We start from the raw sequence: 46,736 nt of genomic DNA, 5'->3' as shown, positions 1-46,736 counted from the left end.
CGTGTTTAGCGTTTTCTCTCAGCGTTAGCGCTTGGCTTAGTCGTTGAGAGCGGATGCGCATTCTACGCATCTCAGTTTTGATGTCAACCTTTTTTCTTAAAAAATTTTAAATTAAATTTTTAAGTGGCTGGCTTGTTAATCTTGGCCGTAGCGTTAACTAACTTTTCAAAACCGCCTCTTGGGTTGTCCCCGAGAAGTGGAGCGCATTTTAGAGATTTTTGCGCCACCGTCAACAACTAATTTCAACTTTTTGTTCGTTCGGTCAAATAACAGGCAAAAACAATAAAAACACAGCATTTTAGTATAAAAAAGTGGCAATTCAGCACTCATTCTTAATATCAAACTAATGCTTTGTACTTCTTCCTTATACAAATACCTAATATTCGAAGCGGCTACTCATTCAAACAATAACGACTAATTACATATAATATGCTCAAATCAACACAAAGTTTAAGCTTAAGGTTGCACTCTATCCAAAGCTGGGTAACATAGAATTGCAGTTTTGTGATTTATAAAATAATAAAATTAATAATTAGGTATCCAAATATGAATTCTTCCCAACTATTAACAATTATCGTAGGTGTAGTATGTGCGATTGTTGCTTTTTTTGTTGCAAGTCAAGTTCAACTCACTCCTGTCATGGTTGCAGCTATTGCATTTCTAAGTGCCGTGATTTCGCCTTTATTTGCAAACCGTAGCCCCAATGAAGGAAACAATGATAATGGCGATATTAAGACATTATACGTTGGCAACCTTCCTTATAGAGCAAATGAAGGGGCGGTACGTGAATTATTCTCAGCATACGGAAACGTACATTCAGTACGCCTGATGAAGGATAAGAACACAGGTAAACGCAGAGGGTTCGGCTTCGTTGAGATGGCAGCGTCTGACGTTGACAACGCAATTGATAAATTAAACGATTCAGAGTTTCAACAAAGAACACTTAAAGTAAGAGAAGCAAAAGAGCGACCTGAAAAGAACGATGATCAGGAATAGTATATTCGCAATTAACAAATACTAAGTATTTAGAAAAGCCGCTATTAATTAGCGGCTTTTACTTTTATACGGCATAAAACCTATTGGATAGGTAACCTTTAACCATTCTATCTAAACGTCTAATTCGTTCACCGTCTCATTAATCTTCTTTGCTTTATCGGGTTCTTGTGCAAATTTAACAATGGATAGCTGGTGAAATACCGATAAGAACTGTTGATTGTTGATGTTTACAAACAATGAAGCTTTCTCTTTTAGCGCCCTAAATTCTGCTACAAAGTCCAATACTGGCCTAAGCGATTTGTCGCGGTCAACTTTCTCGTGCCCTATTGCAGCCACCTCTTGATAGGTTTGTTTTGCTTTAAAGGTTTGCTTCTGTGTTAAATCCAACGACATACTAGAAAGCTCGTTAGAATCAAACCCTATGCTTTGTGCATATTCATAAGCTTGTGATACATTACCGTTGTAAAAGCTCTCCTGCACTTTATCTATATCTTGCAGTAAAGTTGCAATAGCTTCTCGTTCATCTTCATCAAGTTCGCCCTTGATAGCAATTGAATAGCCCGTTTCTTTTCCATAACCTGCACTTATGGCAAACTTTTCATTTCCAGAACTTGAGTTGCTGTGATAGCCAAACCTGACGGCAGTCAATTCATTACTGTAGAAATTAATATGTATTTCGTCTCCATCATTGGTCATTATCGATAAAGCACTTTCACGATTATCGTTATAGCGATAATTGGCACTATACTTTTCAACCACATTATCTTCTACCTTGTTTGCGTTAGACTCCCGAAGATCATTCGATTTGTTCAAGGAAGGCTTAACTTCTTCATTTGATATGCTATTCGGAAAGAATGAAGCATATAATTCATCAAGCCGATGGTTGATTTCTTCCTGACTTTTGGCCACACCAAGTTGAATCTCTTCCGTCAACTTGTTTAATTCTGATAATTCCTGCAGCGCTTGTCCAAAGCCTTGCGTAATCCCTTCGCGTGCTTGGTCAAACATTTCTTGGATTTCGATGTCGCTTTTGCCATTTTCTTTGGCTCGCATCAGGCTTTCTTTAATAAAGCCAAATACTGTTTCCGTAACTGTGTCACTATCAAAGCTACTCGGACTTTCAGGGATCACTTCAAACTTAGCTTCTTCAAATCCATTATGCTGAGCAAACCTTTGGTTAACAGAGTGCAGCACTATTCTCATGCTAACCATTTTGTCAGAAGACAATGCGACTAATTCAGCATTAGCAACATCTAAGTTATGAGGGGATTGCAAATTACCATTGAAAGTTGAAAGCGAACGTTTAGGCAGTAGTTGGGCATATGAACCCGCGCCAGGTAAATGTGTTAATTTGTCCACGACCATAATTCCTCGCAGTGAAAAATTTGGTAACTTTGTATCGGCTAAAAGCAAATAAACTTTAGCTCTTTACTAGACAAAATGTGAACTATCATTACAATCTGCGCACTCACTTATCGTCGTACTTTAGGAATATTGAATGTTCAGCCACATCAACCCAGATAACTATCAAACACAACTTTCTGAAAAGAAAGCTGAAATTGCTGAGCAATTCAAACAATTCAGTATTCCCGCTATTGATGTATTTACATCAGAGCCTATTAATTATCGTATGCGAGCTGAATTTCGTGTATGGCATGACGGTGATGATCTGAACTACATCATGTTCAATCAAGAAACCAAAGAAAAATATCATGTCCACAACTTTCCAGTGGCAAGCGTACTGATTAATAAAACGATGAGTGCTCTGTTAGATGATGTGCGCGATAAAACCATATTGCGTCAAAAGCTCTTTCAGGTAGATTTTTTGTCTACTTTAAGCGGTGAAATGCTTGTGAGTCTGTTGTATCACAAACCGCTGACAGATGAATGGCAAAGCGAAGCAACAGCACTTGCAGCAAGGTTATCGGTTATTGCGCCTACCAGTATTATTGGTCGCGCACGTAAGCAAAAAGTGATTATTGGTAAAGATTACGTGACCGAACGCTTAACGGTTGGTAATGATACTTATCAATATCAACAAGTAGAAAATAGTTTCACTCAACCTAATGCAATCGTTAACGAAAAAATGCTGCTTTGGGCACAGCAAGCTACAGCTGGTAAGGGCGGTGATTTAATTGAACTCTACTGCGGCAATGGAAATTTCAGCATCGCACTAGCCAAAAACTTTGATCGAGTATTAGGTACAGAAATTTCCAAGTCTTCGGTAAACTCAGCACAAATCAATATAAGTGATAACAATATAGACAACATTCATATTGTTAGAATGTCGAGTGAAGAATTTAGTCAAGCCATGACAGGAGAACGTCAGTTCAGACGGCTAGAAGGTTTTGACCTGACAAGCTATAGCTACGACACCGTACTTGTAGATCCTCCAAGAGCGGGATTAGATAAAGACAGTGTTGCTTTGGTTAGCCAGTTTAATCAAATCATTTATATATCATGTAACCCAGATACGCTGAAAGATAACTTAGAAGAGTTAGCAAAAACACACAACATAGAGAAGTTTGCAATATTCGATCAATTCCCTTACACCCACCATGTGGAATCAGGTGTGATTTTGACCAAGAAATAACAACGACAAAATAACTAGTTATTGCCGCTGGCTAAACTCAGCGGCTCCACGCGCAATAAACCGTAGCTGTTGAATCGTTCTAATTGCCAACTCGTGACGCTCTTCTTTAGTCGCATCTAACGCTTCAGCGCCCGCATTAAATACAATGGTAACCGCCGCATTCGCCTGTAAGTACGCTATGTGAGTGCTCAAATTATTCGCTTTTTGTAGATAATCGCATAATTCTACTGTGAAAAAGCTTATCTCTCGATTTACCGCCGCTCTAAATTCTGCCGACGTCCCTGAGCGTTCTCGTAACAATAGTCGAAAAATATTACCGTTATTTTCAATAAATTCCATAAAGGTAAATACTGAAATTTTGATAACAGAGCCACCTTTTTCAATACGTTGGCGTGCTTGGCGCATAAGCTGTCTTAGCGTTAAGCCAGCTTCGTCAACTAAGGTTAACCCTAATTGATTCATGTCATCAAAATGTCGGTAAAATGAGGTCGGCGCTAAACCAGCTTCCTTTGCGACTTCACGCAAGCTCAAACTCGAAAAACTCCGTTCACTCGATAATTGACCTAGTGCTGCATCAATCAACAATCGACGTGTTTTTTCTTTTTGTTGCGCTCTTATACCCGACATCAATAATAAACCTTGAAACTTTCCCCGCTACATAATACGCAAATCTATTGATTTTTCTAGTATTGCCTAAGTGAGATATCCTAAAAATGCAATAAACTTTACGCTTGGCTCGCTCAATTTCTTCAAACTTTCATCAAACGTTGCTTGACTCGTCGTTAGAGATAACTAAAATAGCGTACAAGTGTACACTGAAATTTTAAATGTTATTTCCTCGGACAACCAATGAAGAAACCCAAAATTATCTGGCTCAATGTAAGTGTTTTTTTGATCACTTTCCTTTTTGCAGCAATCGCTGTGCCCTATCGCGCACTAACCCACGGCTTCGACACAGCAGAAATTCTGATGGCGATCGGTTGTTTTATCTTCTGTGGCATGTCCATTACCGCTGGATATCATCGCTTGTGGTCACATAAAACCTATCAAGCCCATTGGTCATTACGCATAATTTATGCACTTGGTGGCGCATTCGCATTACAAAACAGTATTCTTCACTGGTCTTCTGATCACCGTATTCACCATAAGCACGTGGACAATAATGACGTTGACCCATATTCCGCTAAAAAAGGGTTTTGGTACTCTCATATCGGTTGGATGCTGCGCGAGTATCAAGCACATCGCTACACAAATTACGACAATGTGCGTGATTTACAAAAAGACCCTATCGTTATGTGGCAGCATAAACATTACTTACTACTAACAGTTGGGCTTAATTTTGGTATTCCCTTAGCGTTTGGCCTGTGGCATGGCGACGTTATTAGTAGTTTACTGCTTGTTGGATTTTTACGATTAGTGCTAAGTCATCACACAACGTTTTTTATTAACTCGCTCGCCCATATCTGGGGCAAACAAACATACACAGAAAAGAATACCGCGCGAGATAATGGTTTCTTGGCATTTTTCACGTTTGGCGAAGGCTACCACAATTATCACCATATCTTTGAGAATGACTACCGTAACGGAATTCGTTGGTGGCACTTTGATCCCACCAAATGGTTAATCAAAGGATGCTATTTCCTTGGATTAACGAAGAACCTACGCAAGAGTCCAGAAGATAAAGTTGAAAAGGCTCGATTGGCCATGGTGTTTAAACGCAGTCAACAGAAGCTTAAATCTCATCCTGAAGCCGAGCAACTGCTTGCGAAGCTGCAATCAGAATATGATGTGCTGATTCTAAAACTCAACGAATTTTACGCTGCTAAGAAAAGAGTATTAGCTGCTAAGCGTGACGCCTTAATAGCAGACGTAGAAAACTCAGATTTACTTGCACAATACAAAGAAGTTAAACAAAAGTTTGTCGAACAACAAAGAAGTTGGCAATTCTTCGTTGAAAAACTCGCTTAAAAAACAATTTACTAGTTACCTGTCCCCTAATTCCTGCTAAAATTTTTGCCAGAGCAAGTAGGAATTGGGGATATCTCTTTGGCCAAACAAATCAAACAACCACCAAGTAAAAAAGCACCCACATCATTTGACTATGATGCCATTATTATTGGCACAGGTCCTGGCGGTGAAGGTGCCGCCATGAATCTTGCAAAAAAACAAAAAAAAGTGGCTATTATCGAACGCTATGTCAACGTTGGCGGTGGCTGCACTCATTGGGGAACTATCCCGTCTAAGGCTTTACGTCAATCAGTAAGCAGATTAATCGAGTTTAACTCTAATCCTTTGTTTAACGACGGCGAGCATGCCAAACAACTTACTTTTCAAGATATTCTTCGACATGCTTCTGCGGTAATTCGTAAGCAAGTAAGTTTGCGTAGTGGCTTTTATAATAGAAACCGCGTAGAGCATTTTCATGGTGAAGCGTCATTTATTGACCGTCACACCATTAGAGTGCTTCGTAATGATGGTTCGATTGAAACAATTACCGGCAAACAAATTGTGATCGCAACAGGATCTAGACCCTATCGACCTGCCGAAATCGATTTTAATCATCCGCGGGTTTACGACTCTGACAGTATCTTACAGTTAGCGCATGCGCCAAGACAAATCATCATTTATGGTGCTGGTGTTATCGGGAGTGAATATGCGTCAATATTTAGAGGCTTAGGTGTAAAAGTAGATTTAATTAACACGCGTGATCGCTTACTTTCTTTCCTAGACGATGAAATGTCTGACTCACTAAGTTATCACCTATGGAATAATGGCGTGGTTATTCGTCATGGCGAACAGATTGAAAAAGTTGAAGCCACTGATGATGCTGTAGTCGTGCATCTTGAGTCTGGTAAGAAAATGAAAGCCGACTGTTTACTATGGGCTAACGGCCGAACAGGTAATACAGACGACCTCAATCTCGAAAATGCTGGGCTTGTTGCTGACGGTCGTGGCCAACTTAAAGTTAACAACGCCTATCAAACCGACGTTGATAATATTTTCGCTGTAGGTGATGTGATCGGTTACCCAAGTTTAGCCAGTGCCGCATTCGATCAAGGCCGCATTTGTGCCAGCGCCATGCTCGATGACAAATGCCAAGCTAAGCTCATCACTGACATTCCTACAGGAATCTACACAATCCCTGAAATCAGTTCCGTTGGTAAAACCGAACAAGAATTAACAGAAGCAAAAGTGCCATACGAAGTAGGTCGCGCCCAGTTTAAGCACCTAGCACGTGCACAAATTTCAAATAATCTCGTTGGCTCATTGAAGATCTTGTTCCATCGCGAAACTAAAGAAATTTTAGGCATCCATTGTTTTGGCGAAAATGCCGCTGAGATCATTCACATTGGTCAAGCCATTATGCAACAAACCAATGGCGGTAATACGATTGAATATTTTGTGGAAACAACCTTTAACTACCCGACAATGGCGGAAGCATTCAGGGTTGCAGCGTTAAACGGCTTAAACCGACTTTTTTAATTTATAGGGATATATATGAAAACAAAACTTTTATTACTAACGCTGGCAAGCTTGTTATTGCCAGCTCAGGCTGCAGACAACTTTACGGTTTATTTAGTGCGTCATGCCGAAAAACAAATCGAGCAAACTAATCCGTCTCTAACACACTGTGGAATGATTCGTGCGAATCAACTTGCCCGCATACTAGACAAAGCCAACATAGAGAAAGTCTACAGTACGCCTTACGCTCGTACATTGGAAACTGCAGCGCCATTATCGAAAGAGAAAAACATCTCAATTAAGCAATATTCGCCTAATGGTTTAGATCAACTCGCGCGAGAACTTAAGCAAAATGGTAAAAACGTACTCGTTGTAGGTCATAGCAACACAACACCAGTGCTCGCAGGTCTTCTAGCAGCCCACAAACTTGAACCACTTTCCGAAAAAGAATATCAAATGATTTATCAGGTACAGTTTATTGAAGGTAAATCAAACTTAACTGTACTCACGCACCCATTAATTTGCCAATAACAAGCCGTTTTGCACGCCTAAAGCTCTGACTTGGGCGTGCTACGCCCCTCTTTTAGCAACTTAATCGATGTTATCTTAAATGGCTTTCCCCATTGTTGAAACGTGATCACACCTTGTTCGAAATAACCCGACAATTCAACAATAGCCCCATCTTGTCGCAATTCTTTTGATAAATTAGCAGGAAGAAGCTTTTGGCCATTGTTAGTAATAATGCCGTAAAAGCCGCCCTCTAATCCAATGTACTCCACTTTAGCTTGTGACCAGTGTTGAACATTATTCATTGGCTTCTTTTCATCCGTTACTGGCTTGTCATCTAATACTTGTTCTTTGGTAATACTCTCGCTTTCACTTACTTGGTTTTCTTGCGCAGGTTGAGACGAGTTGGGTTTGGCTTGGCAGGCAAGCAACTGGCTACTCACCATCAAACAAACTGCTAAGTTATATTTATTCATTCCTTCGTTCCTATAACGACAACAAATGTTGTTTCATTTATCGTTACCGTATATCAAGATCAAAAAAGGAGCAACAAATGCTCCTTTAATATTGCACAGGTGTAGTCGTTATTATTTGTGATACGGCTTACTTAAGCGACGCACAGATTCAATAAAGTGACCCGCGTGTTCAGGATTTACATCCGGGTGAATACCGTGGCCCAAGTTAAATACGTGCCCAGTTCCGCCATGACCAAAGCCAGCGAGTATTTTAGCGACTTCTTGTTCAATACGCTCAGGTGCTGCATAAAGCATCGAAGGGTCCATATTTCCTTGTAACGCTACTTTATCGCCAATTCGTGCTTTTGCATCTTCGATATCAATTGTCCAGTCTAAGCCAACACCGTCACAGCCTGTTGCAGCGATTGACTCTAACCACATTCCGCCATTCTTGGTAAATAGTGTGACGGGTACTTTACGACCGTCGTTTTCACGAATTAAACCATCTACAATTTTTGCCATGTATTGCAATGAAAACTCTTTGTAATCACGTGGTGATAACACCCCACCCCAAGTATCGAATACCATGACCGATTGCGCACCATTTTTAATTTGCGCATTCAAATAACTAATTACGGAATCTGCCAGTTTGTCTAATAGCAAATGCAACGTTTGAGGCTCGGCAAACATCATCTTCTTGATCTTAGTGAACGCCTTAGAGCTCCCACCTTCGATCATATAAGTTGCCAATGTCCAAGGACTTCCAGAGAATCCAATCAGAGGTACTTCACCTTTAAGCGCAGTACGAATAGTGCGAACGGCATTCATTACATAGCCAAGCTCATCTTCTGGATCTGGCACAGCAATTTTTTCAACATCTGCTTTACAGGTAATTGGACGTTCAAACTTCGGCCCTTCACCTGTTTCAAAATAAAGGCCTAATCCCATTGCATCAGGAATAGTTAAAATATCGCTAAATAAAATCGCAGCATCTAACGGAAAACGTCGTAAAGGCTGTAATGTAACTTCACAAGCAAAATCAGCGTCGCGACATAACGACATGAAATCGCCAGCGTTAGCACGCACTTCGCGATACTCAGGCAAGTAACGTCCAGCTTGACGCATCATCCAAACGGGAGTGTAGTCTACAGGTTGACGCAACAATGCGCGTAAATAAGTATCGTTCTTTAATTCTGTCATGGATTGTTATCCGTTATTTCAAGTGAGCGCATTCTACCAAAGGCAATTTTTTTGATCTATGTTCTTGATCAAATGTTCACGAATATAATAAATGCAATTTGTATGATAGATTTAATTTTTGTTAACAATCATGTGATTAGTTAAAACAATTTTGTAACTAAAATTTTTATGCAAAAATAGTACATTAATACGAAAAAAATCGTGGTATAAATGCTCTAATAAAGTTGTTGCATCGCCAAAAATCGTTTGCTATAAAATACCCCGCGCTAGTTAAGAAGATAATTAACAAGAAGCTAGGTTGAACTAGACCATACAGCGAGCATTTCAGGCCTTACCTTTGGTAAGGCTTTTTTATTGCCTGAAATTTACTGCCCCATTAATACAAATATCCTATTAAATAACAAATCAGTATATCTCTCTGCTTGTGATACTTTATCGCGTGAGTTACAAGTAGTGTGGCGTAAATTACAAAAAACGAGCAAAATTTACGTAACAAATCAACTTTAGGCAGACACATTACAAGGAGGTTTACCATGAACAATTATCTAACCGGTGGTTGCTGCTGTGGTAAAGTCAGCTTTTCATTACAAGACCATTTTAGCCATTTCTACTTTTGTCATTGTGAGCAATGCAAAAAGCTAACAGGTTCGGCACACGCATCTAATCTTTTCACCTCCCCAGAAAATATCACTTGGCTGCAAGGTCAACAATTCACTAAACGCTATGATCACCCTGAACGTTCTTTTTCTCAGGTGTTTTGCGTTGAATGTGGTTCAGGATTGCCATTTTTGTCTCAGAGTGAAAAGTTTCTGATTGTGCCTGCTGGCAGTTTGAACGAAGAACCGTCAAAATCCGTCGACGCGCAAATATTTTGTGCTGAGCAAGCCAAATGGCATAGTGATGGTATTAATCAACATAAGGTGGCTGGGTTTCCAGAATAATTAATTGTATATGGTTTACAGCTAACTTCAGTAAGGCAATTTAAATATCGTGTTCTAAACTAAATTGCCTTAACACTTCTTATTGAACCACGCCTTCGTCCCCTTCATAAAAGACAACATTTCAACAACATTTGATAACAATTCACTACGCTTTCTCAGGCTATCTTTACTCAAAATCTAAAAATTGAGAGAGTCACCATGAAAAACGTTCGTTTTCTATTTGTATTAGCTATAACAATGCTGTTTGGGTGTAACTTAGATTCAGGTTCAAACGAAAAAACGTATTTTGATATTAAAAATCCATACGTCATCGATTTTGATCAGAATACACATAATTTCACCGCGATATTTTCTGACTATCCCAAAAGCACCAGTCAACAAAATAACGAAGTGTTTTATGAGCTTTCTGCCACTTATGATGATATTCCCGCACCATTAAACATGCATAAAGGGATTCGCTTGGTTGGCAATAACCATTCTGACGATTTACTCATGGCAATCAAAGGCAGGATACGTGGGCTTGAGGAGAATACCCTCTATCGTGCAGAAATGGAGGTGACCTTGGCAACCGCTGCGCCTTCCAATTGTTTTGGTATTGGCGGCGCACCTGGTGAGTCTGTGTATGTGAAGTTAGGCGTGAGCGAACATGAACCAAGAAATATTGATGACAATGGTATGTACAGACTTAATATAGATTTAGGGCAACAATCTACCTCAGGTTCTGAAGGTGAAACTGTTGGAGATCTTGCAAACGGCAGAGAATGCGGCACTGTCGAACAATTTGTCATGAAAACACTGTCAACTACGCGAGTATTTGATATTCAAACCAATGAACACGGCATGTTTTGGATTATAGCCGCTACAGATTCTGGCTTTGAAGGATTGTCAGAAATTTACTTTAACAAACTTACACTAACCCTTTCAAAATGAATGCGCTAAACCTCTATTTATATGAACTTACTGATAGCTGCTGACCGTATCAGGCATTATACTAAACGCTAATTCTTATTAACTGTTATGATGTTATGCGTATATTGGCAGCTATTTTCACATTTTTATTGTGCTTTTCTCCCAATAGTTTTGCCCTTGGAAAATTAGGACACAGACTGGTATGTCAGCTGGCATATGAGCAATTAACACCTCAAGTTCAGCAAGACATAGATACTCTTTTGGCAACTTTGCCCAAGCAAGAAAAGTCAATCATCAAGCAATATAATTATAGAGCCAATGCAAAAAACGTCACTTTTGGCGAAAGCTGTACTTGGGCTGATGCGATTAAGAAGAAAGACAAGTATGAAAAGTTTAAGACATGGCACTTTATTAATGTCGACCGGAGTGCAAGTCGAATTCCACACAACACATGCAATAATAACTGCGTTACCCATGCGATAACGTTTCACTCTAAACAAGTCAAACAAGCGTCAGCCAAACGACAACAATTGGAAGCATTGATGTTTTTAGGTCATTGGGTGGGCGACATACATCAGCCGCTTCACGTTAGCTTTAAGAGTGACTTCGGTGGCAATAAAACACGCATTCAATCAAATTTTGCCAAGTGTAATAATCTGCACTGGTATTGGGATCAATGTTTATTACTGTCCCTAGATGTAAGTAAATTAAAATCTAGCAAGCAACATAGAGCGTATGAATCGAACTTATTAACTGAATTGCGCAATTTGCTGGTAGCAGAATCTGTGAACCAATGGAAAGATTCGACAGTAATTGATTGGGCGAACGAGTCACTTGAGCTAGTTCGACAAGCTACTTTTAACTACTGTGAAGTTTCACAAGCAGTATGTAACGAGATAACTAATCAACCAATTGTTATTAATGAAAAATATCATGCACATTACCAGCAGATTTTAAAGCAACGCATCATGCAAGCGTCTGTTAGATTAGCCCACATATTACAAACCTCGCTAAGCCGACCAGTGCAATAATCTAGTTTGATTATTGATTTTTATGAAAAAGCTGAACAATATTAGATAGGGGATAACCAAATAGAATCGAGGGAACTATCATGTTAGAGCAACTTGAAAAAACAAAAGCACAATGGGGTGGTGTCAACAAAGTTCTCGATAGCTGGTTGAAAGAACGCCAGCAAGTTTTAGTGGCATATTGCGAATTAGCAGGATTACAACCTTTCGATAGTGAATCTAAGAAATTACCAGCGAAGAAACAAATTCGCTCATTTTGTCAGATACTAGTCGATTATATTTCAGCAGGTCATTTTGAAGTATTTGATTCAATCGTGGCAGAGTGCGCAACCCATGGCGAAAAAAGCGCAAAACTGGCACAAGCACTTTATCCCAAAATTAGTCAATCAACGGATGTCGCGTTAGCTTTTAATGATAAGTATGCCGATTCTAAATCACGTAACATGTTCGAATCATTTGACCATGATCTGACAGAGCTTGGCCAACAGCTTGAAGAGCGGTTTACCTTTGAAGATGAATTGTTAGGTGTTTTGCACACTTACCATAGCTAATTTTCACAAATACAACCTCCCTTCGATACGTAGTGTCTCCTACTCAGGGCGCGTCATACCGTATGTCCATATACATAAAAGCCATGCAGTTTCACTTGCATGGCTTTCTTATTTCAATCGTTATACCAAGTGAAAAAAGTATTAATTCAATTGGTATTAAATCCGATTATTCGCTTTTCGCGTCACCTACTTGAACTGGCTCTTTAGGCTTAACAATTTCAAGTAATTCAACTTCAAACTCAAGTACTGAATTTCCAGGGATGCGTGGTGGGTTACCAACTGGGCCGTAAGCTAGTTCTGATGGGATTGTAAATTTGTACTTAGAGCCAACAGACATTAACTGTACACCTTCAGTCCAACCAGAAATTACACCGTTAAGTGGGAATGTAGCTGGCTTGCCACGATCTACTGAGCTATCAAATATTTCACCGTTCAAGAAAGTACCGTGGTAGTGTACACGTACTGTATCTTCAGCTTTTGGCTTTTCGCCTTCGCCTTCAGCAATAACCTGATACTGTAAACCAGTTTCAGTTACAGTCACACCTTCTTTGTTCGCGTTTTCAGCTAAGAATTTAGTACCTTCTTCAAGCGCTTTTTCAGCAGAAAGTTTGATTTTCTCTTCTTGCTTCGCTTTTACTGCTTGATCAAGATTCATTAATAAAGCTTGAACTTCTTCTTTCTCGATTAGAGATTTACCAGCTAAACTATCAGTGAAACCTTGAATGATGTAGTCTTGTTCTAAGTTAACATCAAACTCAGCTTGTTTTTCAAGGTTGCTTTGAACATACATACCAATTGATGCACCCAAGCTATATGATTGCTTTTGTACTTCAGTTTCTAAAACAACTTCTTTTTTAGGTGCTTCTTTAGTTTCTTGTTGACAGCCCGTCGCAGCAATTAATGACAACGCTACTAGGGTAGGTTTAAACAATTTCATAGTTTCTCCAGTTTTTCCGCCCAAAGGTAGAATCTAAGTAGCGGTATACATTGTTTTCAATTAAACAATGCGGTAAAAAGGCCTTATACTAACGAGAAATGATGATAGAAAAAAGAAAATTATTTTGCCAGATTGTAAACAACCGTACTTTTTATGTTTTTCATTGATAATTCTACTGATATTAGCAGGTTGTTCGCCTGCAGCTAAAAAGCCTGAACAACAATGGCAACATGCCGTTGAAGGGGCATATGAAGCCGATATATCAAATGATGGCAAAGTGAGTGTAGTGTCTTCTATCCATCACGGCATCAGCGTTTGGGATATTGACTCCAATGCGCTGAAATTCACTATATCCCAACAACAAAATACCGCTGACAATCTAGTGCTAGCCCTTGATATCTCTGACGATAATCACAGCGTAGTTGTTGCAAGCAGAGAAAATTTCTCACTCTGGAACCTTGACAGCGGAGAGTCAACGGGCTTTTGGAAAGTCAGAGAGTCGAATATTCGCGATGTTGCAGTATCTAATTTAGGCAGACATATTCTCATCGGTAAAGGCAATGGGGTGGTAGTGCATGTAACGCCACAAACAGGACGCCGATTGGAGTTTCTGGGGCATCAAGAAAAAATCAATTCAGTGGATATGTTACCTAATGGCCGCGTCGCAATTTCTGGTTCAAACGATTTCGTTGCTTACGTTTGGGATACACAAACTGGGCAAGTTATTTATCGCTTTAACCACCCTAGTCGTGTATCAAAAGTAGCGCTTGATCCTAAAGGGCGCTACGCCTTTACCGCAGGCAGTATGAAAATTGCCAACATTTGGGATTTAAAAACAGGTGAGCTGATAAGCCAGTTACAATTTACTAACCGACAGGAAGTATTCAGTGCCATTCAATTTTCAGATGATGGCTTATTAATGGCCACCGGCGCGCCCTCACGCAAAGTAAGCATTTGGCAAATTGCTACTGGAAAACGACTAGACAGTTGGCGAGTGACACCAAGAAAAGACATTCGACCGGCTGGTGCAGTTGTATATGGCGTTGCATTTCGCGATAATAACAAGCTCTTAACTGAATCTTCTGCAGGATATGCTGAATTATGGCAAATGAAGAACTGATGCTAGTAATCAACGAACTTAAAGAAAGTGTTGAAGCACTAGAATCTCGAAATGCCTTTCAAGACGATATTATTGAACAACTTAATCGTGAACTAGCCGTGCACCAGTCAGAACTTGCTGAACTGAAAGCTCAAATTAAACTACTGGCAACTCGTATTAAGTCAACTGATAGTTCGCAATTGGGAAAACTGGAAGATGAGCCACCGCCGCCACATTATTAATATGTGCGGCACCGTTAAGGCTTAAATACTCCGATAACTTGCTCGTTTGGGCGAGTGTCTTTTTCAATATGGGCTTCTGGTTGCATCATTTGTTCACCACACGCCACACAGGTCACTTTTTCTAAACCATCTTCTTTAGTTAACGCCATCGTATCCATAGCTTGACACTTGGGGCACACTGCGCCGGCAATAAATCTCTTTTTCATTATTAACTCGCGATGCTGTCGGACGTAATTTGTTATACCAAGTGAAATAAATTGGTATTAAACCCGACAGAAATATTCTCATGGTCGGTTATTTTACCTTGAACTTAACACTAAGGAAAAGAGACAATAGCCACAGTATTGCCAATTAAGGAACTTTTAATGATTACAGCGGTTGATTTAAGTTTAGATAGAGGTGTTAAAAACTTAATCAAATCATCTTCATTCACCATACACCCAAAGCATAAAGTCGGCTTAGTCGGCGCAAATGGGTGTGGCAAGTCGTCATTATTTGCGTCAATGCTTGGTAATTTACAACCTGAATCTGGCGAACTTTCGATGCCAGCTAACTGGAAAATTGCTACCGTAAAACAAGAAACCCCTGCCCTGGAAAAAAGTGCTTTAGATTACGTTATTGACGGTGACACCGAATTCCGCCAAGTCGAAAAACAACTCGACGAAGCAAGAGCGACCAACAATGGTAACAAAGAAGCCGAATTGCTGAATCAGTTAGATGCAATTGGCGGCTACAGTTTGCCTGCTCGCGCCAGTGAACTACTGCATGGCTTGGGGTTTCTTCAGAACCAACTTGACCAACCCGTAAAGAGTTTTTCTGGTGGCTGGCGTATGCGCTTAAATCTAGCGCAAGCACTGATCAGTCGAGCTGACCTTTTATTGCTCGATGAACCAACCAACCACTTAGATTTAGATGCGGTGATCTGGTTACAAAAATGGCTTAAGCGATTTGAAGGTACATTAGTGTTGATTTCTCACGATAGGGATTTTCTTGACGATGTAATCACACAAATAATTCACATTGAACATCAACGCGCCAAAATGTACTCAGGCAACTATAGTGCATTTGAGCGACAACGCGCAGAGCACCTGGCACAACAAGACGCACAATATCAAAAACAACAAAAAGAAATCGCTCATTTAACGTCATTTGTTGATCGTTTTAGAGCAAAAGCAAGTAAAGCCAAACAAGCGCAGAGTCGACTTAAGCGCTTACAGAAATTACCTGATCTAGCGCCTGCCCATGTAGATAGTCAGTTTACTTTTACATTTAATAATCCTGAACATATGCCCTATCCTTTGCTGTCAATTGAAGAGGCAAAGTGCGGCTACTCAGAGCAGGCTGTTATACTACGTGATGCTAAGCTGACATTGGTTCCTGGCAGTCGCATCGGTTTGCTTGGACGTAATGGCGCAGGTAAATCAACATTAATCAAGTCATTAGCAGGCGACATTACGCTACTTGCTGGTGAACGTTTCTGTGCGCAAGAACTGCGTATTGGTTATTTCTCCCAGCACCAGTTAGAACAACTTCATTTAAGCTCTAGTGGCGTTGAGCATATTATTCGCAGTAAACCCAACATGACAGAGCAAGAAGCTCGTAACTTTTTAGGGCGGTTTGGCTTTAGCGGTGACCAGGCACTTGACGCTGTATCCAATATGTCTGGCGGTGAAAAAGCACGATTAGTATTAGCCTTGATTGTCCTCGACAATCCGCAGTTACTCCTGCTCGACGAACCTACTAACCATTTAGACTTAGAAATGCGTCAAGCACTAGTAATGGCGTTGCAGGAGTTTAATGGCGCCATTATTCTAATTGCCCATGACAGGTATTTATTGGAATCATGTGTCGATCAATTTTTCTTAGTAGCAGATGGACGAGTGGAAGAGTTTTCAGGTGATATTGACGATTATCAGGCTTGGTTGCACGACGATAAAAAAACAGCCGTTAAAGCGACAAAAGCGATAACTGAAAATACCGTTGATAGAAAACAACTGCGACAACAACAAGCGCAACTTCGCCAAAAAGCAGCGCCACTTAAAAAACAAGCGCAGAAATTAGAGCAACAAATACAATTGTGGCGAGACCAATTATCTTCAATAGAAATGACCTTATCAGACCCTGACATCTATCAGTCATCTCGGTCAGCTGAACTGACTGACCTCCACAAAGAACAAGCAAAACTCAATTCTCTAATCGATGAAAATGAGTTGCACTGGTTTGAATTGGAAGAAAAAATTGAAGAAATCATGTCAGCGAATTAGCTGTTATAGTTTAGGCTTGCTACACTTAGCCTAAAGCTTAATTGGTAATTTGAAAGGATGTAAAATGAAAAAAGCACTTGCTTCCCTATTGCTTTCTACGATGCTTATCAGTAGTACAGCGATAGCATTTGAAGGCGACTACGATCTTGGCGTTTTCCAACTTAACCGTGGTGAATTTAAAGCAGCTATCGCAGAGTTTGAACCACTTTTGGAGCAACAGTACGCCCCTGCACAATATCAAATGGGGCTAATCTATCTAAATGGTTGGGGAGTGCTTAAAGATGAAGATGAAGCGCTAGAGTATATTAGAATGGCCGCTGACCAAAACTATCCCGATGCGCTATTCAATCTGTCAACTATCTACACCGAAGGCAAATTAGTTGAACAGGATTTGAAAAAAGCGTTCAACCTTATGAAAAAAGCAGCGGATAGAGATCTACCAAGTGCTCAATTTAACTTAGGGGTTATGTTTGCCAATGGCCAAGGAACGCCTAAAGATGCTAGGCGCGCTGCCCATTGGTATGAACTAGCAGCAAAACAGAACTTTCCTTTGGCGCAGTTTAATTTAGCCTTGATGTACTATGAAGGCATAGGCGTGAAGCAAAGCCATGAAAAATCATATATGTGGAATATCATTGCAGCTAAGAGTGGCTATAAACAAGCCATTAAAAGTCGTGATATGGATGAAAGAAACTTAAGCATAAAGCAAATAGAGGATGTTCGTGAGCAAGCCGAAAAGCTTTATAATCGAATCTTAGAACAAGTCGACTTGCGTACCAAAGAATTATCTCAAAAAACGTTTTTATAGCGCAAATTTGATCTAAGTCATAACGGACTCATCGGAAGCTAACTACACTCAACGTGATTGTTTAAGCGTTAGCTGCCGGGAGGCTGTTATGAATATTATTGATATGCTACTTAATGACCCAATCGTTTTATATTCTTTTGTTGGATTGGGAATCGTGTTAGGTATATGCGGCTATTACATTTATTACTTCATCAAACATATTGAAGAAAGTAAATCCTAATAGTTACAACAACATCTGATTTAAATCACATTCTTGTATTTCTTGCACAACGTGAACAAACCACCACTGTACATTTTTTAGTCAAAAATAGTATGGCTTTGAAGTTGATTTTGCTATACTCAAAGATTGAGAGATAGTGAATAGGAAATTTGTGTGAGGTCACTATGAATGTGTCAATCAATCAACAATCACCCTCGCTGAGTGTAATTGAACGCTTAGAGAAAGAGCGTGAAGAACAGCAAGAGAAGTTAGCATCAGGCCGTCGAATTAACAGTGCGGCTGACGATCCTGCTGGATTACAAATTTCTGAGCGGCTCACTTCTCAAATCAATGAAAACGCTCAGCTTAGTGTTAATACACAAGATCAAGTTAATACAAATAACGTGCAGTCTGGTCAGCTGTCTTCCATCAGCGAAAGTCTTCAGCGTGCAAGTGTCCTTTCAATCCAATCAGGTAGCCCACTGAGTGATAGTAGCGCAATTCAAGGTGAACTAGATCAACTCACCGAACAAATCAATACAATTGCTGGCGAAGTACTCGGTGATTCAAACTTTGTCTCTGGTTTAGATGCAAATGACCCAGCAGCCACTCAAGCGGCATTAGAAACTGCATTTGAAACGATTAATCAAACCGCTACCGACTTAGGCGCGGAATCAAATGCCTTAGATTCACAAGTCTCTACCTATGAAACAACACGCGTCAATTTAAGTGAATCTCGTTCCAGAATTAGAGATACCGATGTTGCAGCTACGTCTGCCGAAGCACAGCAAACTAACGTATTATTGCAGTCAGCAATTATTGCGAAAAAAGATGAAGACAGCCGCAAAGGCCTTTTAGTCAATCAAATTGTTTAACGATAACGTTAACACTATTAGTTGTTAGCAGTTAAAATACACATCACCTAAAATGATGTGTATTTTTTATGTACCTTGAAAGTACGTTTAAACCCGCTTGGTGGTTAACTAATTGCCATTTACAAACTCTTGCTGCCAAATGGTTCAGAAGAAAGCTAAGAGTTTCAACCATCGAAGAAGTGTTAACAACCCCTGATGACGATATTATTGAATTAGCATGGACCGAATTGCCATGTAGCAAAACCATCAAGCCAATCGTCGTGATTCTTCACGGCTTGGAAGGCTCTTTCGACAGTCACTACGCCAAAGGCATGCTAAGTGCGGTCAAAGCGCAAGGCTGGATTGGAGTAGTTATTCATTTTAGAGGATGCGGCAAACTGCCAAATCGCAAAGCTTTTTCTTATCACTCTGGTTTTACTGCGGATATTGAATTCGTAGCACAGCGGTTGCACATTTTTTATCCGCATCATCCAAAATACGCCATCGGCTTTTCACTCGGTGGCAATGTGTTAGCGCAGCATCTAGCAACACAAAAAGAAAATGCTGTTTTTAACGCTGCGACCATCATTTGTGCACCACTACACTTAGCAACGTGTAGCGACAGGATAAATCGCGGCTTTTCCAAAATTTATCAGAAGTACCTAGTAGATATGCTTAAAACAAGCGCGTTGGAGAAAATTGAACGAGGCTTGGTAAGTCACGTCAGCCAGCGAGACATTCACGATATCCGCACCATGCGAGAGTTTGACGAACGATTTACAGCCCCTATTAATCAATACGTCGATGCCGATGATTATTATCAACGAGCCAGCGGACTATTTAATATCAACAAGGTAACCATTCCAACGTTGATAATTCACGCTAAGGACGATCCCTTTTTAGCCCATGAACATATTGTCAGCCAAAAACAGTTAAATAAGAATATCCAATTTGAAGTGAGCACTAAGGGTGGACATGTAGGTTTCATCACTGGTAAATTACCGCTTAAGCCCGAGTTTTGGCTTGAGCATCGCACTGTGAGTTATTTATCAGAATACCTATGATTATCCCGATTGAATCATTGCCCAAAGCAACGTTAGAAAACATTATTGAATCCTTTGTACTTAGGGAAGGAACCGATTACGGTCTGGATGATCGCAATTTTGAAGAAAAAATTGAAGATGTGAAGAAACAACTAATGCGCGGTACTGCTGTTTTAGTTTTCTCTGAACTACATGAAACGGTTAACATCATGCCTGCAGAGCAGTTTCAACAGGACTATACTACGTAGCCTTTGCTACTCAATTCAGTGTTACATTTAAAAACGAAACATAATATGAATTAGTTCAGACAAGATCTATAAGATTCGACTAATATGCTCCAATCAGCTTTGACCGTCGCATATGTGCCAGCAACAAACACTCACTATTTAAATTCAACTTTATCTTGAAAGTCCGTTAGGGATCTAACCCCATCTTAGATACTTTTCATCAAACTTTGTGAAGCAACCATTGCCAACGTGTTAAAACTGATTGATAAGGGTTAGTACCGCCAATCAAAGCCTCTATAGGCTCGCCCCACGAATCTTTCTACTATTGAAGTGTTATATCTGCTATTTTTATCCATTTTGGTTAAGCCGTAATCAAATAACTCAAGACCCAAAGCAACAAACACCCTCAATGGAGCAAAAAGAATCGGTCGTAAAAATAAAAACATAAGGGTGCCAATGATAACCGAATGAAAACAAAAGACTACCCATGGAATCACTAGTGCTATCCCTATCCCCAAAAATGCTAAACCTACGATTAATGAAGTAATTCCTAAAAACTTTTCCATTGTTGACCTTAAATTTTAGTTAGATAACAAATATTACTTTTACAGGTTAAGAACACTTATGTCTTTAAGTGAACTGGCCTGCTCTATTAAAGCGAGCTTAATGTTACCTTTTTCAAAAAATCTATAAAATAATGTTTACCTGTCTTATTTCCATATTTTTTTGACACGCGATTCCACCATGGCATTCCTGCATGAGGAACACGAGCGTATTCAATCCCTTGCGCTTTTAACGCATTAATTAACCCTAACTTTTCGGCATGATGCCAAGCTAATGCGCTAGAGAAAACAACAATATTTGGTTTAACAATACCAATTACGTCATTAACTACTTTACAACTCATCTGTGAATCGAGGTCTTTTACCTTGATTGATTTACCGGCAGTTTCAGCTGGGCGTTGAAAATAATTTAAATAACAAATGTTATGAAAAGGCTGCTCGACATTAAACTCATCGAGATTAGATTCAATTAATGCTTTGGAAAGGTTTTTATAAATAAGTTTGGACTTTTCATACCAATTATTTTTAAGTCCATGTCGAATGATATTTTCAGTATTCATCCAATGTAAGTCTTTAAAAGCAATTACATCAATGCCTCTATACCAAGTCTCTGCATCATGATGATATGTACTATCTTTATTCAGATAATGACTTTCACCAAGAATGAGGAGTCTGTGTGTTGCGCTACTATAATTATCCCCCACCCACGGGATTAAGTTTGGGTATTTTTGATAATGCTCTATAGAAGATAATTCTGCTGTAAATATTGTCATTTCAATTCCTATACACAACTGAAACGTGTTCAAGTAAGGTAATTATGTTGGTTTTATACGTTGTATTGTTCTAACGTTTTATTTAAAACATTGCTAATTTTAAGGCGAAGCTCAGTTGGTTCCTCACAAATAATGTCTGCACCATATCTTAATATCCACGCGATTAAGTCATATGTTGGAATACATGTAAAACTTACTTCTACCCATTCAGATGACGTTTCTATTAATTGCTGATCTTCAGTTAGTCGATTGTTTCTTAACGCGTCTAAAGCAAACCCCTTAACTTTTAGTTTAACCGTTTCATATTTTTCATCTGAATTTAATATCCAACCTGAAGGGTTTTTCGAAAAATAGTCTTTTAAGGTGAATGACTGTGGATAGTCTATCTCCGTATAGTTGTTTTCAGCCGTATCAATTCGATGAAACAAAAATAGCAAAGGCGACTCTGGATTATTTTTTTTTGTAGCGACAAGGTAGTGACTTTGCCCTCGAATGATTATCCCTAATGGGTTTAAGCAGTAACTTATTGGTGTACTTTTATCCTTTGCTTGATAAGTAATATTGATTTGGGTTTCTTTTAACACCGCATCATAGATAATTTCCCGTGCTTTCTCTGAGATGAAATTATCATTATGAATTAACGGATATCCGTCTGAAATAACCTGTAATTTTTCTTTCCATTTACTTAAAGCATTACCGGAATTAAGCATAGATTTTGCGTCGGTAAGGCGCTCTTCCGTACGATTACTATATTCAACAGGCATTGCTTTGCCTATTATATTTTCTGACAGTACGAGCATTAATGCTTCTGTCGGTTGAATTTCTTTAAATTTATTATCATTTTTATGGATACATCCCCAGCGATAACCTTCTGCTGAACTCTCTGGATATAACCCTCCGATATCAGCCAGCTTTATCAAATCTCTCTCTACAGTACGCTTACTAACCTGAAAACCTTCATCTAAAAGGTGTTGATGTAAAGCGGTGGTTGTTATTGGTTGTGCTGGGTATAGCGGTACTTTCCTCAACATTTCTAAATGACGAACTGTCGTACTTTTTGACATTGTTTTCTACCTAGATTTTTCAGTAATCGCTGCTATTCCATCACCAGCCAACGTAGTAGATTAATTCTTTGAAAGTTTTTTACGTTACAATAGCCGTAATTTTATGGTTTAGTTAACCATTCTTGTTATCGTAATATACAATACCAACAAGTGCGACAATTAGTGTCGCACCATAATAAAAAGTATCCTACGACACTCATTGTCTTGCTTAGCGTTAATATATTTATTTCTTTTATTCGTTTTGAGAAAACATGAATACCTTAAGCGATACGACTTTTGAACGAACTCAACTACAACATTTATTCACTCAGTACAATATTCACGTAACAGATGATATTACGATTGTTTTTGGAAGCTTAGGGGGTGAAGCAAGGATGGATTATAGCACTTGGTTTATTGCTGATAATGAGTATATAAAACACAAGAACTCTGGGTTCTTCAATCTTATGCAACATCAATTAGATATTTTTATTCAATATAGAAGCCGATATATATTGTCAGCCTCTTATCACGGTATTATACGCATTAGTCCTGACTGCATAAGCGTTGAATGGATAAATAAACAAATTGCCAACAAACATATTTCCTCATTAAAATGGAAAAGTGATGTTAATAAGTAGAACAGCAATTAAACTCTAAGCATTGAACGCTATTTATAGCGAATACTCATAATAGCATTCAATTAAAAAAGACAATTTTACGCTTTTGAATAAGGTGCAACTACATGAGCCCCTAATTATTGAGCTCCCGTTGTTCGCTCATACCCGTCTGTAAGATGAAATCGAAACTGAGTCTTCCAAATTGTCAGATATGAGCTACTACAAATGATTGCGCATTGCCTAATAGATTAATTGCCTGACTGAATGGGATGGCAGATTGATAGTTACTTTTGCACTAACGTTAAAACAAAGCTTACGGGTACAGTTTCACCGATACTAGGCAGGCCAGCTAATTCTTTTAGTTTGTTTACGCCCGCAACTAAGTTAAAGTCACCTGCTCTTACCAACATTGGCGCTAAACTATTAACCAATAACTTATCATTCTTAAGTTTTGATACCATGACCATCGCGGTTATAGGCTGCGTTTGCCCATGTAGCGACAAGTTACCATTGATTGTTAATTTTGTACTGTCACCAGTCGCCAGAGACTTAACAGCTTCAGTGTTTACTTTGGCACTAAAAGTTGCTTTGGCAAAACTATGGGTATTAAACAAATGCTCTTTCATGCGCTCATCACGAATTGGAATAGCGGTATTTACGCTGTCTAAATCAATCGAAAAGCTAAATGTGCCATCTTGATTCAAAGTCGCATCAATACTACCGAAAGTATGGTTTTCAGCGATATGTTCTTTTTTAATCGTTGTAAAACTCACTTGCGATTGCGCAGGGCTCAACTGCCATGTTGTCGCTTGTAAAGGTAATGTAAGCAAGCTTGCTGCTAATAACAAAGATATGCGCACTATGTTCTCCATTTATTTAAATCTGTCTTTAGCCCTGTGTGGCTTTATCACTTCACGCCATGGTATATCTGACGTCCCTAAAGAAATAAAATCAGGGTTAACTAATGTTTGGCGTTTATTATAGGACAAAGGCGAAAACTCAGCATCCAGAATTTGTCCACCCGCTTGCTCAATGATGCAGTGACTTGCACCTGTATCCCACTCTCCTGTTGGACCAATACGCAAATAACAATCCGCCCCGCCTTCTGCAATCAGGCAATTTTTTAATGAACAACTGCCCAATGCAATATATTCGAAATCGAAATCCTTGTTTAGATATTGTCCCATCAAACTAAGCTCTTGGCGGCGACTTATAGCCACACGTATTTTACGTTCGCCGTCATATTTTGCGACTTGAATGGGATGACTGCCAGCATCGTCTTCTTTGAATGCCCCTAAATTGCGCTGGGCATAATAAGTCAGCCGATGATAAGGCGCGTGAATCACGCCAATAGTAGGCCAGCCATTTTCCACTAAAGCAATGTTAACGGCAAAATCACCACTCCCAATAATAAATTCCCCTGTGCCATCTATGGGATCGAGCAGCCAGTAGCGCGGCCAATGCTTACGTTCAGCAATGCTATCAGCACCAACTTCCTCAGAAATAATTGGTATATCAGGCGTGAGCGCTCTTAGCATGTCCATAAGCACTTCATTAGATGCAATATCAGCACTGGTTACGGGGCTATTATCGTCCTTAGTTTCTTCGATAAAATCCCCTCGTTTGTAGTGACGGGAAACCTCCTTGCCCGCTTTTTTCGCACTTTCTAACGCAACTGCCAACAGCTGTTCCGGATTCATTCTTGCTCCCTAATACTATCTACAATTAACATTAGAGCGGCAATGCTGCGCGCTTCGTTAAACTCAGGCGATGCCAGTAATTGCTTATAATCGGCAATTGGCCACTTAATCACTTCCAAAGGTTCTGGCTCGTCCCCTGGTAACGTTTCTTCATACAGAAATTGTGCCTTAAAGATCGACATGTGTCCTGAAAAGAATGCGGGTGCTAAAGCGACTTCTATAATAGGGCTTAATGATTCAGCACCAAATCCTATTTCTTCTTTAAGTTCACGATTAGCCGCTTGTTCAGGTGTTTCTCCCGGATCGATTAATCCTTTAGGAAAACCCAATTCGTAACAATGGCTACCAGCGCAATACTCTCGAACGAGGACTACTGTCGCTTCATCAATGAACGGCACAACCATCACTGACCCACGGGCAGTGCCCTGCATTCGCTCATACACTCTTTTTTCACCGTTGCTAAACGTCAGATCGACTTCTTCGATCGAAAACAGGCGACTTTTGGCCACTTGCCTGCGCGCGTGAATTTCAGGTAATTTTTTAAGGCTACTCATATATTTTACGAATTATCCCCAAAGTTAACGTCATTAAGACGTAGGACAGCGAATCAAGGTTAGGTATACTTAAGTATAATAAGTCGTTTTAGTAGGAAAAATCTATGCTTGATTGGTCAAAAATATCGACAGTTTTGCTCGACATGGATGGAACCATTTTAGATTTGCATTTTGACAATTATTTTTGGCAACAGCATTTACCCCTGAGATACAGTGAAAATAAATCTATTTCATTAGCGCAAGCCAAGCAGGAGCTCAATGAACACTATGACAAAGTCTCAGGAACTATTTCTTGGTACTGTTTGGATTACTGGGCAGAACAAACGAAACTGCCAATTGACCAATTAAAGCGCGAAGTTCAGCACTTAATCCTACTAAGAGAAGATGCGCGGCAATTCTTGATGAAACTTCAAGCGAGTGGCCGAGATGTCGTTCTTGTTACTAACGCTCACCCTGGTAGTTTGTCGCTCAAGATTGAACGCACGCAATTAGACGAGTATTTCGATACGTTATATTCCACCCATGAGTTTGGTGTTAGTAAAGAATCCCAATCATTGTGGACACAACTACAGCGAAAGCATGGATTTAAGAAAGAAAGTACACTCTTTATTGACGACAGCATCGATATTCTTGATTCAGCAAAACAGTTCGGCATTGAATATTTGGTCGCTGTTGCAAATCCAGACAGCAAAAAAGGGACAAGAGAAATCGCTAACTATCATTCTATAACTGATTTTAATCAGTTAACTAAAGGGCTTACGCCGAAGTAATACCACTTCGTTTACCGCTTGAGGTAGTTAGATTAGTGGCAAGTTCATTTGCAATAAAAGCCAATGCTAATAGCGCATTGGCTTTTTCAAATTTACCAGCACCTAAAACCTTAAACGATAACGCCCTTGATTATCAGGTTTACCCAAGAATGGGAGTGATTGCTTAATAGCTTCAGGTGTGTCTGCTGTAGGTTGAATGTGGCCATCACCGTGCACGCGAAAATTTTCAGACACAACAGCTTCAAAAGTTAAACCCAATTGATTGTTAGGAGAAATGGTAGCAACAATCTCGCCTTTTTCACACACTAGTTTTGCTGCAAGGTCACCCAATTCAATCATCTGTTCCATTGCTTCAACAGCCGCTGCTCGCCACTCAACTCGACCGTCTAAAACTTTACATATAGGTGTTCCGATTTCAAATCGAGTTACCTGTAATGTCACATCAGATTTCGCATCTACTGGCACAAGCAAAGGCAATTGCTGGGCAATATCGTTCGCCGGCAACATAACATTTGCATGCTCAACGACCAGCGCAGACGCAACCCCAGAAATCGTCGCAGTCCCTTCTGGCCCAAACGCCATCGGACTGCCAAATTTTACATCAAATGTAGGGTCTAACGTCAGCAAGGATGCTTCCCTCAAGTTTACATTTACCTGATTTACTCTGATATCATCAACTTGCACATGAGACAGTTCGAATTGCCAAACATTCCCGGTGGCACTTCCTAAACTGACATTTTTAGGTAATGGCAGAGAAGACAAAACATACGAAATTGGCAACTGTTGAATAACAAATAAAAGATAGGCGCCAATAAACAACGCAGCAAATGCTATCCATTTTTTCATTACGACCTACCCAACTGCATGCGGCGCACTCTAACCTGTCCTGCTTGTTCTGCTTTTGACAGGTCAATACTTTTAACCTGTATGCCTTCATTGGACGACAGCAACTCAACCCATGTAACTAACGCGTTAAATGAAACATCATCAAGCCATACTTGTATTTCTTCTCCCTGGGGCTGCATTCGGTCAATCTTAATACCACTTCTATTGGCAGTACGATTAACAATACTCGAAATACTGCCGCCACTCGGCTTAACACCTGTGCCTTTTAGCTGGCGGTATTTATGCGTTTCATCTGATACGAATTGCAGTAGCTCTTGGTGACGCTTAACCTTTTGTTCACCTCTTTCAATGCTTTCATTTAGCGGCTGCCACACAAGGCTATAAAAAAGAAAGATTAGCAACACACCACCGAGACTGGCGATCAGTCTTTGTTCACGTGAATTAAGTTGGTTCCACCACGCTTTCATTATCGGCTCCTCGTTGATGATGTCGTAATACTAAATGATCCAGAAATCGATTCACCATGGTTGTTTTGAGCGCCTTGAGAAACGTTTAGCTGTTCTTTTTCCAACAGCGCTTTGAATTGCTCAAACTCCTGATAACTTTTGCCAGTTGCCTGTAATCTGATTTCATTTCGTTTAGCATCAAATTTCAATGAATCAGGTTTTAAGTTGCTCACTTGACTAAACGCTGGTTGCAGTTTGTTGATCATAACAAGGAAGTTTTGCTCATCACTACCACCGCCTACTTCGGCCATTTTGCGTTTTAGTTGTGAGCGAATGGTTGAAATTCTCACACGCTTAGTTTCTGGAAACGCTTGTTTATAAGTATCAATAATTTGCTGTTCCAACTGCGCCTGCTGAGCATTTATCTGCCACATCTTAACTGATTTTAAGCCTAAGTTTGTCAACAGAGTAAAAGCCGCAACACTCGCTGCAACCAGCCACACTTTATTGGTAGAAGACCGTTTCCGCTTGACCTGAAACTCCCCTTGAAGCAAGTTAAACTTAATCGAGGCAATATTCTTTGCCAGCAATGCTAGTGGAAGTTCTTCAGGTTCTGAGACCAATTCAATCGTCGATAGGTGTTCAGGGATGTTGATGGGAGAATAACCATGTAACTTTATCGACTCACCTTTATCACTCTTTGAGCTCCAGCGCCCTAACAAGGTGTCGAATAATTCATGTTCAATAGCTGTGGCAAACCACGCATCTTGCTTTGCTAACACTTGTCCGAATAGTTCAACACAACTCCAGCTGCCTTCATGCTCCGGTAACAGCAACGCATCAGGAATCAACTTTTGAACCTGTATATTGGCATCACTCAACCATGATAGCCAAAGCGCCATTTGCTGACGATCAACAGCGGTCAAAAAACAGTTATTGTCATCGTCATCAAGATTCGGTGAGCCATAGGCAAAAAAGAGCTGCTCAACATCTTGAGCCAAATCATCTTCTAGCATATACGGAGCAGCCAGCTTCATCGCTCTAGGCGACTTAGCTGGTACTTTCAATCGTTTGAATGCCACATCGCACGCAGGAACAAGCGCCACAACTGGACGAAGGGATGCCTTTTCTGTGAGCTCCGTTAAATGCATTGCATTTGGCAACTCACCACTGGCAATTATTTCTGCATCACCGGCCGACCAAATCAGCCACTGGACGCCATCAGTTGCATTACTACCTAGTCGAATGATTAACGACTCAGCCATTATTCTTTTCCTATTTTGCGACTAACCACATGTACTTTTTTATTGTCTTCAATTTTCAACACTGAACTCATTGCAAAAAAGCTATCATTAAAACTTGCAGATGATTTCAGCTTAAAATATTCACTATCTACGACTAGCTGCTTTTTTAAATCATCATTAACTGACAGTTTGCCAAATTCAGGTGTAGCAAAAAAGTCTTCAATCTTATCATACCCATCTTCCTCTCGCGCCGATATCAATTGTTCTGCATCAGCTTGCGGGATATCAAGCAAAGCGGCTAATAACAAGCTTTGTTCACTCGTTAGTGTATTCACATTAATTTCATGACGTTCGGTATTGGGTAACACGCAAACGTAAGGCTTCAAGGCCTCAATTACAGGTAATGTAAAGTGCTCTACCAATCTTAACTCACTCAACCCAGCGATAAAATTGTTCGCTGGTAAATAAGCAAATTCTTTTGACGCATAGTCATCATCTTCTGCCCCTTGTGGGCTAACAATACTAGAATCAGCATCTAGCCAGTCAACAAGTGCATCCGCCATTTCAGCAGCTTCATATTCGCCAATCCCTTCGACACCTAAATCGGTGATCAATAACTTCAAAGCGTCACGCGCAGGATTTTTCACCGTACCGGGGTCGTTACTTTCTTTTTCAACACGCAGCGCATTTAAATTCAAACATGCCTGTAGGTCGATTATCTCGCCAGTAATTTGGCCATAATCTACAGGAAAGCTTGTCTCTCCTTGTGCCCAAACCTGCGACAATTTAGTTACTTCTGGTTCATCTTCAAATGCGTTTAACAACACGCGTTGTGCAAATGCTTCTGCACCCAATGCGTACCAATAAGCCTGCTGGTTGTAATTGATATTGGTCGTTCTTTGTAACTGTAATTGCAACCTTGCCAGCATTTGTGTCGCTAAAATCGCTGCCAACGCAACAACCAACATAACGGTAATTAGCGCCACGCCTTTATTTTTCATCGAGCGCTCCTACCATGAGGAATTTACGATGAATCTCGCCGAGATCTTCAGTCGTAATTGTTACCTCAATTGCCTTAGGAATTACGCCGCTTTCAACTTTTTCCTGCCACTTGTCACGGTAGAAATACTGATAAGAAACTGATTCAACATTTTCTATCAGTTTACGGATTTTCGGCTCTTCTCCAACTACGGGATCGACAAAGTTATAATGCAGCCGCTCTAAATTACCTTCTTCAAGTCGGTAAGCCACCGATTGTAGTTCGCTGCGAGGAATCAGTAAGCCAGGATTTGTCCAGCCATTGCGCACGAAAGCAATCGCGCTCTCGCCAATTATCTCCATGTCATCGCCACCATGAAAATAAGCGGTGCTAGGCGCCTCACCGTCAACACGAATCGACCGCTGTGTCGCCTGTATTAGATCACGTTCAATAACCATCCAGGCTCTTTGGATCTCATTCAGTCGTTTCATTTTCTCTTTCGACGCACCATCGCTGGCAATAACCCCATCAAAAAGGCTAAAACTTGCGAGACTTATCATCGCAAAAATGGCAATAGCGAGTAGAACTTCAATTAAGGTAAAACCTTTAGCGCTGACAGAAGAGGTTTCCATTACTTGTCACCACTTCTTGAGACATACGTCATCATGCTGCTTAGCTCATTGTCGTCTTTTTCATTCAAACGAACTTCAATTACTACTTGACGCATATCGTTATCGGTGGTCTTAATAACTTGTTGACGCCAATGCCACTCATGACCCGCTAACGTTGTTTTTCCCTTTTGATTATTTTTGGGCGGCCATTGCTTGTCTAATTTGGCTTCCACAAGTTGATCTGAAGCAACCCAATCGGCGTACATACGCTGTTCTATATTTGAAAGATGAGTAAAATGGGTATCAGCAGTGCTCAGTAAAGCCAATCCAGCGAGCGCAAATACTGACAAAGCCAATAGCACTTCGATGAGCGTAAAGCCAGCCAATTGGCGTGTTTTGGTGTTGCGATAATGCGACTTAGCCACCTGCCAGCTCCCCGTTGATATACGGCCCGGTAACGATAACCGGCGTAGTATAACTACCGTCAATTCGATAGCTTATATCTTCGTCTAAGTCGAACTGGTCACTGTAATAAATCGTCAGGCTAAATGGCGTGATATCTCCACCAGATAGAATATAAACGTGTGGGATAATAGGTTTTTCATCGTCTGAATCTAAGAAAGATTCTTCTTCTGGGGCAAAAGTGTCTCGGTTATAAAGGCTTTGTTCCTCTATGGGTAAATCTTCCAGTTCAACTTTTAACGCCATGCCATCAGGTAATTCATATGGTTCAAAAGCTGGGTTGTCAGGTACGGCAACCCATTGAGTACCATCGTAGCCCAAAAATTCGTAGCTGTTTTCTTTAACGACTAACCCCAATTGCACATTGTTCAGTAGTCCGTACTCAGCAGCCGTTTCAAAAATACCAGCAAAACGCAAACTCTCAGTTTGTAATTCAGATTCAGCTTTATTTCCGACAAAGCTAAACTGCACTGCTGCAACCATTAGGCCTACAACCACTATGACCAGCAATACTTCGATTAAAGTAAAGCCGGCCAATTGAGTAATGCGGTAACGGTAAGGTTTGCGCCGATTCATGGTTTGATTAACCACTTAATATTGATGGAGTTAATATTAAGGTTATTGATAGTCAGCCAAATTCCAGTTACCGATGTCGTCATCAGTACCAGCTTCGCCGTCAGGACCCATTGAAAAGATATCTATCTTCCCGCGCTCACCTGGATTAAGTAATTGATAGTCATTACCCCAAGGATCTTTTGGAAGACGCTTTATATAACCACCGTCAGGAAATCTCTTAGGTAATGGCTCAATATCTGTCTCTGATACTAGAGCTTCTAAGCCTTGTTCTGTTGTTGGGTAGTTGTAGTTCTGCGAACGATACATGCCTAATGCCGTTTCTAATGAACCAATATCAATCACCGCTTTTTGCTCTCGGGCAGTGTCTTGACTACCCATTAAGTTGGGCACGACCATACTCGCAATAATACCAATGATGACTAGTACCACCATCACTTCTAACAAAGAGAAGCCCTGGACGTTGCGATTAGGGGAAAATTTCTTCATGGTTAACTTCCTATCAAGGTGTTTAATTGGAGAATGGGTTGTAATATCGCCATTACAATAAATAGGACTATGCCAGCCATAGTCACCATAATGGCAGGTTCAAATGCTTTAAGCGAAATATTCATCAACGCTTCAAATTCACGATCTTGGTTGTCTGCAGCTCGGCCTAACATATCTTCAAGTTCGCCACTTTTTTCACCACTGGCAATCATGTGCAGCATCATTGGTGGAAACAATTTGGTTTGCTCTAACGCAACGCGCAAACTGGTACCTTCACGTACTTTATCAGCAGACTCTTTAATCTTCTGTTTGATATATAAATTATCTAATACTTCACCCGCGATGCGCATACTTTCAAGCAAAGGCACGGCACTCGCAGTTAAAATACTAAGTGTACGCGCAAATCGTGCGGTACTAATGCCTCTTGCGACTTTCCCAATGCCGGGGAATCGCAAGAATCGTTGATGAAATTTAAGCTTAAAAGTTGGTTTTTTCATGAGTTGAGCGAACACCACAATTGACATCAAAATCGCTACAACTATATAGAGCCCGTAATTTTGTAAAAATTCACTGGAAGCAATTAGTATTTTTGTCGAACTTGGCAGGTTCGCTCCCATATGTGCAAACTGTTCAACTATTTGTGGTACAACAGAGGTAAGCAACACAACAATTACCGCAACGGCAACTATCGTCATAATAATTGGATATACAAGAGCTTGAATCATTTGCGAGCGCAATTGTTGGCGTTGCTCAGTGTAATCTGCAAGCCGGTTAAGCACGCGATCTAAATGTCCTGATTTTTCACCCGCGGCAACCATAGCACGAAACAAATGGTTAAATATTTGCGGAAATTCCGCCATACTTTCCGCTAAGCCATAGCCTTCCGTTACTTTAGTACGTACGGCCATGATCATGCTTTTATGTGTATTCTTTTCACATTGCTCAGCGACAGCGAGTAGCGATTCTTCAAGTGGCAAACCCGATTCAACAAGCGTTGCGAGTTGGCGCGTTATTAACGCTAAATCTGTGGCTGAAACTTTCCTACTGGCACCAAAACCAGTCGTTTGTTTCGCACTTTTCGATTTTTGTAGGCTGGGCGAAATTTCAAGCGGCACTAAACCTTGCTCACGCAAAAGCGCTCTAGCTTGGCGCGCCGTGTCGCCCTCAATAACACCTTTTTTGGTTTTGCCTTTAGCATCTACTGCCTGATAATCAAATGCTGCCATGACACCCTCTACTAATCTTCACGCGTAACGCGCAAAACTTCCTCTAAGGTAGTGATACCGGCAAGCACTTTATCAAAGCCATCCTGACGAATGCTCGGTGTGGATTTGCGAATATAGCGCTCAATGGCTTGTTCGCCTTTACCATTGTGAATTAGCTCGCGTACCTTATCATCAACATGCAGTAATTCATGAATCCCAGTACGCCCTTTGTACCCTTTGAAATTACATTCACTACACCCTTTGGCGCGGTAAATAGGTTGTTGATTGTTTTCAGGCAAGCCAAGGATATGCGTTTCTTCCTCGTCAGGTAAATGACTCTCACGACAGTGTGGACAAAGAGTACGAACAAGACGCTGCGCCAACACGCCTAACAAACTCGACGACAATAGGAAAGGTTCAACCCCCATATCTTCCATACGGGTTATCGCCCCTGATGCCGTATTAGTATGCAATGTGGATAATACTAAGTGACCTGTTAAACTCGCTTGAACAGCGATTTGTGCTGTTTCTAAATCACGAATCTCCCCGACCATTACAACATCGGGATCCTGACGAAGAATTGCTCGAAGACCACGTGCAAAGGTCATATCAACCTTAGTATTCACCTGCGTTTGCCCTATGCCTTCAATTGCATACTCGATTGGGTCTTCTACGGTCAATACGTTGCGTTGTTTATGATCTATTTGGCTTAACCCAGCGTACAAAGTGGTACTTTTACCGGAACCCGTAGGACCTGTGACCAGAATAATGCCATGAGGTTTATCGATAAGTTGGGAGAATCGCTGACGGTTGAGGTCCGTCATACCTAAATCTTGGAGGTCAAGTCGAGCAGAGTTTTTGTCTAACAAACGTAAAACAACACGCTCACCATGCCCTGTTGGCATGGTAGATACACGCACATCCACTGCTCGTCCCGCTATGCGAAGTGAAATGCGGCCATCTTGCGGCACGCGTTTTTCTGCGATATCGAGCTTGGCCATAACTTTAATACGTGAAACTAATAATGAAGCAAGTTTACGATTTGGTTGCAAGACTTCACGTAATACACCATCAACCCTAAATCTAATTTGTAGTGTTTGCTCAAACGTCTCGATATGAATATCCGAGGCATTTTCTTTGATCGCTTCACTGAGCATTGCATTGATCATTTTGATGATCGGTGCATCATCCTCGTTTTCAAGCAGATCTTCCGTTTCTACCATTTCATCAGCAAGCGAGTACAAATCCACTTCATTGCCAATGTCTTCCATCATCTGCTTAGCTTCAGAAGAATCTCGCTGATAAGCGCTGGTAAGCAACATTTCAAACTTAGTGTTTTCTTCTACCATAAGCTTGAATGGACGCTTAGCGATACGTCTCGCTTCAATTAAGGCGTCAGGTTCAACATTTTCAATACAATACAGAACTAACTGTTCATCGTCTTCATTAAATAACACGCCATGCCGTTTGGCAAAGCTAAACGGTAAGCGTAACTTTCCAACCACAGCCTCATCGACACTGCTATCATCTACAACGTCAATCGGCGTTTCAGCTTGAGGTAATGCTTCACTCTCATTCATTACGAGTTGTTCTCTTCGCCGTTCGTAGTGCTTTTGCCTTTGTCTTCAATATATTCATCAAAAGACGGTGGTAAGCTCAATTTATCATTCCATTCAGGCAACAACGGTAATTCGGCATCGTCTAATAACTCTAAGCCTTCGTCGATCTTTAACAGCTCACGGGCACGAATAAAGTTATATTTTTCGCGACTTAAATCCTTCATCGATTTTCCATCACGAATGATGGTGGGGCGTAAGAACACCATTAAGTTACGTTTTCTTGACGTATTGCTGGTTGATTTAAACAAATGACCGATGATTGGAATATCACCTAGCAATGGTACTTTTTGCTGGCTTTCTTGCACGTCATCGTCCATCAAGCCACCTAAAATAACCGTTGCACCGTCGTCCGCAAATACAGTTGTTTTCAGTTCACGTTTACTTATGGCAATATCAACACCTGTCGCACCGCTAACTGACGACACTTCTTGTTCAATCGTTAGTTGAATCCCTGAACCTTCATTGACTTGTGGTGTAACTTTGAGCTTAATACCTACCTCTTGACGGTCTACCGTCTGAAAAGGGTTATCATTATTATTGCCAGTGGTCGAACCCGTAATAATCGGCACTTCTTGACCAACTAAGAAACTTGCCTCTTCATTATCCATCGTGGTAATGCTCGGCATCGACAAGATGTTCGAGTTAGTATCTGTGCTAACCGCTTGAACAATTGCTCCCCAGTCATTCTTTACAATACCAAACATAGTGCCGCTAACCGAACCTAATACCTGCGCAAGCAAGCTATAATCACCGTCGGTTGCAGGGTTCTCAGTGATCACTTTATTATTGTTACTGTCAATAGTAGTGATTGTTGTGCCCGGTTCTCCTTTGGCAGCTTCTGCCGCAGCCGCTACAGCACTGATTGGTGCAGGTCCGTTATTAAATTGCGTGAATCCACCGTCTTCGTGGTACCACTGCACGCCAAGGTTTACGCCATCGCTTTCAAATACTTCAACAATAATCGCTTCAACCAACACTTGCGCACGTCGTACATCAAGTTGTCTAATCACGGCTTCAAGCGAACGCAGCATGTCTTGTTGTGCAGTAATAACTAAAGTATTAGTTTCAGCATGTGCCTCAATACTAATGTTGCGCCCTTGATTGCGATTAGAAGCATTCGTTTTTGCTGCGCCTTGGTTTTCAGCTTCAATGGTTTTGCTGACGCCTTTTAACACGTCAACTAGGTCTTCAGCTTTGGCATACTTAAGGTAATAAACACGGGTATTGCCGTTAGTTTCTAGTTCGCTATCCAAGCGTGAGATTAGTTTAGCGACACGCTCGCGCGCTTGAATTTCACCACTCACGATAACGCTATTGGTGCGATCGTCAGCAACAATTTTTGGAATAAGAAAACTTGGTGTGCCAGCGGCTTTGCCTTGAGAAGACTTGTTCATGGCTTCAACAATACGCACCATTTCACCGGCAGAAGCATGTTGCAATTTAATTATCTGTACATCCTGATCACCCGCTTTGTCCACGCGCTTGATGATGTTTACAAGACGATTTACGACAGCTGCAGTACCTGTGATCATTAAAACGTTTGCCGGATCGTAGTTGACTACATTGCCACCACCCGCTTGATCAGATAGCTGTCTAAGAAGTGGTGATAGCTCACGAACAGTAACATTTTTCACTTCGACGACACGGGTAACCATTTCGTCGCCAACGCCCGGGTTGGAATCATCTACTACTGGTATGGCTGACGATTTTGCACTTTTGTTACGTACGATTTTGATAACATTATTGTCCATTTCAACGGCAGCAAAACCATAAACCTCAAGCACATTTAGAAAAAATTGATAATATTGCTCTTCTGTTAATAGATCATAACTACGCACATTGACTTTCCCACGCACGTTGGGATCAACAATCATGGTTTTTTTCAGGTTTTTACCAACAATATTGATAAACTCAGTTAGTTCGGTACCTTTGAAGTTTGGTGAGTATTGGGCTGCGGCCGCCGAATTAGCCGTTAATAATACCCCATTGAAAACAACAGCTGTTGATAAAACGAACATCACTCGTTTCAACCACGGCGCATGGACAAATTTGCGCATGAAAGATTCCTTATAACTCACTAGTAATACTAAATAAAATTTCGTTAATTTCGCCGTTACGATCAACCAAAAGCGAAACCTCTTGTGCATCTTTGAGTGATTGCATCGCTTGCGCGGCATCACTTGGCACAGTTAAATCTAAACCATTAATTTGAATGGCTACATCACCTGATTTCAATCCAGATTGTGCGAAAAACTCTGGATTTTTACCCGGCATTAAACGATAACCAACAATACTTCCGTCAACACGCTCAGGCCTAATTTTCAAATAATCGATAATTTTGGCAGGATCATCACTGATAACATTTTTGAGTTCGCTGGCACTCTTACTCAACGCTTTGTTTTCTCGTTGATCCACCACTGTTGGTTCTTGCTGAGCGGCTTTTTCTTTGCGAGGGTTCCTGTTTGAATTGCGCGACTGTGTATTTGCTTTAACCGGTACGCCTCTTGCGTTCTTGCTATATTCAAACCCGTCTAACATTAACGTTTCTAGTTTGCCACTGTGTTTAATAATGACTCGGTCAAAGGTAACTTGCTCAAGTGTCGCGCGGGTTCCAGTAATTTTGTCACCAATACCGTAAGTTTCTTGCTTGCCATTATTTTCAATGATCGCCGCCGCAATCTTAGGGTTATCACTTGCCACTGTACCTGAAAGCGTTAATCGTAAATTAGTCTCTGGTGCATCTTGCACTTGTACCGTTTCAACTACTTTACTTTCGTCAAATTTACCGAATAAATGTAGCTGTTTGATCGCATTTACATTGATATCGACCGCTTTGTTACCATTAACTGACGATGTAGGGCTTGTCGGCACAAACTGTGAAGATTGGTTATCGGCAATTAACCATGTCATCTGGGCAAATAAATAGGCGAGGTATATTACAAGCACAGCAACTATCGCTAGTGCGATACGTTGTTGTGGCAGCTTTTGCCAGAGCTCAGTAAGTTCTGATGAGTTTAAGGGTAATTGCATATTTATCTTTATTATTTAACGATATTATCGTTCTTGTAGTAGCGATAATACTTGAGCCGTATGGAACCAACAAGAAAACTACACGAATATTAACTAAAATTTACAAAGTAATTCCAGAATTTTTGTAAGTTATTTGTTAATAGCATAAATGTATCGGTGTATTCAATGGCTAAATGAGTACCATTGTGGTAATGTTCGCCGAATTATTCGTGGGTAATATGACAGTAAGATGAAATCAAGTCAAAATTCTCAAGAAAATACCAGTGCACGGCTCGATAAGTGGTTGTGGGCGGCACGGTTTTATAAGACACGCGCTATCGCTAAACAAATGATTGACGGCGGCAAAGTGTTTTATAATGGTCAACGCTCAAAATCAGGTAAAGCCGTATCAATTGGCGATATTATTAAACTAAGGCAAGGCTTTGATGAAAAAGAAGTTGAAGTTATTGCGCTAGCGGATAAACGCCGTGATGCAACGTTCGCACAAACACTCTATCGTGAAACTGAGCGCAGTATTGAAGCGCGCGAAAAAACAAGTCTCGCCCGCAAACAAGGTATCTTATTGAGCCCAGCTTCAGAGACTAAACCAGATAAAAAGCAACGTCGACAAATTCGACAACTGAAAGAAAGGATCTAATTAAGTGAGCCACTTAAAAGATGAATTAAATCGCTATCTATTTGACGAGCTTAACGTACGCGGTGAGCTAGTACAATTGAGTCAAACATATAGAGAAATAATTGGTAATCAAGATTACCCTGAGGGTGTTCGTCAGTTATTGGCCGAATTGTTATCTGCTACTTGCTTATTAACCGCCACCATCAAATTTGAGGGTGAAATAACCGTTCAAATTCAAGGTGAAGGCCCGTTAAGCTATATCGCAGTAAACGGCGACAATGAGCAAAAGATGCGCGGTGTTGCCAAACTGAGTGAACCAACTGACGCTTTAGGTTTGAAAAACCTAGTGGGCAAAGCAAACATGGTCATTACCATTCGTCCGTTTAAAGGTGAAGCATATCAAGGCATTGTGGCATTAGAGCATGAGACACTGGCGGAATGTTTGGCACATTACTTTGAGGTTTCAGAACAAATCCCAACGAAGGTTTGGTTGTACTACGATAAAGACAAAGCAATGGCTGCAGGCACACTGCTGCAATTATTGCCTGAAACCAGTGAGAAGAATGAAAATCAGGAAGGATTCAATCACCTGTGCCACATTACAGAAACTACCAAGTCTGAAGAGATTTTTTCTTTGGAAGCTAACGAGCTATTGCACCGACTTTATCATCAAGAAGTTGTTAGAGTGTACGAACCACAAGATGTTACCTATCAATGTGGTTGTTCAGAAGAAAAGTGCTTGTCGGTTATTTCTCAGCTGCCACCAGAAGAACTCGCTGCAATCATTGCTGAACAAGGTTGGGTGAGTATGACGTGTGACTACTGTTTAACAACATACAAGTTTGATGAACCTCAGCTTGCAGCATTTGTAGCTAAAACGAAACATTAGTTTTAGCAACCTCAAGAAAAGCGCCTCAGGCGCTTTTTTGTTATAAGCAATCCACTCTTCTACTCCCATTCTTGTTGTGACACTTTATTTACAGTTAGTTTACATATATCATGAAGAATTGTGTCTTAGCATAATTATCCGTCAAATCAGCGTATATACTGTTGTTAGGAAAAAATAAAAAAAATGCGTACTGGGAGACGCCTCTATGAAAACAAAACTTTCTGTCGCCATTTCCTCAGCTTTTCTATCAATGGTTACCCTTCAAGCATCCGCCAGCGCTTCAGCAGTTAGCGCACATAAGGTTGTTCCAACTTCATATAACAAAGCAACGATAGCGCCACAACATGCAATTCAAAAGATGCGTGTTGAGAAAACGCTAGATAATGCAGAGTATACTTACATAGTAAGGCTAGTTGACGAACCAATCGCCACATATGATGGAACTATAAAAGGGCTTAAAGCAACAAACCCGCAAGTGAGTAAGAAGTATTTACGAGACTCATTACGCAAAAGTCGTCAAAGCGCCCAACAAATTCGCAATCAACTCAAAATTGATTTGCAAGCGCAGCATGTAAAAGCATATGCCGCCTTTATCGACAACAAGCAGAACACCTTTATCAACCATGCGCAGAAAAAGCTAGGTCGCTCACCTGCGGTACTCGCAAAATACAAGAAAGCATTTAATGGTATTGCTATGCGTATGACCCAAGCGCAGGCAATCAAATTATCAGAATTATCAGACGTAGCTTTTATACATCGCGAAAACCTACAGCAACTTCACACAGATACCGGCCCAACGCTCATTGGTGCGCCTAATGTATGGGACGGAAGCGCAACAGGCACGTCTGCAATGGGTGAAGGCGTAATAATCGGCGTTGTCGATACTGGCATCAATACCGATCATCCTTCATTTGCTGACATTGGTGGCGATGGGTACGATCATGTCAATCCATGGGGAGCAGGTGTTTACACCGGTGATTGTGCTAATGGTTACCCACAGTTATGTAACGATAAGTTAATTGGCGTACATAGCTATTCTGTTATTACCGACGCATACCAAGATAGTAGTGTTTTTGGCGACAATCCACCTGCACCTAATGGTGAAGACTACAACGGCCATGGTTCGCATACGGCTAGCACTTCAGGCGGCAACATTCTTCTCAATGTGCCATTGGTGGCTGAAGAAATAGGCAAAGTCGAAGGGGATGGCTTGAACACCTCAGGTTTTGAATTCGAACAAATATCTGGTGTTGCTCCTCACGCTAACATTATTGCCTATCAAATATGTTGGCCGGGCGACAATGGCGATACCTATTCAAGATGTCCTGACAGCGCGATACTCGCAGCACTAGAAGACGCCATTGAAGATGGCGTTGACGTGATTAATTTTTCGATTGGCGGTGGGCAAAACCCGTGGCAGCAATCAAGTGAACTCGCATTTTTAGCGGCGCAGGAAGCGGGTATTTTTTCTGCTGTTTCAGCAGGCAATAGTGGACCTGATGCGAACACTACTGAGAAAAGTGCTCCTTGGTATACCATCGTTGCGGCAAGCACGCACGGTAGAAGTATTGAAGGTCCTAAAGAAATAAAAGACTTCAGTGGTGGAACAAGCACTTTGGAGGCCATTTCCGGCAACAGTGTCTCTGGCGGAATAACAGCGAGTATTGTTTACGCAGGGGATTTCACGAATGCTAATGACCCAGACAATGATAGTGCGCAATGTTTGAAGCCATTTCCCGATGGTACATTTACCGGACAAATAGTTGTTTGTGATCGCGGCTCAATTGCACGAGTAGAAAAAGCCGAAAATGTGGCCTCCGGTGGTGCTGGTGGTTATGTATTGGCAAACGTAGACGGAGGCAGTGACAATATCGCCGATGATGTTTATGTAGTTCCTGGTATTCATATCTCTGCGTCTGATGGGAATCGATTAAAAGCCTGGTTATCTGATGGTACAGACCACATGGCCACCATCACGGCAGGTGGCGAGCGTGTCATTGGCCAAGCTGATGACATCGCCGGCTTTTCATCACGTGGGCCCAACTCATATGTGTCTGATATTTTAACCCCTTCAGTAGCAGCCCCTGGCGTGAGCATATACGCAGCCTATGCCGATCAAATGTTTGGCCGTGATGTTAATACCCCTGCTCCAGCCGATTATACCTTTTTGCAAGGTACCTCAATGGCGAGTCCTCACGTTGCAGGTGCTGGTGCGGTATTAAAATCCCTTCATCCAACCTGGACCCCAGATAATATTCGTTCAGCATTAATGATGACTGCAACTACCAGTGTGCGAAAAGAAGACGGCACAACGGCAGCAGACTTTTTTGATATGGGTGCAGGTCGAATAAATGTTGATCTAGCGGCGCAAGCAGGCTTGATCATGAATGAAACCGCCGCTAACTACCGTGCTGCTGATCCGGCGATTGGTGGTGAACCAAAAGACTTAAACGTACCCTCTGTTACCAATACTAATTGTTTGGGTACCTGTAGTTGGACAAGAACATTTACTGCGACAAAAGCGGGTACATGGACCGTATCTGACGCTGCTATTTCGGGCAACATTGATGTTTCAGCAAGCCCAGAAACATTTACCTTACAAGCAGGCGAAAGCCAAACGATTACTATCTCAGCAGATTCAAGCAATGCACCCGCTAACCAATGGTCATTTGGCTTGCTTGAGCTCACTGCAGATAGTCAGCCCTCTTTGCATTTACCAGTATCGGTAATCGCCAACAAAGGCACCATTCCTCAACATGTTGACGTGACATCCCATAGGAATGCAGATTTTCACATTATAAAAGACGTTACCAGTATTGGCTTCAGTGATTTAACGGTACGTTCTTATGGCTTGATTAAACCTACACTAACCTCGTTATCATTACCAAAAGATAGCAATAACAGTAGTGTTTATGACGACCTTTCTGACGGTGTTCATGTGAGCAACTACAGCATAGCCAATGACACCAAACGTTTTGTTGTACAAATTACTGCGTCTGACTCGCCTGATTTAGACATTTTTGTCGGCAAAGACGATAACGGCGATGGTATTCCACAAGCGCATGAGCAAATCGCAGCAAGTGCAACGGCTACTGCTTTAGAAAAACTTCAATTAACCGAACCTTCTGCTGGGGATTATTGGGTAATAGTTCAAAACTGGGCAAGTGCAGAGGAAGGTTCTACAGATGGGTTTACACTGGCTACAGCCATAGTAGATGGTGAAGAACGAAATAATTTGTCAGCCAGTACTACTGACAATGTTGGCCAATTCACCCCGTTTGATATCACGTTAAACTGGACATTAGATTCTGTGCAAGAAGGCGATCTGTACTATGGTGCCATCGACTTTGGTACTGATGCCAGTAACCCGGGCAATATGGGGTTAGTTGCCGTAGATCTTGTGCAAGGTGCAAGTGATGTGTCAATTAAAGCAATGCATCCAAACCAATTGGATACCGGAGACTCTGTCAATTTTACTGTGTCAATCGCCGCTAACACCCAGCCCATTGACAAAGAATACACAGTAACAGTAGATGTACCCGATGATTTAGTGATCAATGCAGATTCGATATCTCATGGTGGCAACATCACAGGTAACTCGATTGCATGGACGATAAACCAAGCCTCTATGCATGGACAAACATCGAGTTATTTGATGACAAGTAACGCAAATTCAGCAACCTGTGAAGCACCCGACTTAGGTCAATCTAACACTGGCGGATATGTTGATTTAGCCGAATTTGGGCTACTACCCGATAGTTTTTCAGGCGACACCGTTCATACCACCTACACTGTGCCTGTTACGTACATGGGAACAACCTATGACAGCTTTAGCGTAACCGACGATGGGTTTATCTATTTCTCTGGTTCAAAAGGCAGCAATCCGTGGGTAAACCAACTTATTCCTGACAGCTCAGCACCGAATAATCTTTTGGCGCCATTTTGGCGTGATATGGTGGTTGTTAGTAATTCTGAATCTGGTTTGACCGTAGCCGACGGCTTTAGCAACCCAGACTGGATAGTTATCGAGCTCGATAATATGCGCCCCTTCGCTTATTTTGACGGTGACAGCGGTGCCACTGATATTGCGGACTACCAAATCATCCTAAATAAAGTCACGGGTGACTTTATATTCGCCTATGACAACATTACCCATACTTATGGTGATAGTTTAGGGGTAACAGTGGGCTATGAAAGTGCCGATGGCAGTTTTGGTCGTGCTGATATCTACGCTGGAAGCTCAGATTCTATCAACTCAGTAACGGATATCACTTCGGGCACTATCTATTGTTATCAATACCAGCCTATTGATTTACCAACAGAATTAACTTTTGTTGCAACCGTTTCAGCACAAGCTGTTGGAGGTGATCTACGAACCACAGTGACAAGCGCGATCAATTCAATGTTTACCGAATCAGAGAGTGTTGAGAGTAACGCATTTGCCGTTCAAGGACCGCCTGTTGCAGTGATTTCAGGACCAAGCGCGGTAACAGAGGGGATGCCTGCAACATTGAGTGCGAGTTCTTCGACAGATCCGAACGGTGATACTCTCACTTTCTCGTGGCGACAAACCAGCGGCACAGCGGTAACTATTTCAGAGATGAGCAGCCAAATGCATTTTACTGCACCAATAGTAGAAGCTGATCAAACACTCACATTTGAACTCACAGCAACCGATAGCACAGGTAAAACGAGCACTGCCACTAAGAGTGTTACTGTTACCAATAATCGCTCTGGTGGAGGCACAATGATGTGGTTATTACTGTTGCTATTACCGATTGGGTTAATGCGACGCAGAAATAACGACTAGTTACTAAAAAATGCCACAATAATACGCCAGCTTATACGCTGGCGTATTAATTTAATGTTGGCGATAATTTCACAACATTCAATAGCGTCTTACAAACCATTTAAAAATCAATAAGTAATAAATCCCTATATATTCCAAATATTCATGCCTTTGCACCACCACAAAGCTAACGCTAATCTTGCCGCAAATAAATAGCTAGTTTGCGTTCAGTTTTGAAATATTTAGCCAACGACCATCAGGCAGCAATAATCAAAATTCGTTGTGACAACACGATATCAAAATTGATCCAAGCACAAAGATACACAACCACATAAGGGAGCGTAAATGCTAATGGGGGAACAAGGATTGTTAACCGTCGGATTATTCTTACTACTAGTCGCGGTCATCGCAATGATTTGGGCGTTTTCGGTCATGACAGACCAAGCCCATGTTAATGAACGTAGGCAGCGCAAGATAACCAATGTTGAAGCGATACGTCAGGAAGATTTCGCCTTTTACCGCACATTTATTCGCGACAAAAACAGCGCAATACAATGCTACAAAGCCATTTATGGCGTAAGCAACCGATGCGCTCGTCAAATAGTGAATGAAATTGAGCAAATGTATTTGCTGGCTAAGCAATAGGAGGCTCGACATGACGACAACCAATCATTCTTCGGAGTTGCTCAACTTTTCACGCATGAAGTCTGTCCCTATGATTTTACAGGCGGAAGTGGCGGAGTGTGGTCTCGCTTCGCTTGCAATGATAAGTAGCTATTTCGGGCACGTACTAGATTTACATGCTATCAGAGCAAAGTTTTCTGCCAACCTAAAAGGGCTCAACCTACAACAATTGATGAACTACGCTGACAAACTGGGGTTAGCGAGTCGGCCACTGCAGTGCCCCATAGCGGAAATTAACCACCTTCAATTGCCATGTGTTCTTCATTGGGATATGAACCACTTCGTTGTGCTTACAAAAATAAGCAGGGGTAAATTTCATATTAACGACCCAGCTTTTGGTAAACGTGTGCTTTCACAAAAAGAGTTCAGCGAACATTTCACTGGCATCGCGTTAGAGCTTTCTCCCACCACACAATTTAAACGTAAAGATGAGTCTTGTCCGTTAAAGTTGTCGCAACTCTGGGGGAAGCTGACAGGATTTAAACGAGCATTTATAAAACTGTTCTTACTGTCTGTTATTATTCAAATTATCAGCATTTGTACGCCTTACTACATGCAATGGGTCATTGACGAAGTATTAATTAGCTATGACGAATCTCTTCTGATAGTCCTTGCTATAGGGTTTACCTGCCTTATGTTGTTCAATTGTTTAACTACGGCTATCCGTTCATGGCTCATTCTCAGAGTTTCAAGCTTAATGAACATGCAAATGGGTATTAATTTACTTCATCACTTACTGAGATTGCCAATGAGCTATTTTGAAGCAAGGCATACGGGTGACATCATGTCTCGATTCTCTTCGCTAGAGAAAATCAGAGAAAGATTAACAACAGGCTTAGTTGAAACAGTAGTAGATGGTGTGATGTCGCTTTTACTTTTCGCCATGATGCTCAACTACAGTGTGAAGTTAACGCTAATAGTCGTTACAGCCATTTCTTTATATTTCATTTTTCGATGGGTGCTTTACGCGCGTTTCTATCGTAATTCAGAATTAGCCGTGCAAGCATCGGCGCAAGAACAAACAAACTTTCTGGAAAACATACGCGCCATACAAACCATTAAACTATTTAGCAATGAACCACAACGGCAAAGCCTATGGCAGAACAAATATGCAGATGTGATTAACGCCCATATTAAGATAGGCCGTTTAGAAATAGGTTTTTCAGCAATTAACGCTATAATTTTTGGTCTAGAAAACATCGCGGTAGTATATTTGGCGGCACTTACTGTGATTTCAGGCAATCTAACAGTAGGTATGTTGATTGCTTTTATGGCCTATAAGAGTCAACTAACACAAAGAATGACTAACTTCGTTAACCAATTAATCGAGTTTCGTATGTTGAAGCTTCACCTGCACAGGATAAGTGACATTGCCCTACATCCTCAAGAGTCAGGACGCGAAGGCAGTACTGCTGAAGAAAGTTGGTTGGGTAAATTAGAACTCATTAACGTATGCTATCGTTACAATGCTGAGCAGCCATATATTATAAAAAATCTAACACTCACAATTAACGCTGGTGAATCTGTAGCTATAACAGGCCCATCAGGCTGTGGCAAAACAACTTTAGTGAAACTCATGCTAGGTCTTCTTCGTCCAACATCCGGTCAAATACTATTTGACGGAAAAGATATTGCGCAAATCGGCCTAACTAACTACCGCAAATTAGTTTCTGCTGTTATGCAAGAGGACTCTCTTCTATCAGGTTCGATATTGGATAACATTAGCTTTTTCAACCCAGAAGTAAACTTCGAAAAAGTCGTTCAATGCGCGCAGCAAGCGAACATCAATGATGAAATCATGCAAATGCCAATGAACTATCAATCAATGGTTGGAGATATGGGTAGTACAATCTCAGGCGGGCAAAAACAACGCATTTTATTAGCGAGAGCATTGTATAGTAACCCAAGAGTTATTT

At 41.0% G+C, this 46,736-nt stretch carries 48 protein-coding genes and 1 pseudogene (1 of these 49 only partly in view); 25 read left to right on the top strand and 24 right to left on the bottom strand.

Going from position 1 to position 46,736, the window contains the following annotated elements; all coding sequences use genetic code 11:
- Nucleotides 1-546: 546 nt before the first annotated feature.
- Nucleotides 547-996 (top strand): RNA recognition motif domain-containing protein, encoded by a 450-nt coding sequence (locus ACSLUK_RS15660; RefSeq protein ID WP_448549613.1) that lies wholly within the window; start codon nt 547-549, stop codon nt 994-996.
- Between the two features lie 111 nt (nt 997-1,107).
- Here the strand turns inward: ACSLUK_RS15660 and ACSLUK_RS15655 are convergent, their stop codons facing one another.
- Nucleotides 1,108-2,355: a DUF5610 domain-containing protein gene (locus tag ACSLUK_RS15655; RefSeq protein ID WP_448549612.1), complete on the bottom strand. Its 1,248-nt coding sequence runs from the start codon at nt 2,353-2,355 to the stop codon at nt 1,108-1,110.
- Nucleotides 2,356-2,494: 139 nt separating this feature from the next.
- On the opposite strand from ACSLUK_RS15655, the gene trmA reads away from it, so the two are divergent.
- A complete protein-coding gene (gene trmA, locus ACSLUK_RS15650; protein ID WP_448549611.1) occupies nt 2,495-3,589 on the top strand; it encodes a tRNA (uridine(54)-C5)-methyltransferase TrmA in 1,095 nt (364 codons plus the stop codon).
- An 18-nt stretch (nt 3,590-3,607) separates the two neighbouring features.
- On the opposite strand, the gene fabR is transcribed toward trmA, so the two are convergent.
- Complete coding sequence (fabR, locus tag ACSLUK_RS15645) at nt 3,608-4,216, bottom strand: HTH-type transcriptional repressor FabR (protein WP_448549610.1); 609 nt, start codon at nt 4,214-4,216, stop codon at nt 3,608-3,610.
- Nucleotides 4,217-4,438: 222 nt separating this feature from the next.
- Here fabR and ACSLUK_RS15640 point away from each other — a divergent pair, with 222 nt between their 5' ends.
- The 3 genes from ACSLUK_RS15640 (at nt 4,439) to ACSLUK_RS15630 (ending at nt 7,582) form a co-directional block, all read left to right on the top strand.
- Nucleotides 4,439-5,557 (top strand): acyl-CoA desaturase, encoded by a 1,119-nt coding sequence (locus ACSLUK_RS15640; RefSeq protein ID WP_448549609.1) that lies wholly within the window; start codon nt 4,439-4,441, stop codon nt 5,555-5,557.
- A gap of 78 nt (nt 5,558-5,635) precedes the next feature.
- Complete coding sequence (gene sthA / locus ACSLUK_RS15635) at nt 5,636-7,072, top strand: Si-specific NAD(P)(+) transhydrogenase (protein WP_448549608.1); 1,437 nt, start codon at nt 5,636-5,638, stop codon at nt 7,070-7,072.
- 15 nt (nt 7,073-7,087) lie between these two features.
- Entirely contained in the window at nt 7,088-7,582 is a 495-nt protein-coding gene (locus tag ACSLUK_RS15630; protein ID WP_448549607.1) for a SixA phosphatase family protein, read from the top strand.
- Between the two features lie 17 nt (nt 7,583-7,599).
- Here the strand turns inward: ACSLUK_RS15630 and ACSLUK_RS15625 are convergent, their stop codons facing one another.
- Nucleotides 7,600-8,034: a hypothetical protein gene (locus tag ACSLUK_RS15625; RefSeq protein WP_448549606.1), complete on the bottom strand. Its 435-nt coding sequence runs from the start codon at nt 8,032-8,034 to the stop codon at nt 7,600-7,602.
- A gap of 111 nt (nt 8,035-8,145) precedes the next feature.
- Nucleotides 8,146-9,213: a uroporphyrinogen decarboxylase gene (hemE, locus tag ACSLUK_RS15620; protein WP_448549605.1), complete on the bottom strand. Its 1,068-nt coding sequence runs from the start codon at nt 9,211-9,213 to the stop codon at nt 8,146-8,148.
- Nucleotides 9,214-9,746: 533 nt separating this feature from the next.
- On the opposite strand from hemE, the gene ACSLUK_RS15615 reads away from it, so the two are divergent.
- The 4 genes from ACSLUK_RS15615 (at nt 9,747) to rsd (ending at nt 12,642) form a co-directional block, all read left to right on the top strand.
- Nucleotides 9,747-10,154, top strand: coding sequence for a GFA family protein (locus tag ACSLUK_RS15615; protein WP_448549604.1), 408 nt, complete (start codon nt 9,747-9,749; stop codon nt 10,152-10,154).
- Nucleotides 10,155-10,352: 198 nt separating this feature from the next.
- Complete coding sequence (locus ACSLUK_RS15610; RefSeq protein WP_448549603.1) at nt 10,353-11,084, top strand: hypothetical protein; 732 nt, start codon at nt 10,353-10,355, stop codon at nt 11,082-11,084.
- Nucleotides 11,085-11,179: 95 nt separating this feature from the next.
- Entirely contained in the window at nt 11,180-12,094 is a 915-nt protein-coding gene (locus ACSLUK_RS15605; RefSeq protein WP_448549602.1) for a S1/P1 nuclease, read from the top strand.
- An 80-nt stretch (nt 12,095-12,174) separates the two neighbouring features.
- Nucleotides 12,175-12,642, top strand: a complete 468-nt coding sequence (gene rsd, locus ACSLUK_RS15600; protein ID WP_448549601.1) for a sigma D regulator — start codon at nt 12,175-12,177, stop codon at nt 12,640-12,642.
- Between the two features lie 166 nt (nt 12,643-12,808).
- Here rsd and ACSLUK_RS15595 read toward each other — a convergent pair whose 3' ends face one another.
- Nucleotides 12,809-13,579: an FKBP-type peptidyl-prolyl cis-trans isomerase gene (locus ACSLUK_RS15595; protein ID WP_448549600.1), complete on the bottom strand. Its 771-nt coding sequence runs from the start codon at nt 13,577-13,579 to the stop codon at nt 12,809-12,811.
- 124 nt (nt 13,580-13,703) lie between these two features.
- Here ACSLUK_RS15595 and ACSLUK_RS15590 point away from each other — a divergent pair, with 124 nt between their 5' ends.
- Both ACSLUK_RS15590 and ACSLUK_RS15585 read left to right on the top strand, forming a co-directional pair.
- On the top strand, nt 13,704-14,699 hold the full coding sequence (locus ACSLUK_RS15590) for a WD40 repeat domain-containing protein (RefSeq protein ID WP_448549599.1): 996 nt from the start codon (nt 13,704-13,706) through the stop codon (nt 14,697-14,699).
- Nucleotides 14,681-14,920, top strand: coding sequence for a SlyX family protein (locus ACSLUK_RS15585; RefSeq protein ID WP_448549598.1), 240 nt, complete (start codon nt 14,681-14,683; stop codon nt 14,918-14,920). The genes ACSLUK_RS15590 and ACSLUK_RS15585 overlap by 19 nt, the downstream gene beginning before the upstream one ends.
- Nucleotides 14,921-14,934: 14 nt before the next feature.
- Here ACSLUK_RS15585 and ACSLUK_RS15580 read toward each other — a convergent pair whose 3' ends face one another.
- Nucleotides 14,935-15,126, bottom strand: coding sequence for a YheV family putative zinc ribbon protein (locus ACSLUK_RS15580; protein ID WP_448549597.1), 192 nt, complete (start codon nt 15,124-15,126; stop codon nt 14,935-14,937).
- A 159-nt stretch (nt 15,127-15,285) separates the two neighbouring features.
- Here ACSLUK_RS15580 and ACSLUK_RS15575 point away from each other — a divergent pair, with 159 nt between their 5' ends.
- The 7 genes and pseudogenes from ACSLUK_RS15575 to ACSLUK_RS15545 all read left to right on the top strand — a co-directional run bounded on the left by ACSLUK_RS15575 (nt 15,286) and on the right by ACSLUK_RS15545 (nt 20,336).
- Nucleotides 15,286-17,184, top strand: a complete 1,899-nt coding sequence (locus ACSLUK_RS15575) for an ATP-binding cassette domain-containing protein (RefSeq protein WP_448549596.1) — start codon at nt 15,286-15,288, stop codon at nt 17,182-17,184.
- A gap of 64 nt (nt 17,185-17,248) precedes the next feature.
- Nucleotides 17,249-17,992, top strand: coding sequence for a tetratricopeptide repeat protein (locus ACSLUK_RS15570; protein WP_448549595.1), 744 nt, complete (start codon nt 17,249-17,251; stop codon nt 17,990-17,992).
- An 88-nt stretch (nt 17,993-18,080) separates the two neighbouring features.
- Nucleotides 18,081-18,212 (top strand): DUF3149 domain-containing protein, encoded by a 132-nt coding sequence (locus ACSLUK_RS15565; RefSeq protein ID WP_448549594.1) that lies wholly within the window; start codon nt 18,081-18,083, stop codon nt 18,210-18,212.
- A gap of 245 nt (nt 18,213-18,457) precedes the next feature.
- Nucleotides 18,458-18,688, top strand: a pseudogene (locus ACSLUK_RS15560) (flagellin); the annotation flags it as partial.
- Nucleotides 18,674-19,066 carry a flagellin gene (locus ACSLUK_RS15555; protein WP_448549616.1) on the top strand — a complete coding sequence of 131 codons (393 nt, stop codon included), beginning with the start codon at nt 18,674-18,676 and terminating at the stop codon, nt 19,064-19,066. The pseudogene ACSLUK_RS15560 and the gene ACSLUK_RS15555, both read left to right, overlap by 15 nt.
- A gap of 68 nt (nt 19,067-19,134) precedes the next feature.
- Complete coding sequence (locus ACSLUK_RS15550; RefSeq protein ID WP_448549593.1) at nt 19,135-20,109, top strand: hydrolase; 975 nt, start codon at nt 19,135-19,137, stop codon at nt 20,107-20,109.
- On the top strand, nt 20,106-20,336 hold the full coding sequence (locus ACSLUK_RS15545) for a YheU family protein (protein WP_448549592.1): 231 nt from the start codon (nt 20,106-20,108) through the stop codon (nt 20,334-20,336). Before ACSLUK_RS15550 ends, ACSLUK_RS15545 begins: the two co-directional genes overlap by 4 nt.
- Before the next feature lie 251 nt (nt 20,337-20,587).
- On the opposite strand, the gene ACSLUK_RS15540 is transcribed toward ACSLUK_RS15545, so the two are convergent.
- The 3 genes from ACSLUK_RS15540 to ACSLUK_RS15530 form a co-directional block, all read right to left on the bottom strand.
- The gene (locus ACSLUK_RS15540) at nt 20,588-20,881 is read right to left on the bottom strand and encodes a hypothetical protein (protein WP_448549591.1); all 294 of its coding nucleotides are present in this window, start codon (nt 20,879-20,881) and stop codon (nt 20,588-20,590) included.
- Nucleotides 20,882-20,967: 86 nt separating this feature from the next.
- Complete coding sequence (locus tag ACSLUK_RS15535) at nt 20,968-21,651, bottom strand: hypothetical protein (RefSeq protein ID WP_448549590.1); 684 nt, start codon at nt 21,649-21,651, stop codon at nt 20,968-20,970.
- A gap of 53 nt (nt 21,652-21,704) precedes the next feature.
- On the bottom strand, nt 21,705-22,715 hold the full coding sequence (locus ACSLUK_RS15530; protein ID WP_448549589.1) for a helix-turn-helix transcriptional regulator: 1,011 nt from the start codon (nt 22,713-22,715) through the stop codon (nt 21,705-21,707).
- A 251-nt stretch (nt 22,716-22,966) separates the two neighbouring features.
- On the opposite strand from ACSLUK_RS15530, the gene ACSLUK_RS15525 reads away from it, so the two are divergent.
- Nucleotides 22,967-23,335, top strand: coding sequence for a hypothetical protein (locus ACSLUK_RS15525; RefSeq protein ID WP_448549588.1), 369 nt, complete (start codon nt 22,967-22,969; stop codon nt 23,333-23,335).
- Between the two features lie 263 nt (nt 23,336-23,598).
- Here the strand turns inward: ACSLUK_RS15525 and ACSLUK_RS15520 are convergent, their stop codons facing one another.
- Genes ACSLUK_RS15520 through nudE form a run of 3 tightly spaced genes read right to left on the bottom strand, consistent with a single transcriptional unit; the run spans nt 23,599 to nt 25,568 of the window.
- Entirely contained in the window at nt 23,599-24,174 is a 576-nt protein-coding gene (locus tag ACSLUK_RS15520; RefSeq protein WP_448549587.1) for a YceI family protein, read from the bottom strand.
- A 12-nt stretch (nt 24,175-24,186) separates the two neighbouring features.
- Nucleotides 24,187-25,014, bottom strand: coding sequence for a 3'(2'),5'-bisphosphate nucleotidase CysQ (gene cysQ / locus ACSLUK_RS15515; RefSeq protein WP_448549586.1), 828 nt, complete (start codon nt 25,012-25,014; stop codon nt 24,187-24,189).
- On the bottom strand, nt 25,011-25,568 hold the full coding sequence (nudE, locus tag ACSLUK_RS15510) for an ADP compounds hydrolase NudE (protein WP_448549585.1): 558 nt from the start codon (nt 25,566-25,568) through the stop codon (nt 25,011-25,013). The genes cysQ and nudE overlap by 4 nt, the downstream gene beginning before the upstream one ends.
- Nucleotides 25,569-25,672: 104 nt before the next feature.
- Here nudE and yrfG point away from each other — a divergent pair, with 104 nt between their 5' ends.
- Complete coding sequence (gene yrfG, locus ACSLUK_RS15505) at nt 25,673-26,338, top strand: GMP/IMP nucleotidase (protein ID WP_448549584.1); 666 nt, start codon at nt 25,673-25,675, stop codon at nt 26,336-26,338.
- A 102-nt stretch (nt 26,339-26,440) separates the two neighbouring features.
- Here yrfG and gspN read toward each other — a convergent pair whose 3' ends face one another.
- Genes gspN through gspC form a run of 12 tightly spaced genes read right to left on the bottom strand, consistent with a single transcriptional unit; the run spans nt 26,441 to nt 37,842 of the window.
- A complete protein-coding gene (gene gspN, locus ACSLUK_RS15500) occupies nt 26,441-27,184 on the bottom strand; it encodes a type II secretion system protein N (RefSeq protein WP_448549583.1) in 744 nt (247 codons plus the stop codon).
- Complete coding sequence (locus ACSLUK_RS15495) at nt 27,184-27,651, bottom strand: type II secretion system protein M (RefSeq protein ID WP_448549582.1); 468 nt, start codon at nt 27,649-27,651, stop codon at nt 27,184-27,186. Before ACSLUK_RS15495 ends, gspN begins: the two co-directional genes overlap by 1 nt.
- A complete protein-coding gene (gene gspL / locus ACSLUK_RS15490; RefSeq protein WP_448549581.1) occupies nt 27,651-28,895 on the bottom strand; it encodes a type II secretion system protein GspL in 1,245 nt (414 codons plus the stop codon). Before gspL ends, ACSLUK_RS15495 begins: the two co-directional genes overlap by 1 nt.
- A complete protein-coding gene (gene gspK / locus ACSLUK_RS15485; protein WP_448549580.1) occupies nt 28,895-29,875 on the bottom strand; it encodes a type II secretion system minor pseudopilin GspK in 981 nt (326 codons plus the stop codon). Before gspK ends, gspL begins: the two co-directional genes overlap by 1 nt.
- The gene (gene gspJ / locus ACSLUK_RS15480) at nt 29,865-30,485 is read right to left on the bottom strand and encodes a type II secretion system minor pseudopilin GspJ (RefSeq protein ID WP_448549579.1); all 621 of its coding nucleotides are present in this window, start codon (nt 30,483-30,485) and stop codon (nt 29,865-29,867) included. The genes gspK and gspJ overlap by 11 nt, the downstream gene beginning before the upstream one ends.
- On the bottom strand, nt 30,485-30,889 hold the full coding sequence (gene gspI / locus ACSLUK_RS15475; protein ID WP_448549578.1) for a type II secretion system minor pseudopilin GspI: 405 nt from the start codon (nt 30,887-30,889) through the stop codon (nt 30,485-30,487). Before gspI ends, gspJ begins: the two co-directional genes overlap by 1 nt.
- Entirely contained in the window at nt 30,882-31,502 is a 621-nt protein-coding gene (gene gspH / locus ACSLUK_RS15470) for a type II secretion system minor pseudopilin GspH (protein WP_448549577.1), read from the bottom strand. Before gspH ends, gspI begins: the two co-directional genes overlap by 8 nt.
- Nucleotides 31,503-31,544: 42 nt before the next feature.
- The gene (gene gspG, locus ACSLUK_RS15465) at nt 31,545-31,988 is read right to left on the bottom strand and encodes a type II secretion system major pseudopilin GspG (protein ID WP_448549576.1); all 444 of its coding nucleotides are present in this window, start codon (nt 31,986-31,988) and stop codon (nt 31,545-31,547) included.
- Nucleotides 31,989-31,990: 2 nt separating this feature from the next.
- Nucleotides 31,991-33,214 (bottom strand): type II secretion system inner membrane protein GspF, encoded by a 1,224-nt coding sequence (gene gspF / locus ACSLUK_RS15460; RefSeq protein ID WP_448549575.1) that lies wholly within the window; start codon nt 33,212-33,214, stop codon nt 31,991-31,993.
- Between the two features lie 11 nt (nt 33,215-33,225).
- Nucleotides 33,226-34,773 (bottom strand): type II secretion system ATPase GspE, encoded by a 1,548-nt coding sequence (gene gspE, locus ACSLUK_RS15455; protein WP_448549574.1) that lies wholly within the window; start codon nt 34,771-34,773, stop codon nt 33,226-33,228.
- On the bottom strand, nt 34,773-36,869 hold the full coding sequence (gene gspD, locus ACSLUK_RS15450) for a type II secretion system secretin GspD (protein WP_448549573.1): 2,097 nt from the start codon (nt 36,867-36,869) through the stop codon (nt 34,773-34,775). Before gspD ends, gspE begins: the two co-directional genes overlap by 1 nt.
- A gap of 10 nt (nt 36,870-36,879) precedes the next feature.
- Nucleotides 36,880-37,842 carry a type II secretion system protein GspC gene (gene gspC, locus ACSLUK_RS15445; RefSeq protein ID WP_448549572.1) on the bottom strand — a complete coding sequence of 321 codons (963 nt, stop codon included), beginning with the start codon at nt 37,840-37,842 and terminating at the stop codon, nt 36,880-36,882.
- A 229-nt stretch (nt 37,843-38,071) separates the two neighbouring features.
- On the opposite strand from gspC, the gene hslR reads away from it, so the two are divergent.
- From hslR to ACSLUK_RS15420, 5 genes are all read left to right on the top strand, one after another.
- A complete protein-coding gene (gene hslR, locus ACSLUK_RS15440; RefSeq protein ID WP_448549571.1) occupies nt 38,072-38,479 on the top strand; it encodes an Hsp15 family ribosome-associated heat shock protein in 408 nt (135 codons plus the stop codon).
- 4 nt (nt 38,480-38,483) lie between these two features.
- The gene (gene hslO, locus ACSLUK_RS15435; protein ID WP_448549570.1) at nt 38,484-39,347 is read left to right on the top strand and encodes an Hsp33 family molecular chaperone HslO; all 864 of its coding nucleotides are present in this window, start codon (nt 38,484-38,486) and stop codon (nt 39,345-39,347) included.
- 205 nt (nt 39,348-39,552) lie between these two features.
- Nucleotides 39,553-44,157: a S8 family serine peptidase gene (locus ACSLUK_RS15430; RefSeq protein ID WP_448549569.1), complete on the top strand. Its 4,605-nt coding sequence runs from the start codon at nt 39,553-39,555 to the stop codon at nt 44,155-44,157.
- Nucleotides 44,158-44,481: 324 nt separating this feature from the next.
- The gene (locus tag ACSLUK_RS15425; protein WP_448549568.1) at nt 44,482-44,781 is read left to right on the top strand and encodes a hypothetical protein; all 300 of its coding nucleotides are present in this window, start codon (nt 44,482-44,484) and stop codon (nt 44,779-44,781) included.
- A gap of 10 nt (nt 44,782-44,791) precedes the next feature.
- A protein-coding gene (locus tag ACSLUK_RS15420) for a peptidase domain-containing ABC transporter (RefSeq protein WP_448549567.1) crosses the window boundary here: on the top strand, nt 44,792-46,736 show its 5' portion. It continues 173 nt past the right edge of the window; the window shows 1,945 of its 2,118 coding nt (coding positions 1-1,945); its start codon is at nt 44,792-44,794; its stop codon lies off the right edge, out of view.

Source organism: Thalassotalea fusca (genome assembly GCF_053485835.1).
This window is presented reverse-complemented; position numbering and strand designations above follow the sequence as displayed.

Bases quoted from the DNA above. Each gene is read 5' to 3' on its own strand.
- gspF (WP_448549575.1), bottom strand. From the start codon at position 33,214: ATGGCAGCATTTGATTATCAGGCAGTAGATGCTAAAGGCAAAACCAAA.
- ACSLUK_RS15525 (WP_448549588.1), top strand. From the start codon at position 22,967: ATGAATACCTTAAGCGATACGACTTTTGAACGAACTCAACTACAACAT.
- yrfG (WP_448549584.1), top strand. From the start codon at position 25,673: ATGCTTGATTGGTCAAAAATATCGACAGTTTTGCTCGACATGGATGGA.
- ACSLUK_RS15540 (WP_448549591.1), bottom strand. From the start codon at position 20,881: ATGGAAAAGTTTTTAGGAATTACTTCATTAATCGTAGGTTTAGCATTT.
- ACSLUK_RS15550 (WP_448549593.1), top strand. From the start codon at position 19,135: ATGTACCTTGAAAGTACGTTTAAACCCGCTTGGTGGTTAACTAATTGC.
- ACSLUK_RS15565 (WP_448549594.1), top strand. From the start codon at position 18,081: ATGAATATTATTGATATGCTACTTAATGACCCAATCGTTTTATATTCT.
- gspJ (WP_448549579.1), bottom strand. From the start codon at position 30,485: ATGGAAACCTCTTCTGTCAGCGCTAAAGGTTTTACCTTAATTGAAGTT.
- gspH (WP_448549577.1), bottom strand. From the start codon at position 31,502: ATGAATCGGCGCAAACCTTACCGTTACCGCATTACTCAATTGGCCGGC.
- gspC (WP_448549572.1), bottom strand. From the start codon at position 37,842: ATGCAATTACCCTTAAACTCATCAGAACTTACTGAGCTCTGGCAAAAG.
- hemE (WP_448549605.1), bottom strand. From the start codon at position 9,213: ATGACAGAATTAAAGAACGATACTTATTTACGCGCATTGTTGCGTCAA.
- fabR (WP_448549610.1), bottom strand. From the start codon at position 4,216: ATGTCGGGTATAAGAGCGCAACAAAAAGAAAAAACACGTCGATTGTTG.
- gspG (WP_448549576.1), bottom strand. From the start codon at position 31,988: ATGAAGAAATTTTCCCCTAATCGCAACGTCCAGGGCTTCTCTTTGTTA.
- gspD (WP_448549573.1), bottom strand. From the start codon at position 36,869: ATGCGCAAATTTGTCCATGCGCCGTGGTTGAAACGAGTGATGTTCGTT.
- ACSLUK_RS15660 (WP_448549613.1), top strand. From the start codon at position 547: ATGAATTCTTCCCAACTATTAACAATTATCGTAGGTGTAGTATGTGCG.
- ACSLUK_RS15535 (WP_448549590.1), bottom strand. From the start codon at position 21,651: ATGACAATATTTACAGCAGAATTATCTTCTATAGAGCATTATCAAAAA.
- ACSLUK_RS15595 (WP_448549600.1), bottom strand. From the start codon at position 13,579: ATGAAATTGTTTAAACCTACCCTAGTAGCGTTGTCATTAATTGCTGCG.
- rsd (WP_448549601.1), top strand. From the start codon at position 12,175: ATGTTAGAGCAACTTGAAAAAACAAAAGCACAATGGGGTGGTGTCAAC.
- ACSLUK_RS15605 (WP_448549602.1), top strand. From the start codon at position 11,180: ATGCGTATATTGGCAGCTATTTTCACATTTTTATTGTGCTTTTCTCCC.
- ACSLUK_RS15615 (WP_448549604.1), top strand. From the start codon at position 9,747: ATGAACAATTATCTAACCGGTGGTTGCTGCTGTGGTAAAGTCAGCTTT.
- ACSLUK_RS15630 (WP_448549607.1), top strand. From the start codon at position 7,088: ATGAAAACAAAACTTTTATTACTAACGCTGGCAAGCTTGTTATTGCCA.
- ACSLUK_RS15580 (WP_448549597.1), bottom strand. From the start codon at position 15,126: ATGAAAAAGAGATTTATTGCCGGCGCAGTGTGCCCCAAGTGTCAAGCT.
- ACSLUK_RS15610 (WP_448549603.1), top strand. From the start codon at position 10,353: ATGAAAAACGTTCGTTTTCTATTTGTATTAGCTATAACAATGCTGTTT.
- cysQ (WP_448549586.1), bottom strand. From the start codon at position 25,014: ATGAATCCGGAACAGCTGTTGGCAGTTGCGTTAGAAAGTGCGAAAAAA.
- ACSLUK_RS15625 (WP_448549606.1), bottom strand. From the start codon at position 8,034: ATGAATAAATATAACTTAGCAGTTTGTTTGATGGTGAGTAGCCAGTTG.
- ACSLUK_RS15545 (WP_448549592.1), top strand. From the start codon at position 20,106: ATGATTATCCCGATTGAATCATTGCCCAAAGCAACGTTAGAAAACATT.
- trmA (WP_448549611.1), top strand. From the start codon at position 2,495: ATGTTCAGCCACATCAACCCAGATAACTATCAAACACAACTTTCTGAA.
- ACSLUK_RS15575 (WP_448549596.1), top strand. From the start codon at position 15,286: ATGATTACAGCGGTTGATTTAAGTTTAGATAGAGGTGTTAAAAACTTA.
- gspK (WP_448549580.1), bottom strand. From the start codon at position 29,875: ATGAAAAATAAAGGCGTGGCGCTAATTACCGTTATGTTGGTTGTTGCG.
- gspL (WP_448549581.1), bottom strand. From the start codon at position 28,895: ATGGCTGAGTCGTTAATCATTCGACTAGGTAGTAATGCAACTGATGGC.
- ACSLUK_RS15570 (WP_448549595.1), top strand. From the start codon at position 17,249: ATGAAAAAAGCACTTGCTTCCCTATTGCTTTCTACGATGCTTATCAGT.
- ACSLUK_RS15495 (WP_448549582.1), bottom strand. From the start codon at position 27,651: ATGAAAGCGTGGTGGAACCAACTTAATTCACGTGAACAAAGACTGATC.
- ACSLUK_RS15530 (WP_448549589.1), bottom strand. From the start codon at position 22,715: ATGTCAAAAAGTACGACAGTTCGTCATTTAGAAATGTTGAGGAAAGTA.
- nudE (WP_448549585.1), bottom strand. From the start codon at position 25,568: ATGAGTAGCCTTAAAAAATTACCTGAAATTCACGCGCGCAGGCAAGTG.
- hslR (WP_448549571.1), top strand. From the start codon at position 38,072: ATGAAATCAAGTCAAAATTCTCAAGAAAATACCAGTGCACGGCTCGAT.
- ACSLUK_RS15430 (WP_448549569.1), top strand. From the start codon at position 39,553: ATGAAAACAAAACTTTCTGTCGCCATTTCCTCAGCTTTTCTATCAATG.
- ACSLUK_RS15425 (WP_448549568.1), top strand. From the start codon at position 44,482: ATGCTAATGGGGGAACAAGGATTGTTAACCGTCGGATTATTCTTACTA.
- ACSLUK_RS15585 (WP_448549598.1), top strand. From the start codon at position 14,681: ATGGCAAATGAAGAACTGATGCTAGTAATCAACGAACTTAAAGAAAGT.
- ACSLUK_RS15640 (WP_448549609.1), top strand. From the start codon at position 4,439: ATGAAGAAACCCAAAATTATCTGGCTCAATGTAAGTGTTTTTTTGATC.
- gspN (WP_448549583.1), bottom strand. From the start codon at position 27,184: ATGAAAAAATGGATAGCATTTGCTGCGTTGTTTATTGGCGCCTATCTT.
- gspE (WP_448549574.1), bottom strand. From the start codon at position 34,773: ATGAATGAGAGTGAAGCATTACCTCAAGCTGAAACGCCGATTGACGTT.